The sequence below is a fragment of the Streptomyces sp. CHD11 genome (assembly GCF_018638295.1).
In the GTDB taxonomy this organism is placed as follows: domain Bacteria; phylum Actinomycetota; class Actinomycetes; order Streptomycetales; family Streptomycetaceae; genus Streptomyces.
Genome location: NZ_JABTTS010000039.1, coordinates 55,079 through 97,714, shown reverse-complemented (window position 1 = coordinate 97,714; position 42,636 = coordinate 55,079). Strand labels below are relative to the sequence as shown.

Annotated in this window: 36 protein-coding genes and 4 pseudogenes (1 of these 40 running past the window's edge); 29 read left to right on the top strand and 11 right to left on the bottom strand. The window is 72.6% G+C overall.

All coding sequences use genetic code 11. The annotated features are described in order from the left end of the window. The 6 genes and pseudogenes from HTV45_RS30630 to HTV45_RS30605 all read left to right on the top strand — a co-directional run. Window positions 1-1,105, top strand: a pseudogene (locus HTV45_RS30630) (hypothetical protein); the annotation flags it as partial. Further along, window positions 990-1,355, top strand: a complete 366-nt coding sequence (locus HTV45_RS34600) for an alpha-glucosidase C-terminal domain-containing protein (RefSeq protein WP_308309790.1) — start codon at window positions 990-992, stop codon at window positions 1,353-1,355. The pseudogene HTV45_RS30630 and the gene HTV45_RS34600, both read left to right, overlap by 116 nt. Further along, a complete protein-coding gene (gene treS / locus HTV45_RS30620) occupies window positions 1,352-3,088 on the top strand; it encodes a maltose alpha-D-glucosyltransferase (protein WP_215209163.1) in 1,737 nt (578 codons plus the stop codon). The genes HTV45_RS34600 and treS overlap by 4 nt, the downstream gene beginning before the upstream one ends. Before the next feature lie 28 nt (window positions 3,089-3,116). After that, window positions 3,117-4,475, top strand: a complete 1,359-nt coding sequence (locus tag HTV45_RS30615; RefSeq protein WP_215209162.1) for a maltokinase — start codon at window positions 3,117-3,119, stop codon at window positions 4,473-4,475. A gap of 4 nt (window positions 4,476-4,479) precedes the next feature. Next, entirely contained in the window at window positions 4,480-6,705 is a 2,226-nt protein-coding gene (gene glgB, locus HTV45_RS30610) for a 1,4-alpha-glucan branching protein GlgB (RefSeq protein WP_215209161.1), read from the top strand. Between the two features lie 109 nt (window positions 6,706-6,814). Further along, entirely contained in the window at window positions 6,815-7,903 is a 1,089-nt protein-coding gene (locus HTV45_RS30605) for a glutamate--cysteine ligase (protein ID WP_215209160.1), read from the top strand. Between the two features lie 182 nt (window positions 7,904-8,085). Here HTV45_RS30605 and HTV45_RS30600 read toward each other — a convergent pair whose 3' ends face one another. After that, entirely contained in the window at window positions 8,086-9,003 is a 918-nt protein-coding gene (locus HTV45_RS30600; RefSeq protein ID WP_215209159.1) for a LysR family transcriptional regulator, read from the bottom strand. A 70-nt stretch (window positions 9,004-9,073) separates the two neighbouring features. Here HTV45_RS30600 and HTV45_RS30595 point away from each other — a divergent pair, with 70 nt between their 5' ends. Next, entirely contained in the window at window positions 9,074-9,973 is a 900-nt protein-coding gene (locus tag HTV45_RS30595; RefSeq protein ID WP_215209158.1) for a dihydrodipicolinate synthase family protein, read from the top strand. Between the two features lie 217 nt (window positions 9,974-10,190). Here the strand turns inward: HTV45_RS30595 and HTV45_RS30590 are convergent, their stop codons facing one another. Next, window positions 10,191-10,424, bottom strand: a complete 234-nt coding sequence (locus HTV45_RS30590; protein WP_215209157.1) for a DUF6480 family protein — start codon at window positions 10,422-10,424, stop codon at window positions 10,191-10,193. A 152-nt stretch (window positions 10,425-10,576) separates the two neighbouring features. On the opposite strand from HTV45_RS30590, the gene HTV45_RS30585 reads away from it, so the two are divergent. Continuing rightward, window positions 10,577-12,481, top strand: coding sequence for a long-chain fatty acid--CoA ligase (locus tag HTV45_RS30585; protein ID WP_215209156.1), 1,905 nt, complete (start codon window positions 10,577-10,579; stop codon window positions 12,479-12,481). A gap of 142 nt (window positions 12,482-12,623) precedes the next feature. Next, entirely contained in the window at window positions 12,624-13,058 is a 435-nt protein-coding gene (locus HTV45_RS30580; protein WP_215209155.1) for an ATP-binding protein, read from the top strand. A 35-nt stretch (window positions 13,059-13,093) separates the two neighbouring features. On the opposite strand, the gene HTV45_RS30575 is transcribed toward HTV45_RS30580, so the two are convergent. Continuing rightward, entirely contained in the window at window positions 13,094-13,465 is a 372-nt protein-coding gene (locus HTV45_RS30575; RefSeq protein WP_215209154.1) for a PRC-barrel domain containing protein, read from the bottom strand. 336 nt (window positions 13,466-13,801) lie between these two features. Here HTV45_RS30575 and HTV45_RS30570 point away from each other — a divergent pair, with 336 nt between their 5' ends. The 10 genes from HTV45_RS30570 (at window position 13,802) to HTV45_RS30525 (ending at window position 29,657) form a co-directional block, all read left to right on the top strand. Continuing rightward, window positions 13,802-17,932 (top strand): HAMP domain-containing protein, encoded by a 4,131-nt coding sequence (locus HTV45_RS30570; protein ID WP_215209153.1) that lies wholly within the window; start codon window positions 13,802-13,804, stop codon window positions 17,930-17,932. Between the two features lie 112 nt (window positions 17,933-18,044). Continuing rightward, window positions 18,045-20,381, top strand: a complete 2,337-nt coding sequence (locus tag HTV45_RS30565) for a SpoIIE family protein phosphatase (RefSeq protein ID WP_308309789.1) — start codon at window positions 18,045-18,047, stop codon at window positions 20,379-20,381. 102 nt (window positions 20,382-20,483) lie between these two features. Further along, on the top strand, window positions 20,484-20,879 hold the full coding sequence (locus HTV45_RS30560) for an anti-sigma factor antagonist (protein ID WP_215209151.1): 396 nt from the start codon (window positions 20,484-20,486) through the stop codon (window positions 20,877-20,879). 84 nt (window positions 20,880-20,963) lie between these two features. Further along, the gene (locus HTV45_RS30555) at window positions 20,964-21,863 is read left to right on the top strand and encodes an STAS domain-containing protein (RefSeq protein ID WP_215209150.1); all 900 of its coding nucleotides are present in this window, start codon (window positions 20,964-20,966) and stop codon (window positions 21,861-21,863) included. Next, window positions 21,860-22,279: an STAS domain-containing protein gene (locus tag HTV45_RS30550; protein ID WP_215209149.1), complete on the top strand. Its 420-nt coding sequence runs from the start codon at window positions 21,860-21,862 to the stop codon at window positions 22,277-22,279. Before HTV45_RS30555 ends, HTV45_RS30550 begins: the two co-directional genes overlap by 4 nt. Next, a complete protein-coding gene (locus tag HTV45_RS30545; RefSeq protein ID WP_215209148.1) occupies window positions 22,279-22,719 on the top strand; it encodes an anti-sigma regulatory factor in 441 nt (146 codons plus the stop codon). The genes HTV45_RS30550 and HTV45_RS30545 overlap by 1 nt, the downstream gene beginning before the upstream one ends. Then, window positions 22,719-23,795, top strand: coding sequence for an ATP-binding SpoIIE family protein phosphatase (locus HTV45_RS30540; protein ID WP_215209147.1), 1,077 nt, complete (start codon window positions 22,719-22,721; stop codon window positions 23,793-23,795). Before HTV45_RS30545 ends, HTV45_RS30540 begins: the two co-directional genes overlap by 1 nt. Before the next feature lie 462 nt (window positions 23,796-24,257). Further along, on the top strand, window positions 24,258-25,751 hold the full coding sequence (locus HTV45_RS30535; protein WP_308309788.1) for a SpoIIE family protein phosphatase: 1,494 nt from the start codon (window positions 24,258-24,260) through the stop codon (window positions 25,749-25,751). 140 nt (window positions 25,752-25,891) lie between these two features. Continuing rightward, window positions 25,892-27,256 carry an NAD(P)/FAD-dependent oxidoreductase gene (locus HTV45_RS30530; RefSeq protein ID WP_308309787.1) on the top strand — a complete coding sequence of 455 codons (1,365 nt, stop codon included), beginning with the start codon at window positions 25,892-25,894 and terminating at the stop codon, window positions 27,254-27,256. A 166-nt stretch (window positions 27,257-27,422) separates the two neighbouring features. After that, on the top strand, window positions 27,423-29,657 hold the full coding sequence (locus HTV45_RS30525) for an FUSC family protein (RefSeq protein WP_215209146.1): 2,235 nt from the start codon (window positions 27,423-27,425) through the stop codon (window positions 29,655-29,657). 223 nt (window positions 29,658-29,880) lie between these two features. Here the strand turns inward: HTV45_RS30525 and HTV45_RS30520 are convergent, their stop codons facing one another. The 4 genes and pseudogenes from HTV45_RS30520 to HTV45_RS30505 all read right to left on the bottom strand — a co-directional run bounded on the left by HTV45_RS30520 (window position 29,881) and on the right by HTV45_RS30505 (window position 31,291). Further along, window positions 29,881-30,339 carry a cyclic nucleotide-binding domain-containing protein gene (locus HTV45_RS30520; RefSeq protein WP_215209145.1) on the bottom strand — a complete coding sequence of 153 codons (459 nt, stop codon included), beginning with the start codon at window positions 30,337-30,339 and terminating at the stop codon, window positions 29,881-29,883. Window positions 30,340-30,608: 269 nt separating this feature from the next. Continuing rightward, window positions 30,609-30,797, bottom strand: a pseudogene (locus tag HTV45_RS30515) (ornithine decarboxylase); the annotation flags it as partial. Between the two features lie 43 nt (window positions 30,798-30,840). Further along, window positions 30,841-31,011: pseudogene (locus tag HTV45_RS35100) on the bottom strand (ornithine decarboxylase); the annotation flags it as partial. 49 nt (window positions 31,012-31,060) lie between these two features. After that, window positions 31,061-31,291, bottom strand: coding sequence for a hypothetical protein (locus HTV45_RS30505; RefSeq protein ID WP_215209144.1), 231 nt, complete (start codon window positions 31,289-31,291; stop codon window positions 31,061-31,063). A 149-nt stretch (window positions 31,292-31,440) separates the two neighbouring features. Here HTV45_RS30505 and HTV45_RS30500 point away from each other — a divergent pair, with 149 nt between their 5' ends. The 4 genes from HTV45_RS30500 (at window position 31,441) to HTV45_RS30485 (ending at window position 33,647) form a co-directional block, all read left to right on the top strand. Beyond that, entirely contained in the window at window positions 31,441-31,875 is a 435-nt protein-coding gene (locus HTV45_RS30500) for an ATP-binding protein (RefSeq protein WP_215209143.1), read from the top strand. Window positions 31,876-32,058: 183 nt separating this feature from the next. Further along, window positions 32,059-32,922 (top strand): SigB/SigF/SigG family RNA polymerase sigma factor, encoded by an 864-nt coding sequence (locus tag HTV45_RS30495; protein ID WP_215209142.1) that lies wholly within the window; start codon window positions 32,059-32,061, stop codon window positions 32,920-32,922. A gap of 40 nt (window positions 32,923-32,962) precedes the next feature. Beyond that, window positions 32,963-33,190, top strand: a complete 228-nt coding sequence (locus tag HTV45_RS30490; RefSeq protein WP_215209141.1) for a DUF5133 domain-containing protein — start codon at window positions 32,963-32,965, stop codon at window positions 33,188-33,190. 28 nt (window positions 33,191-33,218) lie between these two features. Then, a complete protein-coding gene (locus HTV45_RS30485; RefSeq protein ID WP_215209140.1) occupies window positions 33,219-33,647 on the top strand; it encodes a hypothetical protein in 429 nt (142 codons plus the stop codon). A 407-nt stretch (window positions 33,648-34,054) separates the two neighbouring features. Here HTV45_RS30485 and HTV45_RS30480 read toward each other — a convergent pair whose 3' ends face one another. Continuing rightward, the gene (locus HTV45_RS30480; RefSeq protein WP_215209139.1) at window positions 34,055-34,672 is read right to left on the bottom strand and encodes a LysE/ArgO family amino acid transporter; all 618 of its coding nucleotides are present in this window, start codon (window positions 34,670-34,672) and stop codon (window positions 34,055-34,057) included. A 70-nt stretch (window positions 34,673-34,742) separates the two neighbouring features. Here HTV45_RS30480 and HTV45_RS30475 point away from each other — a divergent pair. Then, a pseudogene (locus HTV45_RS30475) lies at window positions 34,743-35,638 on the top strand (LysR family transcriptional regulator ArgP). A gap of 324 nt (window positions 35,639-35,962) precedes the next feature. Here the strand turns inward: HTV45_RS30475 and HTV45_RS30470 are convergent. Next, on the bottom strand, window positions 35,963-36,763 hold the full coding sequence (locus HTV45_RS30470; RefSeq protein ID WP_215209138.1) for a TetR/AcrR family transcriptional regulator: 801 nt from the start codon (window positions 36,761-36,763) through the stop codon (window positions 35,963-35,965). 146 nt (window positions 36,764-36,909) lie between these two features. Here HTV45_RS30470 and HTV45_RS30465 point away from each other — a divergent pair, with 146 nt between their 5' ends. The 3 genes from HTV45_RS30465 to HTV45_RS30455 all read left to right on the top strand — a co-directional run bounded on the left by HTV45_RS30465 (window position 36,910) and on the right by HTV45_RS30455 (window position 38,881). Further along, window positions 36,910-38,130: a saccharopine dehydrogenase family protein gene (locus HTV45_RS30465; RefSeq protein WP_215209137.1), complete on the top strand. Its 1,221-nt coding sequence runs from the start codon at window positions 36,910-36,912 to the stop codon at window positions 38,128-38,130. Between the two features lie 96 nt (window positions 38,131-38,226). Next, the gene (locus HTV45_RS30460; RefSeq protein ID WP_215209136.1) at window positions 38,227-38,481 is read left to right on the top strand and encodes a WhiB family transcriptional regulator; all 255 of its coding nucleotides are present in this window, start codon (window positions 38,227-38,229) and stop codon (window positions 38,479-38,481) included. Between the two features lie 49 nt (window positions 38,482-38,530). Then, entirely contained in the window at window positions 38,531-38,881 is a 351-nt protein-coding gene (locus HTV45_RS30455) for a DUF488 domain-containing protein (protein ID WP_215209135.1), read from the top strand. A gap of 22 nt (window positions 38,882-38,903) precedes the next feature. On the opposite strand, the gene HTV45_RS30450 is transcribed toward HTV45_RS30455, so the two are convergent. Together HTV45_RS30450 and HTV45_RS30445 are read right to left on the bottom strand one after the other, a co-directional pair. Then, window positions 38,904-40,577, bottom strand: coding sequence for an FAD-binding dehydrogenase (locus HTV45_RS30450; RefSeq protein WP_215209134.1), 1,674 nt, complete (start codon window positions 40,575-40,577; stop codon window positions 38,904-38,906). Window positions 40,578-40,594: 17 nt separating this feature from the next. Further along, a complete protein-coding gene (locus HTV45_RS30445; RefSeq protein ID WP_215209133.1) occupies window positions 40,595-41,203 on the bottom strand; it encodes a TetR/AcrR family transcriptional regulator in 609 nt (202 codons plus the stop codon). Between the two features lie 151 nt (window positions 41,204-41,354). On the opposite strand from HTV45_RS30445, the gene HTV45_RS30440 reads away from it, so the two are divergent. Next, window positions 41,355-41,993: an alpha-ketoglutarate-dependent dioxygenase AlkB gene (locus tag HTV45_RS30440; RefSeq protein ID WP_215209132.1), complete on the top strand. Its 639-nt coding sequence runs from the start codon at window positions 41,355-41,357 to the stop codon at window positions 41,991-41,993. A 70-nt stretch (window positions 41,994-42,063) separates the two neighbouring features. Continuing rightward, on the top strand, window positions 42,064-42,636 hold the 5' end (the start) of the coding sequence (locus HTV45_RS30435; protein WP_215209131.1) for an acyltransferase family protein. 666 nt of this gene lie beyond the right edge of the window; the window shows 573 of its 1,239 coding nt (coding positions 1-573); the start codon lies at window positions 42,064-42,066; its stop codon lies off the right edge, out of view.

The window sequence follows — 42,636 nt, the reverse complement described above, 5'->3', positions numbered from 1 at the left end:
ACTGGGCACCCTCGAGGACTTCACCCGGTTCGTACGACAGGCCAACACCCTCGGCCTCGAGATCGCCCTCGACCTCGCCCTCCAGTGCTCCCCCGACCACCCCTGGGTCCACAAACACCCCGAATGGTTCCACCACCGCCCCGACGGCTCCATCGCCTACGCCGAGAACCCCCCGAAGAAGTACCAGGACATCTACCCCATCGCCTTCGACGCCGACATGGACGGCCTGATCACCGAGACCTGCCGCATCCTGCGCCACTGGATGAACACCGGCGTACGCATCTTCCGCGTCGACAACCCCCACACCAAACCCGTCCTCTTCTGGGAACGCGTCACCGGCGAGATCAACCGCACCGACCCCGACGTCATCTTCCTCGCCGAGGCCTTCACCCGGCCCGCCATGATGCGCACCCTCGCCGAGACCGGCTTCCAGCAGTCCTACACCTACTTCACCTGGCGCACCACCAAACAGGAACTCACCGACTACCTCACCGAACTCGCCGGGGAGACCGCCGCCTCCATGCGGCCCAACTTCTTCGCCAACACCCCCGACATCCTGCACGCCTACCTCCAGCACGGCGGCCGCCCCGCCTTCGAGGTCCGCGCCGTCCTCGCCGCCACCCTCTCCCCCACCTGGGGCATCTACAGCGGCTACGAACTCTGCGAGAACACCCCCCTGCGCGAAGGCAGCGAGGAATACCTCCACAGCGAGAAGTACCAGCTCCGCGCCCGCGACTGGGAAACCGCCGAGAAGGAAGGGCGGACCATCGCCCCCCTCATCACCAGGCTCAACACCCTCCGCCGGGAGNGTCCGCGCCGTCCTCGCCGCCACCCTCTCCCCCACCTGGGGCATCTACAGCGGCTACGAACTCTGCGAGAACACCCCCCTGCGCGAAGGCAGCGAGGAATACCTCCACAGCGAGAAGTACCAGCTCCGCGCCCGCGACTGGGAAACCGCCGAGAAGGAAGGGCGGACCATCGCCCCCCTCATCACCAGGCTCAACACCCTCCGCCGGGAGCACCCCGCGCTCCGCCGGCTCAGGAACCTCCGGTTCCACCGGACCGACAACGACGCAGTCCTCGCGTACAGCAAGCGCAGCGGTGAGGACGTCGTGCTGGTGGTCGTCAATCTCGACCCGCATCACCCCCAGGAGGCGACTGTCTCGTTGGACATGCCACAACTCGGCCTGGAGTGGCACGAGTCGGTGCCGGTGCGCGACGAGCTCACCGGCGAGACGTACCTCTGGGGCGGCACCAACTACGTGCGACTGGAGCCGGGGCGGGCTCCCGCGCATGTTCTGCACGTCCAGCGACCGCCCGCCGCACAGCGAAACGGAGGGCGAGGAACGTCATGACCGTGAACGAGCCGGTCCCGGACACCTTCGAGGACACGCCGGTCAGGGACCGGGACCCGGAGTGGTTCAAGCGAGCCGTCTTCTACGAGGTCCTGGTCCGCTCCTTCCAGGACAGCAACGGCGACGGCATCGGCGACCTGAAGGGTCTGACCGCCAAACTCGACTATCTGCAGTGGCTGGGCGTCGACTGCCTGTGGCTGCCGCCGTTCTTCAAGTCACCGCTGCGTGACGGCGGTTACGACGTGGCCGACTACACCGCCGTGCTGCCCGACTTCGGCGACCTCGCCGACTTCGTCGAGTTCGCGGACGCCGCGCACCAGCGCGGCATGCGCGTGATCATCGACTTCGTCATGAACCACACCAGCGACCAGCACCCGTGGTTCCAGGAGTCCAGGAAGGACCCGGACGGTCCCTACGGCGACTTCTACGTGTGGGCCGACGACGACCGGGGCTACCCGGACGCGAGGATCATCTTCGTCGACACCGAGGCGTCGAACTGGACGTACGACCCCGTGCGCGGCCAGTACTACTTCCACCGCTTCTTCTCGCACCAGCCGGACCTCAACTACGAGAACCCGCGCGTGCAGGAGGAGATCCTGGCGGCCCTGCGGTTCTGGCTGGACCTCGGGATCGACGGGTTCCGCCTGGACGCGGTGCCGTACCTGTACGCGGCCGAGGGCACCAACTGCGAGAACCTGCCCGCCTCGCACGCGTTCCTGAAGCGGGTGCGCAAGGAGATCGACACCCAGTACCCGGACACGGTGCTGCTGGCGGAGGCCAACCAGTGGCCGGAGGACGTCGTCGACTACTTCGGCGACTACTCCGCCGGCGGCGACGAGTGCCACATGGCGTTCCACTTCCCCGTCATGCCCCGCATCTTCATGGCCGTACGCCGCGAGTCCCGCTACCCCGTCTCGGAGATCCTCGCCAAGACCCCGGCCATCCCCTCCGGCTGCCAGTGGGGCATCTTCCTGCGCAACCACGACGAGCTGACCCTGGAGATGGTCACCGACGAGGAACGCGACTACATGTGGGCCGAGTACGCCAAGGACCCCCGCATGCGCGCCAACATCGGCATCCGCCGCCGCCTCGCACCCCTCCTGGACAACGACCGCAACCAGATCGAACTCTTCAACGCCCTGCTGCTCTCCCTGCCCGGCTCGCCGATCATCTACTACGGCGACGAGATCGGCATGGGCGACAACATCTGGCTCGGCGACCGCGACGCGGTGCGCACCCCCATGCAGTGGACCCCCGACCGCAACGCCGGATTCTCCTCCTCCGACCCCGGCCGCCTGTTCCTGCCCGCCATCATGGACCCGGTCTACGGCTACCAGGTCACCAGCGTCGAGGCGTCCATGGCCTCCCCCTCCTCGCTGCTGCACTGGACCCGCCGCATGATCGAGATCCGCAAACAGAACCCCGCCTTCGGCCTCGGCTCCTACACCGAGCTCCCCTCCTCCAACCCCGCCGTCCTCGCCTTCCTGCGTGAGGCCCCCCCGAATGGGGAAGAGGGGGACGACCTGGTGCTCTGCGTCAACAACTTCTCCCGCTTCGCACAGCCGACCGAGCTCGACCTGCGCGAGTTCGGCGGATGCCACCCCGTCGAACTCTTCGGCGGAGTGCGGTTCCCGGCCATCGGCGAACTGCCGTATCTGCTGACCCTCGGGGGCCACGGCTTCTACTGGTTCCGGCTCACCCGGGTCGCGTCCCGCATCGGCCGACGACCGTGAGGGTGTGCCGGCGCAAGGAGGCGTCACCATGACGAAGACCGCATTCCTGCGCCCGCGAAGCGCGCCCGCCGAGCCTCTGGAGTCGCTCACCGGGCTCCTGCGCGAGTGGCTGCCGCTGCAGCGCTGGTTCGCCGGCAAGGACCGGCCCGTCACCGACCTCGGTGTGCTGTCGATGACGGAGCTGTTCCCCGGCTGTCTGCACGTACTGGTGCACGCCGCCCACGGCGGCGTGCCCGCCCCCGGGGGCGCCATCCCGGCCGGTGACTGCTACCAGCTGCTCCTCGGCGTGCGGGAGCACCCCTCGTCGCGGCTCGGCAAGGCGCTCATCGGCAGGGTACCGGCCGGTCTGCTGGCGGGAATGACCGTCTACGACGCCCTCCAGGACCCGCGCGCCGCCCAGTTGCTGCTGGAGCGGCTGCGCCGCCCCGGCAGCGCGGGTCCGCTGCGGTTCGAGTGCGACGAAGCCCAGCAGGTGCCCGCCGGACTGGTGCCCCGGCTGATGACCGCCGAACAGTCCAACTCCTCGCTGGTGTACGGCGACGAGTACATCCTGAAGGTGTTCCGCCGCATCCAGCCCGGCGTCAACCCGGATCTGGAGGTGCCGGGGGCGCTCGCCCGCCAGGGCTGCCACCGGGTCCCCGCCCCGGTGGCCTGGCTGGGCACCACGTATCCGTTCAAGGCGACGCTCGGCGTGCTCCAGCCGTATCTGCGCAACGCCTCCGACGGCTGGGCGCTGGCCCTGGAGGCGCTCGCCGGCGGTGACGACTTCACCGCCGAGGCGCACGCGCTGGGCCGGGCGACGGCGGACGTCCATCTGGCGCTGTCCTCGGCGTTCCCCATCGGCACCCCCGGGGAGAACGGGCGGACGGCCGCGGCGATGACCGAACGGCTCACCGCGGCCGCCCACGCCGTGCCCGCGCTCCAGCCGTTCGTACCCGGGCTGCGGGCCGCCTTCGCCGCGCTGGCCACCTGCGACGCCGGCCCGCCCGCCCAGCGCATCCACGGCGACCTGCATCTGGGGCAGGTGCTGCGGGCGGGACGCGAATGGTTCGTCATCGACTTCGAGGGCGAGCCGTCCCGGCCGCTCTCCGAACGGCGCAGCGCCCACTCCCCCGTGCGGGACATCGCCGGGATGCTGCGTTCCTTCGACTACGCCGCCCGCCAGCGCCGCCCCTGGCGCCCGGAATGGGCGCGTCGCTGTCGCGAGGCCTACTGCGCGGGCTACGCCGCCCGCGCCGGCTGGGACCCGCGCAAGAAGCACGGCCTGCTCCGCGCCTATGAGACGGACCGGGCCGTGTACGAGGTGCTGTACGAGGCCCGGCACCGACCCGACTGGCTGCCCGTACCCATGGCGGCGATCGAGCGCCTCGCCGTGAGAGGAGACTGAAGCCGTGGCCCTGCGTGACACACCCCTTCCCGAGTCGGCCGGGCCCGTCCCGTCCGCCGCCGCGCCCCCCGGCGCCGCACCCGCCCTCGGCCCGTCCGACCGGGGACGTCTGCTGGCGGGCGCCCACCACGATCCGCACGCCCTGCTCGGCGCCCGCCCGGTGCCCGGCGGGGTCGCCTTCCGGGCGCTGCGCCCCTTCGCCCGTGAGGTCGGCGTGGTCGTCGACGGCACCCGCACCCCGCTCGTCTCGGAGGGCGACGGACTGTTCTCCGCCGTGCTGCCGCTGGACGCGGTCCCCGCGTACACCCTGGCGGTGGCCTACGGGGACGACGAGGCGGCCGAGACGCACGACCCGTACCGGTTCCTGCCCGCGCTCGGCGAGTTCGACCTGCATCTGATCAGCGAGGGCCGGCACGAGGAACTGTGGACGGCGCTCGGCGCGCACCCGATGACCCACCAGGGCGTCACCGGCACCCGCTTCACCGTGTGGGCGCCCAACGCGCAGGGCGTGCGGGTCGCCACCGACTTCACCCACTGGGACGGCACGGCGTTCCCGATGCGCTCCCTCGGCTCGTCCGGGGTGTGGGAGCTGTTCCTGCCGGGCGTCGGCGAGGGCACCCGCTACAAGTTCGAGATCCACTCGCGCCACGGCCACCGGTTCCTCAAGGCCGACCCGATGGCCCGGCGCACGGAGGCGCCGCCGAACACGGCGTCCGTCGTGACGGCCTCGCACTACGAGTGGGGCGACGCGCGCTGGTTCGCGGCACGGGCCGAGAAGCCCGTGCACGAGGCGCCGTTCTCGGTGTACGAGGTGCATCTGCCGTCCTGGCGTCCGGGGCTGACCTACCGCGAGCTGGCCGAGGAACTGCCCGCGTACGTCAATGACATGGGCTTCACCCATGTGGAGCTGATGCCGGTCGCCGAGCACCCCTTCGGCCCGTCCTGGGGCTACCAGGTCACCGGTTTCTACGCGCCGACGGCCCGCCTCGGCACCCCCGACGACTTCAAATACCTGGTCGACGCCCTGCACCGGGCCGGCATCGGCGTGATCATGGACTGGGTGCCGGCGCACTTCCCCAAGGACGACTGGGCGCTGGCCAGGTTCGACGGCGAGCCGCTGTACGAGCCCGGGGACTCCCGGCGGGCGGAACACCCCGACTGGGGGACGTACACCTTCGACTTCGCCCGCACCGAGGTGCGCAACTTCCTGGTCGCGAACGCCGTGTACTGGTGCCAGGAGTTCCACATCGACGGGCTGCGGGTGGACGCCGTCGCCTCCATGCTCTACCTGGACTACTCACGCGAGGACGGCGGCTGGGAGCCGAACGCCTACGGCGGCCGGGAGGATCTGGCCGCGATGGCGTTCCTGCAGGAGATGAACGCCACCGTCTACCGGCGCTGCCCCGGTGTGGTGACCATCGCGGAGGAGTCCACGGCGTGGGGCGGGGTGACCCGGCCCACCGACACCGGCGGTCTCGGGTTCGGACTGAAGTGGAACATGGGCTGGATGCACGACTCGCTGGAGTACGTCTCCCACGAGCCGGTGCACCGCAAGTACCACCACCACGAGATGACGTTCGCGATGGTGTACGCCTACAGCGAGAACTACTGCCTGCCCATCTCGCACGACGAGGTGGTGCACGGCAAGCAGGCGCTGGTGTCGAAGATGCCCGGCGACTGGTGGCAGCGGCGCGCGAACGTGCGTGCCTACCTGGCCTTCATGTGGGCCCATCCCGGCAAGCAACTGCTGTTCATGGGACAGGAGTTCGCCCAGGGTGCCGAGTGGTCGGAGCAGCAGGGGCCGGAGTGGTGGCTGCTCGACGACGGATATCACTCCGCCGGGGACCACCGCGGGGTCCAGGATCTGGTCCGCGAACTCAACGCCCGCTACCGGGCCACCCCGGCGCTGTGGCAGCGCGACACCGACCCGTCCGGGTTCCGGTGGGTGTCGGTCGACGCCGCCGACGACAACGTCTTCGCGTTCCTGCGCCACGACGCCGAGGGCCGGCCGCTGCTCGCGGTGTCGAACTTCTCCCCCGTGGTCCGCCAGGACTACCCGCTCACCGTCGGCGACGACGTGATCGCCTGGCAGGAGGTTCTCAACACCGACGCCGCGCGCTACGGCGGCGGTGACGTGACCAGCCCCGGTCCGGTCAAGCCCGAGGACGGCCGCGTCCGGCTCACGCTGCCGCCGCTCGCGACGGTGTGGCTGGCGCCCGTCCCTCTCTGAGACCCGACGACGACGCCCAGGTGTCCCCCGGCCGCCGCGGGGCATTCGGGACCGTACGGCCGAGGCATCTCGGCGTCGTCGCGGCAGGTCACAGAAGGGCGGGCACCACGTGCGCACCGTGGGAGTGGAGGAGGAGCTCCTCCTGGTCGATCCGGATTCCGGCGAACCGCGGGCCATGTCCGCGGCGGTGCTGGCCCGGGCCGAGCGGGACGACGCGGGGCAGGATGTGTTCGAGAAGGAACTGCACGAGCAGATGCTGGAGTTCGCCACGCATCCGCAGTCGTCCATGGAGAGCCTGCGGGCGGAGATCGTCCGCTGCCGCAAGGAGGCCGCCGGTCACGCCGGGGAGATCGGCTGCGCCGTCGCCGCGCTCGCCACGTCCCCGCTCCCGGTCAGTCCTTCCATCGGGGTCAACGAGCGCTACCGGTGGATGGAGGAGCAGTACGGCATCGCCACCCGGGAGCAGCTCGTCATGGGCTGCCACGTGCATGTCTCCGTCGAGTCCGACGAGGAGGGCACCGCGGTCCTGGACCGGCTGCGGCCCTGGCTGTCGGTACTGGCTGCGCTGAGCGCCAACTCCCCGTTCTGGCAGGGCAGCGACACGGGGTACAACAGCTACCGCAGCCGCGTCTGGCAGCGCTGGCCGTCCGCCGGTCCGACGGAGATGTTCGGCTCACCCGAGCGGTACCACCGGCAGGTGGCCGAGATGGTGGCCACCGGCGTCATCCTCGACGAGGGCATGATCTACTTCGACGCCCGGCTGTCCCAGCGGTATCCGACCGTGGAGATCCGGGTCTCCGACGTCTGTCTGCACGCCGAGACCGCGGGGCTGATCGCCACCCTGGCCCGGGGACTGGTGGAGACCGCCGCGCGCGACTGGCGGGCGGGCCGGGAGCCACTGGATCCGGGCGTCAGCCTGCTCCGGCTGGCGGCCTGGCAGGCGGCCCGTTCGGGCCTGGCGGGCGAACTGCTCGACCCGCGGACCATGCGGCGCGACCCCGCCGAGGCGGTCGTGCACGGCCTCCTCGATCACTGCGCCGAGGCCCTGGAGGCGCACGGTGACCTGGAGCGCGCCCGCGAGGGATGCGCCCGGCTGCTGCGCGACGGCAACGGCGCCCAGGTGCAGCGGGACCTGATGCGGCGTACGGAGAGCCTGAGGGACGTCGTCACGGAGTGCGTGCGGCACACCCAGGCCTAGAGGGGGTGTCCGGCCCGGCCGGCCGGGAGCGGATCCGGGGCGCCGGCGGCCCGGTCCGGTCACCCGTCGCGTCGGTGATCACTTATCGGACGGACCCGTCCGATGGGTACGCCGTGTCACGGCCGACACCGCGGCCGCTCGCACCCGGCCCCGGATGCCGGCCGTTCGCCCAGGTGGGAGCGTCACTCCACCGGTCGGCGCCCGCTCCGGAGCTCGGGCGGCACGGCCGTACGCAGCGCCGCCACCGCCGCCTCGACGGCGGGATGCCCCGCGGCGCCCCTGCGGTACGCGATGACCGTGCGCCGCTCGATGGGCAGCCGGGTGAGCACCACGTCGGACGGTGCGTCGGCGATACCCAGGTGCGGCACCATGGCCACGCCCTGTCCGGCCGCCACCAGGAGCAGCACCGTGGCGAATTCGTCGACGCGGTGGCGCACTACCGGCGTGAAGCCCGCCGCCTGGCAGGCCCGTACGGTCATCGTGTGGCACAGGGTCTGCGGCGTCGAGGTGATCCAGGGGTCCTCCCGCCACGGCCCGAGGCAGGGATGCTCCCCGTCCGGCTCGCGGGCGGTGAGGGAGGCCAGGTACATGGGCTCGGTGAGCAGGGGCGTGGTGCCGAGGCCGGAGTCGGGGGGACAGGGGACGAAGTCGTACTCGTGGAGCAGGGCGACGTCCAGCTGTCCGGCGCGCAGGGCGTGGGCCACCTCCGCCGGATCGACCTCGGAGATCATGGGTTCCAGGCCCGGGTGGTCGGCCGAGAGGGCGGCGAGGGCCGGTGGCAGGAGTGCCCTGACCGCCGTCGGGTACGCGCCGACGCGCAGCGGGCCGGTGGGGCCGGTACGGAAGCCCGTGAGCTCGCCCGCGGCCCGTTCGAGGCGCTCCAGGACCGCCTCCGCGTGGCCGACCAGACGACGGCCCGCCGGTGTCAGGGTGACGCGGCGGCCGGTGCGTTCGAGCAGCGCGATGCCCGCCTCCCGCTCGAGGAGGCTCAGTTGCTGCGACACGGCGGAGGGCGTGTAGGAGAAGGCCTGGGCGACGGCCGCGATGGTGCCCCGGTAGGACAGTTCACGCAACAGCCGCAGCCGTCGGACATCGAGCATCAGTTCAGCTGATTCCTCACGTCAGAAAGGTGACCTGGACCCGGCTCATCGGGAGCGGCACTCTGAGGCCATGGCAGAGCAGACATTCCCACAGGGTATTCACGTCCCTCTCGTCACGCCGTTCACCCCGTCGGGGGAGGTGGCCACGGAGGCACTCGAAGGTCTGGCGCACCGGGTCCTCGACGACGGGGCGAAGGGCATCGTCGCTCTGGGCACGACCGCCGAGGTGGCCACCCTCGACGCCGCGGAGCAGCGGGAGGTCGTCCGGGTGTGCGACCGCGTCTGCCGGGAGCGCGGTGCCTGGCTGACCGTCGGGGCGGGCTCGAACGACACACGGGCCAGCGAAGCAGCGCTCGCCGGACTGTCCCCCTGGCCGTCGCCGGCCGCCGCGCTGGTCACCGTCCCCGCTTTCACCCGCCCCTCCCAGGAGGGCGTGATCGCCCACTTCACCCGGCTGGCGGAGGTCAGCCCGGTGCCGCTGATCGTGTACGACATCCCGTACCGCACGGCACTCACCCTCAGTGCGGTCACCCTGCGGACCCTGGGCACCCTGGCGGGCGTCGTCGCCGTCAAGCACGCCACGGGCGGCATCGGCCAGGAGACGGTGCGGCTCATGGCGGATCCGCCCCCCGGCTTCCACGTGCTCGCGGGCGACGACCTCTTCGTCTCCCCTCTGCTGGCGATGGGCGCCTCGGGTGGCATCCTCGCCACCGCGCACCTGGCCACCGGCCGGTTCGCCGCGCTCCACGACGCCTGGCGGGCCGGCGAGGTGACACGGGCCCGCCCGCTCGGGCACGCGCTGGCCGGGCTGTCGGCGGCGTGCTTCCGCGAGCCGAACCCGTCGGTGGTCAAGGGCGTGCTGCACGAGCGCGGTCTCATCCCGACGCCCGACGTGCGGCTGCCACTGCTGCCCGCGGGCAAGGCCGCCGTGGAAGAGGCGCTGGAGCAGCTGGACCGCGTCGAATCCTGAACGCGGCGCCGGTCCGGCGGCGGCCGTCCTCAGGAGGTCTCCCGCACCGCGCCTGCGAGAAGGCGCAGGCCGCGCCGCGCTCATCGGCGCTGTTCGTGCGTGCGGGGCCCGCCCGCGGGGCACGGGCCAGCGGCAGCAGGAGGCGTCGGGACCTTGGGACGGCTGCTGCCGGACCAGTGACGTCTCCCTCCCTCGGGTCGGGCAGGTCCTGCCAGGGTCAGAGGATGAGGATCAGGGCGTAGACCAGGAAGAAGGCCGCGACCAGGATCACCACGGCGAGGATCGCGGTCAGCGGGCCCTTGGCCCAGCCCTTGGTCGGGTTGTGCGTCTCCCGGGGGCCCGCCTCGGGCATGCTGCTCTCCGCGGGCGGGGTCTCGCCCGGGGGGACGCCGCCGCCCGCTTCGAGGCCGGTGCTGCGTTCCGGTTCGGGATCTGGATTGACGTAGCTCATGCGGTACGGGTCCCCGAATCCGGCGAGATCATCAGTGTGGACACACTTGTCGCGATCCCGGCACAGGGGCGGGCGGGCTCGACTAGATTCAGGCACCGCCGATGACCGTCCTCACCGGCCGAGTCACACCCCGTACATGTCAGGAGCAGCGCATGAGCGACCTCGCTCTCGCTCCCCCGTCCGCCTCGCCCCTGGCCGGCGGTCTCGCCGACAGCCTCTTCGTGAGGGCGGACCGGAGCCCGACCCTGCCGGTGCTCGCCCGGCGCTCCGGCCCGGACTCCTCCAGCTGGGAGGAGATCACCGCCGCGGAGTTCCGGGACGAGGTCGTCGGCCTGGCCAAGGGCCTGATCGCGTCAGGGATCTCGCCGGGCGCGCGGGTGGCGATCATGGCGCGCACCCGCTGCGAGTGGACCTTCCTCTGCCACGCCCTGTGGACGGTCGGCGCCGAGGTCGTGCCCATCTACCCGACCTCCTCGCGCGAGCAGGTGGAGTGGATCCTCAGGGACTCCGGCTGTGTCGCCGTGCTGGTGGAGGACGAGCAGAGTGTGATGACCGTCGGGTCGGTGTGCGCCGCGCTGCCGCGCCTGAGGCACGTGTGGCAGCTGGACTCGGGCGGGCTGGAGCAGCTGGCGGCGCGCGGCGAGTTCATACCGACGGCCACGGTCGACTCGATGCGGCGGATCGTCCTGCCGGACTCGACGGCCGTGGTCGCCTACACCTCCGGCACCTCGGGCCACGCCATGGGCTGTGCCCTGAGCCACCGCGGGCTGGCCTTCATCTGCGACACCCTGCTGGAGGGCTGGGGGCACACCGCGGCGCCGCCCGGGGAGCGGGGCGCCGTTCTCGCCTTCCTGCCGTTCTCCCACGTCTACGGTCTGATGATCCAGAGCCTGTGCGTCCGCGGCGGGCTGCTGATGGGCCACGAGCCCGATCTCAGCGGGGAGTCGCTCTCCTCGGCCCTGCGCACCTTCCGGCCCACCTATCTGTACGCGGTGCCCTCGCTGCTGGAGAAGATCTACAAGAACTTCCTGCGTACGGCGCAGCAGCAGGGACGCGGGGCCCTGTTCGAGCGGGCCGCGGAGACGGCCAGGGACTTCGCCGCCGCGGTGGAGCGTCAGCGGCTGGGACGGGGCTCCGGGCCGGGCCTCGACCTGAAGCTGCAGCACGCCCTCTACGAGCGCACCGTCTACCGCCGGCTGCGGGCGGCGCTCGGCGGCCGGGTGCGGCGGGCCACCTCCGGCGGTTCCACGCTCAACCGCGACCTCTCCCTCTTCTACGAGGGGATCGGCATCTACGTCCACGACGGCTACGGACTGACCGAGACCAGCGGCGGGGTGACGATGCAGCCGTTCGGCCGGGAGAAGTCCGGCACCGTCGGACAGGCGCTGCCGGGCATCGGGATCCAGGTGGCCGAGGACGGGGAGATCCTGGTGCGCGGCCCGTCGGTGTTCCAGGGCTACGTGGGCGACGAGGCCGCCACCCGGGCGGCGCTGCGCGGCGGCTGGCTGGCCACCGGTGACCTCGGGCGGCTGGACACCGAGGGCTATCTCACCATCACCGGCCGCAAGAAGGACATCATCATCACGAGCAGCGGCAAGAGTGTGGCCCCGACGGCCCTGGAGCAGCGGCTGCGGATGAACCCGCTGGTCCATCAGGCCGTCGTCGTGGGCGACAACCGGCCGTGTGTGGGCGCCCTGGTCACCCTCGACCCGGATTTCGTGACGCACTGGCGCGGCACGCTGTCCCTGCCGGGCGACGCTCCGACCCGGGAGGCCAGGGAGGAGAACGCGCTGCGCGAGGAGATCGCGCGGGCGGTCGCCGCGGCGAACAGCAGTGTGTCGCGCTCCGAGTCGATCCGGGTCTTCCGGGTGCTGCCGGAGCCGTTCGACGTGACCAACGGTCTGCTGACCCCGTCGATGAAGCTGCGCCGGGACGAGATCGTGCGGCGCTACGCGCTGGAGATCGACGCGATGTACCAGTCGCGCACGCGTCCGGGGCGTGGCCCGGTGTCCGGCGAGTCCCCGGGCTGGGACGACTCGGACAGCGTCTTCCGCTGAGCGCGCGGTCGGTGACGGGTTTGTCACCGACCGGGCACGGGCATGCGGGCGCGTAGGCTCCGCCCGCGCGGGAACCCACAGACGGAAGGACCCGCACGACACGGAACTACCCGCCCCGCCGAGCCGGGGCCCGGAAGGCGAGATGGCACCCGAGCGGTATGGGGACAGGACACTGGCCGGCGAGGAGATCACGAGCCGCATCGCCAGCTTCCCGGGGAAGCTGCACGATGTGACGGACGCGCGCATCGTCGCGGAGGAATTCCTCTTCGACCTGGCCCGTGCGTCGGCGCCGTCGGCTCCGGAGCACTGGGACGACATTCTCCTGGTGGTCACGGAACTGGCCGCCAACGCGGTCCAGTACGCGCCGGGCCCGTTCCAGATGCGGCTGCGCAGGACTTTCGACGGGGTGCATGTGGTGATGCACGACACGAGCACCACCGAGCCGGCCCCGCGGCCCTTCCATCCGGGCAGCGGGGGTGGCGGGATCGGCTGGCACCTGATCCACACGCTCTGCGATCAGGTCAGCGTCGTCGGCAGTGAGCGCGGCAAGGACATCCACGTCTTCCTGCCGTGGTGAGGCGCCCGGCGTGGTGAGGCGCCCGGCGCCGGTGCTCAGCCGGCCGAGCGCTCGCGGGGCGGCAGCCGGTGGTAGTAGTCGCCGACCGCGGTGAGGTAGGCCGGATCCATGGTCTCGCTGTCGGTGCGGAAGCGGGGGGCCGCCTTGACCTCGGCCCGGGTGCAGGACACCGTCAGCCTCCGCTCGGCCGCGTCCACGCCGGCGATCGTGCCGACCGGCACCAGGAGGCTGCGGCCGAACACCCAGACTCCGGTGTCGACGACGAGGTGCCGCATGCCGTGGTGCTCGGCCTGCCGGTCGACCTGACCGATGGTGCCGTCGCTCGCGAGGACGGTGTAGCCCGTCAGTTCCTGCTCCGCGAGGTGACTCAGGTCCGGCGCGTAGGACCAGATGCTGTCGATGGCCACTGCTCGTTGCCTCCCCGGTGGACGTGCGCGTCGCGGAGGAGCGGGTGCGGCGTGGCCGCTTCCCTCCTCCACTGCAGCCAATACCCGGCGGGCGCCCGTACATTCGAACAGCGCCGACCGGAAATCGTGCGCCGGTGGTCCGGTGCCGCGCGCCCGGCGAGAACCCCGTCAAGTACCCGCCAGAACGTGGGACATGCCTGCCGTCCGCGACTTTTCCGGGACCGGCCCACGCTTTGTTCTGCGCCCTCGAATTGGGTTAGCCTGCGGCGTATTTCTCATCGCGCACATCCGTGAACTGCGGAAACGCGCACTGACTCTGCCGGAACGAGGGTGCGCATGACCAGCAAGAGCACCGGGGGGACCGAAGCCGCTCCGGGGGACGAGGAGCTGATGCGGCTCCTGGCGGGGCTGACGGCCGTACGGGACGGGGACTTCGGCACCCGGCTGCCGGACGAGGCGGACGGCCTCATGGGCGACATCGCCAAGGTCTTCAACGGCATGGTGGACCAGCTGTCGGTGTTCACCTCCGAGGTGACACGCGTGGCCCGCGAGGTCGGCACCGAGGGGGCCCTGGGCGGACAGGCGCAGGTGCCGGGGGTCTCGGGCACCTGGGCCGACCTGACGGACTCGGTGAACGCGATGGCGGGGAATCTCACCGCGCAGGTCCGCAACGTGGCCCAGGTGACGACGGCGGTCGCCAAGGGCGACCTGTCACAGAAGATCACCGTCGACGCCCGGGGCGAGATCCTCGAACTCAAGAACACCATCAACACGATGGTCGACCAGCTCTCCGCCTTCGCCGACGAGGTCACCCGCGTCGCCCGCGAGGTCGGCACCGAGGGCCGCCNGTCACAGAAGATCACCGTCGACGCCCGGGGCGAGATCCTCGAACTCAAGAACACCATCAACACGATGGTCGACCAGCTCTCCGCCTTCGCCGACGAGGTCACCCGCGTCGCCCGCGAGGTCGGCACCGAGGGCCGCCTCGGCGGCCAGGCCGACGTGCAGGGCGTGAAGGGCACCTGGCGTGACCTGACCCACTCGGTGAACTTCATGGCCGGCAACCTCACCGGCCAGGTGCGCAACATCGCCCTGGTGGCGACGGCGGTCGCCAAGGGCGACCTGTCACAGAAGATCACCGTCGACGCCCGGGGCGAGATCCTCGAACTCAAGAACACCATCAACACGATGGTCGACCAGCTCTCCGCCTTCGCCGACGAGGTCACCCGCGTCGCCCGCGAGGTCGGCACCGAGGGCCGCCTCGGCGGCCAGGCCCAGGTGCGGGGTGTCTCCGGCACCTGGAAGGACCTCACCGACAACGTCAACGTGATGGCGTCCAACCTGACCGGTCAGGTCCGCTCCATCGCCCAGGTCGCGTCCGCCGTGGGCCGGGGCGACCTGTCGCAGCGGATCAGGGTCGAGGCCGCCGGTGAGGTCGCGGCGCTGGCCGACGTCATCAACACCATGGTGGACACGCTGTCGGCGTTCGCCGACGAGGTGACCCGCGTCGCCCGCGAGGTCGGCACCGAGGGCCGCCTCGGCGGCCAGGCGCACGTGCCCCATGTCGCGGGCACCTGGCGGGACCTCACCGACAACGTGAACTCCATGGCCAACAACCTCACCGGCCAGGTGCGCAACATCGCGCTGGTGACGACCGCCGTCGCCCGGGGCGACCTGTCGAAGAAGATCGACGTCGACGCCCGCGGGGAGATCCTCGAGCTGAAGACCACCATCAACACGATGGTCGACCAGCTCTCCGCCTTCGCCCAGGAGGTGACCCGCGTCGCCCGCGAGGTCGGCACCGAGGGCCGCCTCGGCGGCCAGGCCGAGGTCGAGGGTGTCTCCGGCACCTGGAAGCGGCTCACCGAGAACGTGAACGAACTGGCCGGCAACCTCACCCGGCAGGTCCGCGCGATCGCCCAGGTCACCAGCGCCGTCGCCGAGGGTGATCTGACGCGCTCGATCTCCGTCGAGGCGTCCGGCGAGGTGGCCGAGCTCAAGGACAACATCAACGCGATGGTGGAGTCCCTGCGCGAGACCACCCGGGCCAACCAGGAGCAGGACTGGCTCAAGACCAACCTCGCCCGGGTCTCCGGCCTGATGCAGGGGCACCGCGACCTGCCCGTGGTCGCCGAGCTGATCATGGACGAGCTGGTGCCGCTGGTGTCGGCCCAGTACGGCGCCTTCTACCTGGTGGAGGACGGCGACGAGGGGCCCGGGCTGCGGCTCGTCGGCTCCTACGGCTACCCGGACGACCACGGCCGGCCCACCCGTATCGCCTTCGGCCGCACCCTGGTCGGCCAGGCCGCCCGCAGCCGCCGCGCCATCACGGTGAACGAGCTGCCGCCGGACTACATGACCATCTCCTCCGGTCTGGGCCAGGTGGTGCCGACCTCGCTGGTGCTGCTGCCCATCGTGGTCGAGGGCCAGGTGCTGGGCGTGATGGAGCTGGCCTCGGTGACCCCGTTCACCCAGATCCACGGGGACTTCCTGGTCCAGCTGATGGAGACCATCGGCGTCAACGTCAACACCATCGTGGCCAACGCCCGTACCGACGAGCTGCTGGCCGAGTCGCAGCGGCTCACCGCCGAGCTGCAGGAACGCTCGGCGGAGCTGCAGTCCCAGCAGGAGGAACTGCAGCACTCCAACGCCGAACTGGAGGAGAAGGCCGCGCTGCTGGCCGCGCAGAACCGGGACATCGAGGCGAAGAACCTGCAGATCGAGCACGCCCGGCAGGAACTGGAGGCGCGTGCGCAGCAGTTGTCGCTGGCCTCGAAGTACAAGTCGGAGTTCCTGGCGAACATGAGCCACGAGCTGCGCACTCCGCTGAACAGCCTCCTGATCCTGGCCCAGTTGCTCGCCCAGAACCCCTCGCGCAACCTCAGCCCGAAGCAGGTCGAGTACGCGCAGATCATCCACTCGGCGGGCTCGGACCTGCTGCAGCTGATCAACGACATCCTCGATCTGTCCAAGGTCGAGGCCGGGAAGATGGACGTCAGCCCCGAGCGGGTGGAACTGCGCCGGCTCGTCGAGTACGTCGAGGCCACCTTCCGGCCCATGACGATGCAGAGGAGCCTGGACTTCACAGTGACGACGGCGCCGGGCGCGCCGGCCGACCTGCTCACCGACGACTCCCGGCTGCGGCAGGTGCTGCGCAATCTGCTGTCCAACGCGGTGAAGTTCACCGAGCGCGGCGGCGTGGAGCTGCGGATCGAGCCCGCGCCGGACGACGAGGTGCCCGCCGGGGTGCTGCGGGGCGGGCCGGTGGTGGCCTTCCGGGTGCGGGACACCGGTGTCGGCATCCCGGAACAGCACCTCGAGTCGATCTTCGGCGCCTTCCAGCAGGCGGACGGCACCACGAGCCGCAAGTACGGCGGCACAGGGCTCGGTCTGTCCATCACCCGGGAGATCGCGCATCTGCTCGGCGGCGCGGTCACCGTGGACAGCGTCGCGGGCCAGGGCAGCACCTTCACCCTGTTCCTGCCCGTCGCCCGGCCGGACTTCGAGGATCTGCTGCGGCCGGCGCAGGGGGACGGTCCCTCCGAGGCGCTGCTGCCGGACGCGTCGTCCCGGCCGCTGCCGGCGATCGAGGCGGGCGCCGGGTCGAGACCGCGCCCGCGGCGTCTGCTGGTCGTGGAGGAGCGGCCCCGGGGCCTGCTGACCCTGGTCGCCGAGAGCGTGGTGCAGGACGTCACCCAGGGCGACGGCACCTCCCGGCCGTCGGTCGACATCATCACGGCCGTCGGCGCTCAGGAGGCGGCCGGCGCGCTGGCCGCCGATCCGTGCCACTGCGTGGTGCTGGAGCTCGGCATGGAGGCGGAGGTCGCCCGGTTCCTGGAGGCACTGCGGGGCGATTCCGGCCTGGCCGGGGTGCCGGTGCTGGTACACAGCGGTCACCGGACCGACGCGGCGGTGGAGGAGACGCTGCGCTCCCGGGCCGGGGGTACGTCGCTGGAGTTCCTGTCCAGCCTGGACGAACTGCGCGAACGCATCGCCCTGCACCTGGCCGCCGAGGAACCCGGCGACGTGCTGTCGCTGGTGCGCGGCGACGACGCGCACCGCAGCGCCCCGCAGCCGGTGGTGGACGGCTCGTTCTCCGGCCGGACGGTCCTGGTCGTCGACGACGACGCGCGCAACCTCTTCGCGCTCAGCGGCATCCTGGAGCTGCACGGCTTCCGGGTGCTGCACGCGGAGAACGGCCGCGCGGGCATCGAGAGACTCCTCGGCAACCCCGACGTGGCGCTGGTGCTGATGGACGTGATGATGCCCGAGCTGGACGGCTACGCCGCCACGGCCGAGATCCGCGCCATGCCGCAGTACGCCGAGCTGCCCATCATCGCCGTCACCGCGAAGGCGATGCCCGGGGACCGGGAGAAGAGCCTGGCGTCGGGGGCCAGCGACTACGTCACCAAGCCGGTCGACACCCAGGCCCTGATCGCCTGTGTCCGCCGCTGGCTGCCCGCATGAACCCCGCCGCAGGACTCCGCAGCCGCCGAGGAGCGTGCGCACCGTGACGACCGAGGAGCAGGACGAGCAGCCCGGAACCACGCCGGGCCACCCGTCGGCGGGGCCCGCCGGGGTGTCCGCGGACTCGCCCGTGGGCAGGCTCGCGGCCACCGTGGACCGGCTCAGCCGCGAGGTGCGGGCCGCCCAGGCGGAGGCCGAGGGCCGGGCGCTGATCGAACTCGCCAAGGGCATCCTCGTGGAGCGCCTGGGATGCGGTCCCGCGCAGGCCGCGCGCCAGCTCTCCGAGCTGACCGAGCAGGCCGGGACCACACAGCTCGAGTTCGCGGTCGAGGTCATCAACCAGGCCGCCCGGGACCGGATGTCCGAGGTGACGGACGCCTTCCTGGCCGCCACCAGGGCCGCCCGGGACGCCGGTCCGGAGCCCGCGGCCGTGCGGCTGCGGGCGGCCGAGAGCGGGGCGCTGGCGGCGGACGACACGCAGGCGGTGGCCGAGTCCCTGCTGGAGCAGGCGCTGCGCCCGCTGGGCGCGGTGGCCGTGGCGATCTGGGCGGCCGGGGCCGACGGGTCCCTCACCCTGGCGGGCAGCGCCGGGTTCTCCCCGGCCGAGGCGGCACGCTGGTACTACGTGCCGCCGGACGTGGCGACGGTCGCCCGCTGCGCGCTGGCGGAGCGGGACGGGCTGTGGATCGCCTCGCCGGACGACCGGGGGCTGCCCAGCGTCGGGCGGCACCACTACCCGGACGGCGGCCGGGCGGCCGTGCCCGCGGGTACCGGGGGGCGGGTGTACGGGGTGCTGGAGATCGTCTGGCCCGCTCCGCTGCCCGAGCAGCCGCCGCAGATCGTGCGCCAGGTGGAGGCCCTGGCCGAGCTGTGCGCGCACACCCTGGAGACGTACACGCCGCCGAGCGGCCCGGCCCGGCAGCCGCGGGCGCTGCCGGACGCGGCGGAGCTGATGGATCTGGCCGACGGGCTGTACGACCCGGCGCTCGTCCTCGTGCCGCACCTGGACGCCTCCGGACACCTGCTGGACTTCCGTATCCAGCACGTCAACAGCCGCTTCCTGGACCCGGCGGGCCGGCCGCGCGCGATGGTCAGCGGCGCGCTGATGCTGGAGGCCTATCCGATGGCCGCCGGGGACAGCGAGCTGTTCCAGCGGATAGAACGGGTGTACGCGACGGGTGAGCCGTTCCGGGCCCGGCGCATGCATCTGACCGCGCTCGTCGGCCAGGTGCCCCTGGCGGCGGTCGCCGACATCAGCGTCAGCCGGCACGGCGACGGCATCCTGCTGATCTGGCGTATCGAGGACGAGACGGCACGGCTGGCGAGCCTGCTCCAGCACGCCCAGCGGCTCGGCCGGATCGGCGGTTTCGAGGAGAACCTGCTGACCGGGGAGATCACCTGGAACGGCCAGCTCTTCGACCTGTACGGGCGCCCGCAGACGAGCCCCCCGGTGCCGCTGGAGGAGCTGCCCGCGCACGCCCATCCGGACGACGCCGTCGCCATCGGCCGTTTCCTGCGCACGCTGCTGCACCACCGGCGGCCGGCCTCGGCGGCCTTCCGGCTGCAGCGGCCGGACGGGGTGACCCGGCACATCCGGGTGGTCGCCGAGCCGGTGCTGGACACCGACGGCCGGCTGCTCACCACCCGCGGCGCCTACCAGGACATCTCCTCCCAGCACTGGACGGAGGTGGCGCTGGCCGCCACCCGCGACCAGCTGGCGCACACCGAGCAGCACGCCAGCGAGCGGGACCGGCTGGCCCTGCAGCTGCAGCGCGCCATCATGCCGCCCACCCAGGCGCCGCTGCAGATGCCCGGCCTGGACGTGGCCGTGCGCTACCGGCCCGCGGAGGCCGAGCAGCTGGTGGGCGGCGACTGGTACGACGCCGTGGTGCTGCCGTCCCGGCTGGTACTGCTGTGCGTGGGCGACGTGGCGGGCCACGGCATAGAGGCGGCGACCAGCATGGTCGTCCTGCGCAACGCGCTGCGCGGACTCGCCGTCACCGGGGCGGGCCCCGGGCAGCTGCTGTCGTGGCTGAACATCGTGACGCACCATCTGACGGGCGGCGTCAGCGCCACCGCGGTCTGCGGCCTGTACGACCCGGCCTCCCGCACGCTGCGGTGGGCACGGGCGGGCCATCTGCCGCCGGTGCTGGTACGGGGCTCCGAGGCCGCTCCGCTGCCGATGACGGGCGGGCTGCTGCTCGGTGCCGTGCCGGAGGCGTCGTACGAGGAGGCGGAGGTACGGCTGGCCCCCGAGGACAATCTGCTGATGTACACCGACGGTCTGATCGAGCGCCGGGACCGTACGGTGGAGGAGTCCCTGGCCCATCTGCTCGCCACCGCGGCCACGGCTCCCGGCACGCTCGACCAGCGGCTCGACCGCCTGCTCACCTACAGCAGGTCGGACACGGACGACGACACCTGCATCGTGGGTATCCGCGTGGGATGAGCCACGTCACCCGGACGGGCGGCGCGCGGAGGCATGAGAGGGCGAATCGGGGGTACGCGCGGCTGCGCGACGAAGAGCTTGATCACCTGTTGGAGGTACTCCGTGCACACTGCCCAGGACCCGTTGTCCGTCGAAGTGACCCTTCCCAGGGAGGATGTGGCCCTTCTCACGGTGGAGGGGTATTTGGACGTCGACACGGCGACCGAGTTCCAGCACCACCTGGCGAACCAGCTCCACCACGGCCGCCGGCACTTCCTGCTCGATCTGTCGGCGGTCCCCTTCATGGACTCGTCCGGCATGAACATCATCCTGCGCGTGTACCAGGAGGCGCGGGAGCTGCCCGGGAGCGTCCACATCATCTCCCCCACCCCCGCCGTGCGCCGCATCCTGGACCTGACGGGGGTGAGCATCACCGTTCCGGTGTCGGAGAGCCTCGAGGAGGCGCTGGAGCGGGTGGACGCGCAGCCGGAGACGCCCGCGGCCGAGCCGGAGTCCTGAACGCGTCCCCCGGCCCGGTGCCCCGAGGCGGGCCCGGCGCGAGGGACCACGACCGCGAGCGACCACGACGAGGAGAGGAATCAGGTGCCGCAGCACGAAACGGGCGGAACACCGGCGACACCGGCGCAGGAGATCAGGGACTTCCTGTGGCGGCGCAGCGAGCAGATCGCCCAGCGGTGGGCGGACGAGCCCCTGTTCCGTGCGGTGTTCACGGTCTCGCGCGAGGAGGCGGTGGAGGCCGGCAAGGCGGTGGTCGACGCGCTGGCCCGGGTCGCCGAGTCACAGCGGGTCGAGGACCCGGACGCCGCGGGCTTCTCCGGGGTGCGCGAGCAGCTGGCCCGGATGGGGGCCGCCCGCTCCCGCGCGGGACTGTCCGCCACCCAGGTCTCGGCCGAACTGGCCGCGCTGCTGCCGCCGGTGGAGAACCTCCTGGTCGCCGATCTGGAGCAGGAGGATCCCGAGCGGCTGCGGGAGGCCTGCACGGCGCTCAGCGTCCTGATGGGCACGCTGCGTCTGGTGGCCATGCAGACCGCCCTGAGCGAGATCCAGGCGCTCACCGACCGGCAGCGCCTCCAGCTGCTGGAGGTGGCGACCCCCATGATCAAGCTCTGGGACGGTATCGTCGCCGTCCCGCTGATCGGCACGCTGGACAGCGCCCGCAGCCAGGTGGTGATGGAGACCCTGCTGAACGCGGTCGTCGACCAGCGCGCCCGGTTCGCGATCCTCGACATCACCGGTGTGCCGACGGTCGACTCGCTGGTGGCGCAGCATTTGATGAAGACGGTCGCCGCGGCCCGGCTGATGGGCGCGGAGTGCGTGGTCTCCGGTATCCGTCCGGCGATCGCGCAGACCATGGTGCACCTCGGTCTGGACCTCGGCACGGTGAAGACCCGGGCGAGCCTCGCCGACGCGCTCGCGTACTGCCTGCACGAGTTGGGGGCGAACATCGTGAACGCGGTGCCCGACGGTGCGGTACGACGGTGAGCGAGGGCCTCTCCCGCCCGGTCGCGGGACATGTGCCGGTACTCAGGCTCGGGGATGTGCTGCTGGTCACCCTCCAGGGAGAGCTGCACGACAGCATGGCGTTCCAGCTGCAGCAGGATCTCGCCGAGACCATCGTGCGCAGCGGGGTCACCGGCGTGGTCATCGACATCTCCGGTGTGGAGATGGTCGACTCCTTCCTCGGCAGGGTCCTGGCAGAGATCGCCGCCCAGACCGAGCTGCTGGCCGCGCGGACCGTGGTGGCCGGCATGCGGCCCGCGGTCGCCATCACCCTGGTGGAGCTCGGGCTGACGCTGCCGGGGCTGCGGACCGCCCTCACCACCGAGGCGGCGATGGAGTACCTCGTGCAGCCCGTCGTGGCGCCGCGGTCCGGCGGCGGGCGCGAGGGGAGTCCGTGATGGACACCGCAGCGGGCGTCGAGGCCCGCCTGCCCATCCGGTCGGACATGGATCTGGTGTGGGTACGCCAGCATGTGCGGCAGGCCGCCGCCAAGCTCGGCTTCTCCCTGGTGGACCAGACGAAACTGGTGACCGCCGCCAGCGAGCTGGCGCGCAACACCCTGGTGCACGGCGGAGGCGGCCGGATGGAGGCCTCGCACGTCACCACCGGCGGGACCGACGGGCTGCGGCTCACCTTCAGCGACTCGGGACCCGGCATCTCCGATCTCGACCGGGCGCTCAGCGACGGCTACACCTCCGGCGGCGGGCTGGGCATGGGGCTGGGCGGCGCCCGTCGTCTGGTGCACGAATTCGCCGTCGAGACCGCCCCCGGGGCGGGGACGACGGTGCGGGTCACCTCATGGGTCACCCGGCCCCCGCGGCCGCGGGGGGACGCCTGATGCCCCGCGTCTGGGACGTGCCGGTGCAGGACCCGACCCGGGTCCGTGACGCACGGGTCGCGGCGGAGGAGGCCGCGGCCCTGGCCGGGCTGGACGAGCGGCGTACCGCCACCGTGTCGTTGGTGGCCACCGAGCTGGCCACCAATCTGCTCAAGTACGCGCACGCGGGCGGGGTGCTCATCGACGTCGTGGACCCGCCGCTGCCGCGGGAGGGCCGGCCGGGGCGGGCCGTGCAGATCACCGCGCTCGACCACGGTCCGGGCATCGCCGATACGGCGGTCGCTCAGCGGGACGGGTTCTCCTCCAGCGGTTCGCTCGGCGCGGGTCTCGGCACGTGCCGGCGGCTCTCCGACGACTTCGGCCTGCACAGCGTGCCCGGACGGGGCACCGTGGCGGTGGCCCGCGTCGGCGCCGTGGCCCCCGCGCCCGGCCGCACGGGCCACGGCGAGGAGCCCTCGCGCGACCTCGGTGTGCACGCCGGCGGCGTGAACGTCCCGTTCGCCGGCGCGGACTTCTCCGGGGACGCCTGGACCTGGATCAGGTCCGGCGACCGTACGACGCTGATGCTCGCCGACGGGCTGGGGCACGGCAGCGAGGCGGCCCGGGCCTCGACCGCCGCCGTCGAGGAGCTGCGCCACTGGGCCCGGCTGCCGCCCACCGAGGCACTGCGCAAACTGCACGCGGCCCTGGCCGGTACGCGGGGCGCGGCCGTCGCCGTGGCCCAGCTGGACACCTGGACGGGACGGCTGCGTTTCGCGGGGATCGGCAATGTGTCGGCCCGGCTGCGGGAGGACGGCCGCTGGCGGTCCCTGTTGTCCCGGCCGGGCATCGTCGGGGTCCACCAGCCGCACACCGTGCGCGAGGACGAGGTCCCCTGGACCGCCGGAAGCCTGCTGATCCTGCACACGGACGGGCTTCCCGGCCGCTGGACGCCTCCCCCGGACACCGGGGAGCCGCCGGCCGATCCGGCCGTGACGGCCGCCGTCACCGTCCGGGACGCCGGCAGTTCCGCGCGCCCGGTGCGGGACGACACCGCCGTGGCCGTGCTGGCTCCCGTCCCGTCGGAGCGCCCATGACACGCCGCTGGCGGATCGGCGGCGTGACGGACGCGGCACGCGCCCGCACCGCCGTGTCCCGGCTGGCCGCGGCGTACGGGGTTCCCACCCTGGAACGGGTGCGGCTGACCACGGCGCTCAGCGGCCGGCTGCGGCAGTGCCTCACCCGGGGCGGCGTCTGGGTACTCACCCTGGAGGGGCCGGGCTCCGCCGCCGGAACGACGGACCTGCGCCTGGAGGTGGCCCCGGCCCCCGGCACGGGTGCCGCCGGCGGCGACGCGTGGACCGTGACCGCTCCCTGCCCCGGGCCGGACGGCATCGCCGGGGCGGACCCGGCCACGGAGGATCCGGCCGCCCTGTCCGAGGCGCTGCTGGGCGCCGACGAGGACACGGCCGTGGTGCTGGAGCNCCGGGGCGGACCCGGCCACGGAGGATCCGGCCGCCCTGTCCGAGGCGCTGCTGGGCGCCGACGAGGACACGGCCGTGGTGCTGGAGCAGGTGTCCGGTGAGGATGCCGAGGTCGGTGCCGGCGCCGGCCGGAACGAGCGCCTGGGCCGGGGCGCAACCGGGGCGGACCCGGCCACGGAGGATCCGGCCGCCCTGTCCGAGGCGCTGCTGGGCGCCGACGAGGACACGGCCGTGGTGCTGGAGCGGCTCGCCGAGCAGGAGGAGCTGGTCGCCTTCCACCGGGAGGAGCTGCATCAGACCAATCAGGGCGTCGTCGTCCTGCACGCCGAGCTGGACGCGGCCGGACGGGCGCAGCAGGAGGCGTTCGCCGCGGAGCGCAGGGCGCGCGAGGAGGCGGAGAACGCCCGGCACCGGCTGACGTTCCTGGCGGACGCGAGCGCCGCGCTGAACGCCTCGCTGAACCACGACGAGATCGTGCGCCGGCTGCCCGAGCTGCTGGTGCCGCGCTACGCCGCCGGTGTCGACGTCTGGCTGTTCGACCACGAGGACGGCCGGTACCGTCCGGCCGACCATTCGGGGGCGGCGGTCCTGGCGGCCCGCACCGGGCGTCCGCAGTACGCCGCCGACCACCCCGGGGGCCTGCCCGGGGTGGACGACCGGCCGCCGTCGGCCCTGGCTCCCGAACGGCCCCTGCTCTGCCTCCCGCTGCCGGCGCGCCGTACTCCGCTGGGTGTGCTGACCCTGACGCCGCCCGGTGAGCGCTGGGATCCGGACGACGCCGTGATGCTGATCGAACTCGCCCGGCGGGCCGGTACCGCCATGGACAACGCCCGCCGGTTCGAGCACAACCGGGACATCGCCGAGACGCTGCAGCGCGCCCTGCTCACGGAGCTGCCGGCGACACCGGGCCTGAGTCTGGCGGCGCGCTACCTGCCGGCCACGCACGGGCTGAACATCGGCGGCGACTGGTACGACGCGTTCCGCCAGCGGGACGGCAGTCTGATCACCGTCATCGGCGACGTGACCGGGCACGGGCTGCACGCGGCGGTGATGATGAGTCAGCTGCGCACCGCGCTGCGCGCCTACGCGGTCGACGGCGGCGGGCCCGGCCGGCTGCTGACCCGGCTGCACGGGTATCTGCGGCATCTCCAGCCGGATCTGTTCGCCACCGCGGTCATCGCGCGGTTCCACCCGGACGGGCACACCCTTACCTGGGCCGCCGCGGGCCATCCGCCGCCGGTGCTGCGGCTGCCCGACGGGCGGGTGCGGATCCTGGACGCCAAGCCGGGCGCGATGCTCGGCATTCCGCTGCACCAGGAGATCGCCGACCACACCGAGCGGCTGACGCCCGGTACGACCCTGGCGCTCTACACCGACGGGCTCGTGGAGCGGCGGGCCCTCGGCATCGACCCGGGCATCGAACGGCTCGCGCAGTCCCTCGGGACCTTCGGCTCCGCCGATCTGGACGCGGACCTGGAGGAGTCGGCGGACCGGATACTCCACCCGCTGCTGAGCGACTCCGAGCGCGAGGACGACGTGTGCCTGCTGCTGTGCCATCTGCACGGCTGAGGCGGGGGTGACAGGCGCGTCCGCGGGGCCTTCCCGGTGCGTTCCCTGGCCGGTGAGGGCATCGTGGTGCTGAAGAGGGGCACGCGTCAGGCATCGGCGTCCGAGGCAGACCGCCTGGAGCCGCAGGAAGGGATGGAACCGTGACACGACCCAGGATCCTCGTGGTGGGCGCGGGTTTCGCCGGCGTGGAGTGCGTGCGGCGGCTGGAGCGCAGGCTCGGCCCGGACGAGGCCGACCTCACGCTGGTGACACCGTTCTCCTACCAGCTCTACCTGCCGCTGCTCCCCCAGGTGGCCTCGGGTGTACTGACCCCGCAGTCGGTCGCGCTCTCTCTGCGCCGCAGCGAGAGGTACCGCACCCGGATCATCCCGGGCGGGGCCATCGGCGTGGATCTGCGGTCCAAGGTCTGTGTGGTCCGCATCGTCAACGGCGAGATCGTCAACGAACCGTACGACTACATCGTGCTGGCCCCCGGCAGTGTCACCCGCACCTTCGACATCCCGGGGCTGACGGACCACGCCTTCGGGATGAAGTCGCTGGCCGAGGCCGCCTATCTCCGCGATCACGTCATCTCCCAGCTCGATCTGGCCGACGCGAGCCACGATCCGGCGGAGCGGGCCGCGCGGCTGCAGTTCGTGGTGGTCGGCGGCGGATACGCCGGCACCGAGACCGCGGCCTGTCTGCAGCGGCTGACGCACGCCGCAGTGAAGCGCTATCCCCGGATCGACCCGGGCCTGATCAGATGGCATCTGATCGACATCGCGCCGAAGCTGATGCCGGAACTGGGCGAGAAGCTGGGGCGCAGCGCGCACGAGATCCTGACCCGGCGCGGCATCGAGATCTCGCTGGGGGTCTCGATCGAGAAGGCGAGCGCCGAGGAGGTCACCTTCACCGACGGCCGGGTGGTGCCGACCCACACCCTGATCTGGACCGCGGGAGTGGTCGCCAGTCCGCTCATCGCCACACTCGGCGCGGAGACCGTCCGCGGGCGGCTCGCGGTCAACGCGGACATGCGCCTGCCGGGCCACGACGGGGTGTTCGCGCTCGGTGACTCGGCCGCGGTGCCCGATCTGGCCAAGGACGACGGCGCCGTGTGCCCCCCGACCGCGCAGCACGCGCTGCGGCAGGGCAGGCACGTCGCCGACAACGTCATCGCGACCCTGCGGGGCCGGGCGACCCGGCCGTACGTCCACCGGGACCTCGGGCTGGTGGTGGACCTCGGCGGCACCGACGCGGTGTCCCGGCCGTTCGGTTTCGAACTGCACGGGCTGCCCGCCCAGGCGGTGGCCCGCGGCTACCACTGGTCCGCGCTGCGGACCAATGTCGCCAAGACCCGGGTCATGACGGACTGGCTGCTGAACGCGGTGGCCGGCGACGACTTCGTGCGCACCGGGTTCCAGGCGCACCGGCCCGGGAATCTGCGGGACTTCGAATACCTCGACGCCTACCTGACGCCGGAGCAGGTGCGGGCGCACGTCGAGGAAGCGGGCCGGGCGGCTCGGTGACCGGCCGGGCCGGGGCCCGGCGCCCGGACCGGACCGCACGGGGCCGGCGGCTGCGCGCGGGCGCCGGGAGGGGGTCCGGGTACGCGCGTCCGGGCGGCGGAGGAACACGGCGCGGCCGGGGTGCCCGGTCCGTGGGAGCGGGGACGACAGGGGAGGGTACGGCGGAGTGAATGTGGCGGGACGTCCGGGGCGGGCACGGCTGCGGGACCGTCTGGCGGCGTCCGACCCCGGTCTGCTGCGGCTGACGGCCGCGCTGCGGACGGTCGGGGCCATCGCCCTGACGCTGGCCGTGCTCGCCTCGCTCGGCTTCGAGATCACCCGTCTGGTGGCGGGGGCCATGACGGCGATGGCCGCCACCTTCGCGATCCGGGAGCGGCAGCGCGGCGCCCAGGCCGTCACGCTGGCGCTCGGACTGCCGGTCGCGCTGGCGTCCGTGTCGCTGGGGGCGGTGCTCAGCGAGCGGACGGTCGTGGGGGACGTCTTCTTCGTCGTCCTGATCTTCTGCGCGGTCTACGGCCGCCGGTTCGGGGACCGCGGGACCGGGCTCGGCCTGATCGGGTTCCAGCTCTACTTCGTGTCCCTGTTCGTCGGCGCCTCCGCCGGCCGGCTGCCGGGGCTGTGGGCGGCCATGACGGTGGCCTTCGCGAGCAGCGCGCTGGTGCGGTTCGCCGTGGTCCCGGTGACCCCCGCCGGTCTGCTCCAGCGGCTGCGCCAGGCCTTCCGGGCCCGGCTGGCGCAGTTGGTCTCCGCACAGCTGGCGCTGCTCGATGCCGGACCGGACGGGATGGACAAGGCGCTGGAGGAGGTGCGGGAGGGCAACGCCCGCCTGCACGAGACGGCCCTGATGATCCAGACCCGGCTGGAGGAGGGCACGCCCGACGAGTCGGCGGCGCGGCTGGTGCAGCGCCGGATCGCGGACGCCGAGATCGCCGCCGAACGGCTGGGTCTGCTGCTGCTGTCCGCCCGCAGCGCCGAACGGGCGGACACCCTGACCCTGCATCTGCCCGGCGCGCCGGCTCCGGAGGTCGGCCGGCTGCCCGGACCGGACGAGGCCACCGACCGGTTGCGCCGGGATCTGCTCGCCCTGCGCGAGCTGGTGCTGCGGACGGGGGTGCCCGGTACGGGCCTGGCCCGGGTGCGCAACCGGCTGCTCGCCTACCGCGACGGGGAGAACCTGCCGCCCGCGACACCGGCCGTACAGGACGTGTTCCGGGCCCTCGGGGAGACCGCCCGCGCCGTCATGGGGCTGCGCATCGCCCTGGACGGTCCGCAGGACGAGTCGGACGACAGCCCCGCGACGGCCAGGTCCCGGGAGGAACTGGACGCCGAGGACGCCGCCATCGACGCCGGCGAGGAGACGGAGTCCGACGCCACGCAGACGGGCCTGCGGCGGCCCACCACGCGCGCCGCCGTCCAGGTGGCCGTGGGCTCGACGCTGGCCATCATCGGCGGCGAGCTGCTGTCCACGGACCGCTGGTACTGGGCGGTGCTGACCTGCTGGATCGTCTTCATCAACACGGCCTCGACCGGCGAGATCCTGGTCAAGGGCTACCGGCGGCTGCTGGGCACCGTGTTCGGCGTGGCCGCGGGGATCGCGCTGGCGGCCGTGGTCGGCGGGAGCACCCTGGCGGCGTTCCTGCTGGTGCTGGTGCTGATCTTCCTGATGTTCTACACGGCGCCGCTGTCCTACACGCTGATGTCGTTCTTCGTGACAGCGATGCTGGGACTGCTGTACACGCTGCTGCACACCTACAGCTGGGAGGTGCTGGTGCTGCGCCTGGAGGAGACGGCGCTGGGCGCGGCCTGCGGGGTGGCCGCGGCGGCACTGGTGCTGCCGGTGCGCACCGACCGGCGCACCAACGAACTGCTGGTCACGGTGCTGGAGCGGCTCGGTGAGGTCACCGAGGCCGCGGTCGGACAGCTCAGCGGCGGGCCCTCCGACGACCTGCTCGACAAGGCGCGGAAGCTGGACCAGGCGCTGGGCGACCTGCGCGGCGCCACCCAGCCGCTGACCCACCCGGTCACCCCGCTGCGGGCCCGGCGCACCAACGCGCGCTATGTGGTGGCGCTCCTGGAGACCTGCGCGTACCACGCGCGTTCGCTGGCGGCGACGGCCGAGCTGCTGCCGACGCATCCCTCGATCGCCGCGGACCCCCGGCTGCGGGGGGCGGCGGGGCGCACGGTGCGCAACATCGGCACGATCACGGCGCGGGTGGCGGAGAAGGACGTCCCGGCGCCGGTCGAGACGGGCCCGAGCATCGCCTCCCTCCTGGGCGACGACGGCGCGGCCCGCTACGGCCGCATCACCGGCCGGGTCCTGCGCCATCTGGAACGCCTGGACGAAGCGGTGGTCGGCCTCGCCCGCCCCCTGGACGTCCGCGTCACGACCCCCGACCGCTGAACGTCCCCACCTGGGAACGCCGCCCACCGGCCCGCGCCCGCCCCCGCACCCTGAGCCCCACCTCCCCCGACCGGCACCTCGCCGTACCCCGGCTCCACCCCGGACCGTCCGCGGGACCCGCGGACGCGCCCGCCACCGCGTGCGGAGAACCGCCGCCCCGGGGCCGGTGGCCCCGCCGGGACGGCTCCCCGGTGGTCCGCCGGGCGCGCGGCCCGCGGCCGGGCTACACCAGCCCGGTGTGCCGGTGGAGCGCGTACTGTTCCATCAGCTTGCCGCGCGTCGTCTCCAGCCGGTGGGCGAGCACTTCGGCGACCTTGCGCACCAGTGTCAGTCCGAGCCGCGGGTCCTCCTCGCACAGCCGCAGCACTTCCGCCGCGTCGAACGCGTAGGCACGCACCGGGCTGAAGGCCGCCGCGCCGAAGTCCCACTCGTAGGGCGGGTACAGCCAGGACCAGCCGAGGAGATCGCCCGCGCCGAGGCCGGCGACCGTCACCCGGCGCAGTTCGCTCACCCGCTGGTCCAGCAAGACCGCGCCGGAGCGGATCACCCAGAAGCGGTCGGCGGTGCCTCCCGACTCGAAGATCCGGGTGTCCTCCGGGAAGGACACCTCCCGCGCGAGTGCCATCAGCCGCTCGCGCTGTGGAGGAGGGAGGGCCGTCAGGATTTTGATCGCTTTGGTCATGGCGTGGGGCTCCTCGCCGGGCAATCGGTTCCGGTGGTGCGTTCCCTCTCTTCATTTCAGCCGCTGCCGCCGTGCGGGGCACCTCGGCGGGCCGGAATCTCCGCGGCCGGGCATGAAAAAGCCCTGGCTGGACGGGGGAGGCCAGCCAGGGCCGTAAGCGGTGGTGTCCGGAGGACAGGTCGTCGACTCCGTCACCACGTATGAGTGAACGATAAACCACTTGCCCGGTGTTCCGTTAACCGGGTCGAGTGACCTCTTTCACTACGGCCTCACCCGGCACTCCCGTCCACCACGCGGACCGTGTCGAACGACGGGTCCGACGGGTCCGGCAGGTACATCCCCGCGTCCAGGCCGGCGCGCAGATACCGGAGCACGGGCGCGGTGAGCCGTTCACCCGGCAGGACGGCCGGGATGCCGGGCGGGTACGGAGTGACCATCTCGGCCGCGATCCGCCCGCTCCGGGACCTCCACCCGCGGCGCCCTGGGCAGGGTCCGGGCCGCGCCCGTCGCCAGTACGTCGCCCAGGAACACGGCGTCGCCCAGCACCTCACGCACCGCCGGGTCGGCGCCGCGGGCCTGTTTGTGGCCCGGCGGGGTGAAGCTCAGCCGCCCCTCGCGGTGGTAGCCCTCCAGTGCTTCGAGAACCGGCGCCCGGTTGTGGTCCACGGTCATGGGCCCGCGGATGCCCGGGTTCGGGCGGCGGCAATCCACCCGCCGGTGTTCAGCCCCGCGCCGCGTGCCTGCCCGGCGTCAGGATCTCGTCCAGCACCCGCACCACCACTGCGTAGGCCACACCGCGCACCTCCGCGTCCCGCACGGTGGCCGGATCACCGGGATCCGCGCGTCCGAGCTCCGCGCCCCGGGCCCGCCAGGCCCGCTCCTCCTGCGCCGCGCAGGCCCTCGCTCGCTGAATACGCCGCAGCAGTTCGTCCGAGTCCACCACATCGGTCATACGGACCGCGTACCCGCCTGCGGCGTTCGGATGACAGGAGTCCGGAAAGCGGTCGGGAGGTTTGCCGGTAACGGGACAGGTGAGCCGAAAAGGGAGGTCCGAGGCGCTCGCCGAACCACCGACAGCGATCGACAGCAGGGAGCCGCAGCATGAGTGAGGAGTACACCACCGAACCCCTTGTCCACCCGCCCGGTGCGCGCCACGCGGTACCGGCCCGCCCTGCGGATGTGCGCGAGGCCGTCGCCCGGGCGGTGTCCGAACGCTGCCGCGCCACCCACACGGCCTGTGACACCGACGCGCTGGCGGACGTCCTGCTCGTCGCCTCCGAGCTCACGACCAACGCGATCCTGCACGGCGGAGGAGTCACCGACTTCCGGGTCGACGTCCAGGGTCCCGGGGTGCGGCTGTCGGTGAGCGACCGCAGCGACGAACTGCCCGTCGTGGTGGCCCAGCCCGACCGGCAGGGACGCCGCCGCCCCGGCGGTCACGGCTGGCCCATCGTGTGCCGGTTGTCCCACGACATCCGGGTGTCCGATCTGCCCGCGGGCGGCAAGTGCATCACCGCTGTCGTGCCCCTGGTATGAGCCCCCGGCACATTTCGCGGAGAAGCGGAGTTTGTTCTACCGGTGCGGGGGCAATCGGAGGTTCGTGCTTCGGACCGGAGGCGCGCCAGCGGGAGAGGCACGGCCGCTCAGGACCCTCCGGGTGTCCCGACGGCGACCGTCCCGCGGTAGTCCCCTGAAACCACCGTTCGGGAGCGAAATCATATGCTCATTGACACGTCCACCCCCCACTCCGACTCCTCCGACCCGGCGACCGCTCCACCCCGCCGGCGGCACGACGACGCCCCCGACACCGTCGCCCTGTTCCACCGGCTGTCCTCGCTGGAGGACGGCCCCGAGCGGGACGCGGTCCGCGACGAGCTGGCCACCGCCTGGCTGCCCATGGCCCACCGCATCGCGGGCCGCTTCCGCGACCGCGGTGAGTCCATCGAGGACCTGCGCCAGGTCGCCGCCCTCGGGCTGGTCAAGGCCATCGACCGGTTCGACCCGAGCCGCGGGGCCTTCGAGAGCTATGCCGTCCCCACCATCACCGGCGAGGTCAAGCGCCACTTCCGCGACCGGATGTGGGCGCTGCGGGTGCCCCGGCGGGTGCAGGAACTGCGCAACAAGGTGCGGGTGGCGCGGCGCGAGCTCACCCAGAGTCCGGGCAGCCCCGAGCCGTCCACGGCGGCCCTCGCCGCGCACACCGGACTGACCGAGGAGGAGGTCACCGCCGGGATGGAGGCGCTGGAGAGCTTCAGCACCCTGTCGCTGGACGCCGAGCTGTCGTCCGACGACGACGGCTACAGCCTCGCCGACACCCTCGGTGCCGCGGACTCCTCGTACGACGTCGTCGTCGACCGCGAGTCCGCCAAGGAAGGGCTGCGCCGGCTCCCGGAACGCGAGCGCGCCATTCTCTACATGCGCTTCTTCGAGGACATGACCCAGAGCCGTATCGCCGACCGGCTCGGCATCTCCCAGATGCACGTCTCCCGGCTCATCAGCCGCAGCTGCGCCCGGGTGCGCGCGGATGTGATGGGGCAGCGGAAGAACACGCGGAGCACCGGCGGACACTCGGCGACGGTGTGATCAGGGCCCGCCCGGACAGGAATGCGAGAGAAAGAAAGAAATGCTGAAGCCTCACCCCACTGTGCTGCGCCGCCTCGTCGAGGAGTACGAGGCCCTGACGGCCGCCGGAACCGGCGCCGCGGACCCGCGGACCGCCGACCTGGCCTACACGCTGTGCGTGTCGACCGGCACCCGGGACGTCGGACAGGCGCTCACCACCGCGCACCGCTGGCTGGCGTCCGCCGGGCCGGACGGGTCCCGCACCGCCGCCAGGCCGGCCGCCGTATGACTTTCCGGGTGCGGGGAACCCGGAGCCGATGAGCGAATCCGAGATCCCCCCGGAAGGCCGGCCCGTGGACGTCTACCTCGACCTCCTGCGGGTCCGGATGGACACCGAGGACTACCGGCTTCTGCTCCGCGTGGTGGAGCCCGTCCTCGAGGCGATCGACGAGCACCGGCTCGCGGGGCTGGACCTGGCCCTGGAGAGCGGCGACGACGAACTGCCCCAGGAGGTGCGTGACGAGGCCGCCCTCGTCATCGCGACCGCCGTCACCGGCCGCCTGGACAACGAGGTGGTCGAGCTGGACGTCGACGAGACCGGACCGGTGAGGGTGGTCACCGACGCGGCGACCGCCGCCGACCCGTCCCGGCTGGGCGAGATCGCCGACTTCATCAGGGACCGCCACCGTCAGAACGAGGAACTGCGTGGCATAGCCGAGGCCAGCGGCCTGCCCACGGACTTCTGACCCGCTCACCCGCGCCGCGCGGGTGAGCGGGACGGCGGGCGGCCCCGGTCCGCGGACGCCTGGCGGCGACGACGATTCACGGACGTGTGGGTCGGCACGAGGCCTGCGCACTGCCTCCTGAGCGGTGCGACCGCGCCCCCGCAGACACCGGGCATCGCCGACGAGCCATGGACCAGGAGCGCACAGGCCGGCGCACAGCCTCCCGGCCGTACGACCGCGGCCCCTCGCCCCGGCCGCACCACCACGGCTCACCCGGGGTGGGCCGACGCCGACGGCACGCCCGCAGGGCTGACCCCGGGCAGGCGGCGGGAGCCGCGTCGCGCGGAGAAGGCCGCGTCGCGCATCCGCGACAGGGCTCGCGCCCTCGTGAGGACGTGACCGCCACGGCACCGGGGACGGCCGTGGCGTCAGGCTCCCGCGATCAGCGTGAGGCCGAGGACGATCATGGTGGTGGCAACGAGTGCGTCCAGAACGCGCCAGGCGGTGGGGCGGGCCAGGAAGCGGCTCAGCAGGCGGGCTCCGAAACCGAGCGCCGCGAACCAGCAGAGGCTGGCCGCCACCGCGCCGAGGCCGAAGGTCCAGCGCAGCGGACCGTGGTCGGCGGCGACCGAGCCCAGCAGGAACACCGTGTCGAGATAGACGTGCGGGTTGAGCCAGGTCATCGCCAGACAGGCCAGAACGGCCCGGCGGCGTGAACCGGCCGCCTCGCCCTCCGTCCCCAGTCCCGTGGCGGCCGGGCGGAACACCCGGCGGGCCGCCAGGGCCCCGTAGCCGAGCAGGAAGGCTCCGCCGATCCAGCCGACCGCCGTCAGCGCCCCGGGCCACGCCACGACCACCGCGCCGACGCCACCGACACCCAGGGCGATGAGCGCCGCGTCGGACAGGGCGCAGATGCCGACCACCGCGACCACGGCGTCACGGCGGATGCCCTGGCGCAGGACGAAGGCGTTCTGGGCGCCGATGGCGACGATGAGAGAGAGGCCGGTGCCGAATCCGGCGGCGGCGGTGGTCAGGGAGCTGGTCATGCGCAGGACGCTAAGGGCGCACCCGTGGTGCAGTACAGCTAAGGATTCTTAGGTACCCTTAGCCGTCGTGATGTCAGATCTTCCCCTGGACCAGGTGCGGACCCTGCTCGCGGCCGTGGACGAGGGGACGTTCGAGGCGGCGGCAGCCGCGCTGCACGTGACACCGTCGGCGGTGAGCCAGCGGGTGAAGGCGCTGGAGCAGCGCACGGGCCGGGTGCTGCTGCTGCGCACCAAGCCGGTACGGCCGACCGAGTCGGGCGAGGTACTGGTACGGCTGGCCCGCCAGGTCGCCCGGCTGGAACGGGACGCGTACGCCGAGCTGGGGCTGAACCGGGGCGGAGAGCCGATCGGGGTGTCGGTGGCGGTGAACGCGGACTCGCTGGCCACCTGGTTCCTGGGGGCGCTCACCCGGCTGCCCTCCCGGACGGGACTCTGTTTCGAACTGCGCCGGGAGGACGAGGCGCATACGGCCGCCCTGCTGCGCGAAGGGACCGTGATGGCCGCGGTGACCTCGTCACCCGATCCGGTGCCGGGCTGCTCCGTGCGACATCTGGGCCGGATGCGCTACCTCCCCGTGGCGAACCCGGAGTTCGCCGCGGAACACCTCACGGCGCCGCTGCGGGAGACACTGCCCGGGGCGCCGGTGGTGGTGTTCGACCGGCGGGACGACTTCCAGGACGGCTTCGTACGACGGTTCACCCACGGCGGCGCCGAGGCGAGCGCGCGCCGCCACCATGTCCCCACCTCGGAGGGTTCGTCGAGGCGGTCGCCGCCGGGCTGGGCTGGGGCATGGTCCCGGAGCCCCAGGCGGAGCCCCTGCTCCGCGCCGGCCGCCTGATGCTGTTCGCCCCGGACCGAGCGGTCGACGCGCCCCTGTACTGGCAGCAGTGGAAGCTGGACTCTCCCGCCCTCGCGGCCGTGACCGACGCGGTCACCGAAACGGCGGCGGCGGCGCTGCGCCGCTAGGCCCTGGCCTCACACTCCCGTCTGCCTCGCGACGCCACGCACGCACTCCGTCGCACCGGACCCTGCCCACCCGGCGCCTTCTTTCCGCCTGTCCGCCGGACAGACCCGGGCCGGTGGCGAGGACTCCCGGCGCCCGTCCGGCAGGACACGGTGTCGGCCGGCCCGGCCCCGGCGCCCGCGGGCGACGGCCGGGAACAGGCGTCCCCGGGCGGCGCCGGACCGGACCCGCCCGCCGGTGCTTCCCTCCGGCCTGGTCCGCCGGAAGTCCCTGACGCGGTGGCAGGACGTGCGGCGTCCGTCCGGCGGACCCCCCGGGTCGGGAACTCAGTCCGGGTTCCCGCGCCCGACGGCCGGAGAAGGGATGTCCCCGGGCGTTCCGCCGGCCGCGCCGCCGGCCGGGGTGCCGGAGGGTGCCGACCGGGTCCGGTGCGCCGTCAGGCTGTGCTCGGCGCTGGTGAGGAGCATGTCCAGGGCTGTCGGGTAGGCGCTGGTGACCATGCGGGTGGCCAGCAGCGGGGCGGCCTCGGCAAGGCGGGGGTGGGTGGCGGCGGGGAGGCGGGCATAGGTCGAGCGCCACATGTCCTCGTCGGCTCGCCGGGCGGCGCTGGGCAGCGCCAGGGACGCGGCGTCGAGGGCGGCGAAGGCCAGCGTGGTGTCGATGAAGGCGTGGTAGACGCGTACCGCCTCCGGCAGCGGGAAGCCCGCGGTGCGCAGCACGTCCAGCACCGCCTCGTCGGCCGCCAGTTCGCGGTCGCGGCCGGAGACACGGCTTGCCGTGAGGACCGCCGCCTGCGGGTGCGAGAGATAGGCGGTGTGGATGCGCAGCCCGATGGCCCGCAGGTCGCCCTGCCAGGGCCCGGCCGGGCGCCATCCGTGCATCGCCCGGCCGATCAGCGCGTCACCGATGGCGAGGGTGAGGTCGTCCATGCCGCGGAAGTAGCGGTAGAGGGTGCTCGGGTCGCAGTCCAGGGCCAGACCCAGCCGGCGGGCGGTCAGGCCCGCGCTGCCGTGCTCGCGCAGCAGCCGCAGCGCGGTCTCGACGATCAGCGTCTCGGACAGCACCCGACCGCTCTTGGTGGGCCTGCGGCGACGCCGCCGCTCCTCGTGGACGACGCGTTTCGGCATGCCTCCTCCTCCGCTTGCGGCTTATGCCAACGCCATTGACCTTACGCGGGGGCAGGGCGTTGTATCCCCGTCGGGGCCCCGCGTGCGGGTCCGGGATCCATGAGACGCACGCGATGCACGTGACGAGAGAAGGGGAGTGCGCCGTCATGCGTGTACTGCTGGTGGGAGCGGGCGGAGTGGGTACGGCGATCACCCGGATCGCGGCCCGGCGGCCGTTCTTCGACCTGATGGTCGTGGCGGACTACGACCCTTCCCGGGCCGAGGCGGCGGTCGCGGCCCTCGGCGCGGACGGCTCCCGGTTCCGGGCCGAGCGCGTGGACGCCGGCGACGAGGGCCGGGTGAGGGAGCTGCTCGGACAGCACGGTTGTGATGTCCTGCTCAACGCCACCGATCCCCGGTTCGTGATGCCGCTGTTCCGCGCCGCACGGGAGGCCGGGGCCACGTATGTCGACATGGCGATGTCCCTGTCCCGACCGCACGCCGAACGTCCGTACGAGGAATGCGGGGTCAAGCTCGGCGACGAGCAGTTCGCGCACAACGCCGAGTGGGAGAAGGCAGGTGGGCTGGCCCTGGTCGGCATGGGTGTGGAGCCCGGCCTGTCGGACGTCTTCGCCCGGTACGCGGCCGACGAACTCTTCGACGAGATCGAGGAGATCGGCGTCCGCGACGGCGCCGACCTCACCGTGGACGGTCATGGCTTCGCCCCCTCCTTCAGCATCTGGACCACCATCGAGGAATGCCTCAACCCGCCGGTCGTCTACGAGAAGGAGCGCGGCTGGTTCACCACCGAACCCTTCAGCGAGCCGGAGGTGTTCGACTTCCCCGGGGGCATCGGGCCGGTGGAGTGTGTGAACGTCGAGCACGAGGAGGTACTGCTCGTCCCCCGCTGGATCGACGCCCGCCGGGTCACCTTCAAGTACGGTCTGGGCCGTGAGTTCGTCGACACCCTCAGGACGCTGCACCTGCTCGGCCTGGACCGCACCGAGCCGGTGACCGTACCGGGTCCCGACGGGCCGGTGCGGGTCTCCCCCCGGGACGTGGTCGCCGCCTGTCTGCCCGACCCGGCCACGCTCGGGGAGCGGATGCGCGGCAAGACCTGTGCCGGCACCTGGGTCCGGGGCATCAGGGACGGGGCACCGCGCGAGGTGTATCTGTACCACGTGGTCGACAACGAGTGGTCCATGGCCGAGTACGGCTGCCAGGCCGTGCTGTGGCAGACCGCCGTCAACCCGGTCGTGGCCCTGGAACTGGTCGCCGGCGGCGCCTGGTCGGGCACCGGCGTGCTGGGTCCGGAGGCGTTCCCCGCGGGCCCGTTCCTGGACCTGCTGACCGCGTACGGTTCGCCGTGGGGTCTGCGCGAACAGTGACCGTCCGCACTGTTTCACGTCCTGCCGGCAGGTGACCCGAAGGGAGCAAGGCACCCGAAGGGGTGTGCAGCGACTTCGAGCGCAGGTGACTTTTCGATGGACAGCTGGCGAAGCGGCGCGGCCTGCCGGACCGCGGATCCCGAACTCTTCTTCCCGATCGGCACCTCCGGCCCCGCCCTGATGCAGACGGAGCAGGCCAAGGCGGTGTGCCGGGGGTGCCCCGTGCGGGAGCAGTGCCTGGACTGGGCCCTGGAGACGGGGCAGTCCATCGGTGTGTGGGGCGGGACGAGCGAGACGGAACGGCGTACGCTGCGGCGGCGCATCGCCGCGCGGCGGGCCGGCGGCTCGTGAGACGTCCTCCCGCAGAGGGCTCACCGGGGGCTTGTGGAAGGAGCGGTACATGAGCGTGCGCGTGCGCCGTGTCTACGAACCGCCCGAGCCGGACGACGGCGTCCGCGTCCTGGTCGACCGGCTGTGGCCGCGTGGCCTGGCGAAGGACGCGGCACAGGTGGACGCGTGGCCCAAGGGGCTGACACCGTCGACGGAACTGCGCCGCTGGTACCACGGGGACGGTGGTTCGTACGACGAGTTCCGCGGGCGGTACGAGGCGGAGCTGGCCGCCCCCGAGGCGGCCGAACTCCTGGAGCAGATGCGGGAACTGGCCCAGAAGGGCGCGGTGACCCTGCTGACCGCGTCTAAGGACACCGGGCACAGCCACGCCGGGGTGCTGGCCCGCCTTCTCGAGGACTGAGGGCGGGCCGGCACCGCGTGCCCTACGCCGTCCGCTCGGCCGCCGCCCTGCCGGCCGCGCGGCCGGAGAAGAGGCAGCCGCCGAGGAAGGTGCCCTCCAGGGCGTTGTAGCCGTGGACGCCACCGCCGCCGAAGCCGGCCACCTCGCCGGCCGCGTACAGCCCCTCCACCGGCCGGCCGTCGGCGCCGAGCGCGCGGGAGTCCAGGTCGGTCTGGATGCCGCCGAGGGTCTTGCGGGTGAGGATGTGCAGCTTGACGCCGATCAGCGGGCCGGCCGCCGGGTCCAGAATGCGGTGCGGGCCGGCGACGCGGCCCAGGCGGTCGCCGAGGTAGCGGCGGGCGTTGTGGATGCCCTGCACCTGGGCGTCCTTGCTGTAGCCGTTGGCCAGTTGCAGGTCGCGGGCCTCGATCTGGCGCCGCAGGAGCGCCGCGTCGAGCAGGGGCTTGTCGGTGAGGCCGTTCATCTTCTCGACGAGCTGTTCGACGGTCGGGGCGGTGACGAAGTCCGCGCCCTTGCGCAGGAAGGCGTCGACCGGTCCGGGGGCGCCCTTGCCCAGGATCCGGGTGCGCAGGAATCCGGCCCGGTCCTTGGCGGTGATGTCCGGGTTCTGTTCGGAGCCCGAGAGGGCGAACTCCTTCTCGATGATCTTCTGGGTGAGGACGAACCAGGAGTGGTCGTGGCCGGCGATGTCCTCGGTGGTGCGCAGGTGCCTCAGTGTGCCGAGGGTGTCGTAGCCGGGCAGGCAGGGCTCGGGCAGCCGGCGGCCGAGGGCGTCGAACCACATCGAGGACGGTCCGGGCAGGATCCGGATGCCGTGGCCGGGCCAGACCGGGTCCCAGTTCTGCAACCCCTCGGTGTAGTGCCACATACGGTCCCGGTTGACCAGCCGCGCCCCCGCGCGGGCGCTGATGTCCAGCATCCGCCCGTCGACGTAGGCGGGGACCCCGGTGACCATCTCCCGGGGCGGGGTGCCCAGCCGCTCGGGCCAGTACCGGCGGACGATGTCGTGGTCGGCGCCGATGCCGCCGCTGGTGACGATGACGGCCTGGGCGGTGAGTTCGAACTCGCCGATGCCCTCGCGGCTGGAGGCGACCCCGCGCGGTGCGTCGTCCTGCGCCAGGACGGTGCCGCGCACTCCCCGCGCGGCGCCGTCCTGGAGGACGAGTTCGTCGACCCGGTGGCGGTGGTGGAAGGTGAGCAGGCCGTCGCGCGAGGCCTGCCGGGCGTACCGTACGAACGGTTCGACGACGCCGGTTCCGGTGCCCCAGGCGATGTGGAAGCGGGGCACCGTGTTGCCGTGGCCGTCCGCGCGGAGGTCGCCGCGCTCGGCCCAGCCGACGGTGGGCAGGAAGGTGATGCCGTGTCCGTTCAGCCAGGACCGCTTCTCCCCCGCCGCCCACTCGACGTAGGCGCGTGCCCAGCGCACCGCCCAGCTGTCCTCGTCGTCGAGGCGGTCGAAGCCCGCACTGCCCCGCCAGTCGCTCCAGGCCAGGTCGAAGGAGTCCTTGATGCCCAGGCGCCGCTGTTGCGGTGAGCCCACCAGGAACAGCCCGCCGAAGGACCAGAAGGCCTGGCCGCCCAGGTTGGCGGCGTTCTCCTGGTCGACCAGGGCAACCCTGCGCCCCTGGCTGGTCAGTTCGTGGGCCGCGACGAGGCCCGCGAGTCCCGCTCCGACGACGATGACGTCGGCATCCATGGCGACCGTCCCTTCCTTCATACGGTGAGCAGCGCGGTCAGCAGTTGCTTCAGCCAGGTCCGGGCGTGTGCGACGTCCCGGTCCAGCAGCAGTTGGGTGGTGACACCGTCGTAGGCGGCGACCACGGCGTGTGCGGCGCCCTCGGCCCCGCCGAGGACGGCGGGCAGTTCCGTGTGGCCCCGGGCGCGGGCCAGCCGGTCGGCGATGGTCCGCCGCAGCCGTGCCCGGTGCTCCAGCAGGCTGCGGGCCACTTCCGGGTCGCGGGCGGCGTGCACCAGGAAGTCGGTCTTGACCAGCAGCCAGTCGCGGTCGAGCAGCAGGATGTCGGCGACCCGGTCCATGGCGGCGGGCACGTCGAGATCGGGGCCGTCCAGGGCGAGAGCGCCCGACACCTGCTCCGCGATCAGTTCGGCGCGCTCCGCGTACAGGGCGAAGAACAGCTCGTCCAGACCGGCGAAGTTGGAGTAGAAGGCGCCCCTGGTGTAGCCGGCGGTCTCGCAGATCTCCTCGATCGAGACATGTCCGAAGCCCTTGGCGGCGAACACGGTGAACGCGGCTTCCAGCAGGTTCGCGCGGGTGCGCAGCCGGCGTCTGGTGACGCGCCCCGCCGTGCCGTCCGCTGCCATGTCCGTTCCTCCGTTCGATACAGGAACGTATCCGATACACCCGCGTATCGAACAGACCCGGGGACGGATTGTTCCTGCGGATCCCGCGCAGCCATCCGGATCCGCACACGTGATCTAGAACAAGCTTTCGAATAAGGGGTACGCTGGGACCATGACCACGCACCACCCACCGGCACTGCAGGCATCGCTGTTCGACCAGGCCGACGAGGTGCGGCCGGGCCCGCTCGACGGGATACGCCGCACCCACCTGGGCCGGGGTGCCTGGATCGACGTCCTGCCGGGATGGCTCGGCGGCTCCGGCGCGCTCTTCGCGCGGCTGGCCGCCGAAGTCCCCTGGCGGGCGGAGCGGCGGCAGATGTACGACCAGGTGGTGGCCGTGCCCCGGCTGCTGTCGTACTACCGCGCGGGTGATCCGCTGCCGCACCCCGTGCTGGCCGAGGCGCGCGAGGCGCTGAGCGCGCACTACGCCGGCGAACTGGGCGAGCCGTTCGCCACCGCCGGACTGTGCTACTACCGGGACGGCCGGGACAGCGTCGCCTGGCACGGCGACCGCATCGGCCGGGGAGCCCGCGAGGACACCATGGTCGCCATCCTCTCCGTGGGCGCGCCGCGCGATCTGCTGCTGCGCCCCGTGGGCGGCGGTGACACCGTGCGCCGTCCGCTCGGACACGGGGACCTCATCGTGATGGGCGGATCCTGCCAGCGCACCTGGGAACACTGCGTGCCCAAGAGCGCCCGTGCCGCCGGACCGCGCATCAGCGTCCAGTTCCGCCCGCACGGTGTGAACTGACCGGCCGGAAGCCTGTCCTCCCCGCCCCCGCTCCCCCAGACTGGGCCGCACCCGGCGCGGGGAGGGGCCGATGGGCTGGGACACGGAGCGCGGGGCGCCGGCCGGCAGGCGCGCCGAACTCGACATACTGCGCGCCCTGGTCGTCCTCGGGCTGGTCTTCTTCCACTCCGCCCTCGTCTTCTCGCCGGACGACGACTTCTACGTCAAGAACGCGACGACGACGGACGCCGTGACCGTCCTCGCCGGCTTCGGCGTGGTGTGGGCCATGCCGATGCTGTTCCTGGTCGCCGGTCTCGGCGCCCGGCACTCCGTCCGCCGCAGGGGACCCGGTGGCTTCGCCCGGGAGCGGCTGCTGCGCCTGGGCGTCCCGCTGGTCTTCGGCACGGTCGTCCTGTGCCCTCTCCCCCAGTGGCTGCGGCTGCGCGCCGCCGACCCCGGATACGACGAGCCGTACGGCCGGTTCTGGACACGGTTCCTCACCGTGCGCCCGGACCTCGCCGACTTCCCCTTCGTGCTGGAGGGCGACCACTTCGAGACCGGGCATCTCTGGTTCGTCGTCCTGCTGCTCGTCTTCTGTCTGCTGCTCGTGCCGGTGGCGGCCCGGCTGGCGGCGGGCGCCGGACGGGCGGCCCCCGCGCTGCGG

Bases quoted from the DNA above. Each gene is read 5' to 3' on its own strand.
- treS (WP_215209163.1), top strand. From the start codon at position 1,352: ATGACCGTGAACGAGCCGGTCCCGGACACCTTCGAGGACACGCCGGTC.
- HTV45_RS30615 (WP_215209162.1), top strand. From the start codon at position 3,117: ATGACGAAGACCGCATTCCTGCGCCCGCGAAGCGCGCCCGCCGAGCCT.
- HTV45_RS30600 (WP_215209159.1), bottom strand. From the start codon at position 9,003: ATGCTCGATGTCCGACGGCTGCGGCTGTTGCGTGAACTGTCCTACCGG.
- HTV45_RS30595 (WP_215209158.1), top strand. From the start codon at position 9,074: ATGGCAGAGCAGACATTCCCACAGGGTATTCACGTCCCTCTCGTCACG.
- HTV45_RS30590 (WP_215209157.1), bottom strand. From the start codon at position 10,424: ATGAGCTACGTCAATCCAGATCCCGAACCGGAACGCAGCACCGGCCTC.
- HTV45_RS30585 (WP_215209156.1), top strand. From the start codon at position 10,577: ATGAGCGACCTCGCTCTCGCTCCCCCGTCCGCCTCGCCCCTGGCCGGC.
- HTV45_RS30580 (WP_215209155.1), top strand. From the start codon at position 12,624: ATGGCACCCGAGCGGTATGGGGACAGGACACTGGCCGGCGAGGAGATC.
- HTV45_RS30545 (WP_215209148.1), top strand. From the start codon at position 22,279: ATGGACACCGCAGCGGGCGTCGAGGCCCGCCTGCCCATCCGGTCGGAC.
- HTV45_RS30540 (WP_215209147.1), top strand. From the start codon at position 22,719: ATGCCCCGCGTCTGGGACGTGCCGGTGCAGGACCCGACCCGGGTCCGT.
- HTV45_RS30520 (WP_215209145.1), bottom strand. From the start codon at position 30,339: ATGACCAAAGCGATCAAAATCCTGACGGCCCTCCCTCCTCCACAGCGC.
- HTV45_RS30505 (WP_215209144.1), bottom strand. From the start codon at position 31,291: ATGACCGATGTGGTGGACTCGGACGAACTGCTGCGGCGTATTCAGCGA.
- HTV45_RS30500 (WP_215209143.1), top strand. From the start codon at position 31,441: ATGAGTGAGGAGTACACCACCGAACCCCTTGTCCACCCGCCCGGTGCG.
- HTV45_RS30495 (WP_215209142.1), top strand. From the start codon at position 32,059: ATGCTCATTGACACGTCCACCCCCCACTCCGACTCCTCCGACCCGGCG.
- HTV45_RS30490 (WP_215209141.1), top strand. From the start codon at position 32,963: ATGCTGAAGCCTCACCCCACTGTGCTGCGCCGCCTCGTCGAGGAGTAC.
- HTV45_RS30485 (WP_215209140.1), top strand. From the start codon at position 33,219: ATGAGCGAATCCGAGATCCCCCCGGAAGGCCGGCCCGTGGACGTCTAC.
- HTV45_RS30480 (WP_215209139.1), bottom strand. From the start codon at position 34,672: ATGACCAGCTCCCTGACCACCGCCGCCGCCGGATTCGGCACCGGCCTC.
- HTV45_RS30470 (WP_215209138.1), bottom strand. From the start codon at position 36,763: ATGCCGAAACGCGTCGTCCACGAGGAGCGGCGGCGTCGCCGCAGGCCC.
- HTV45_RS30465 (WP_215209137.1), top strand. From the start codon at position 36,910: ATGCGTGTACTGCTGGTGGGAGCGGGCGGAGTGGGTACGGCGATCACC.
- HTV45_RS30460 (WP_215209136.1), top strand. From the start codon at position 38,227: ATGGACAGCTGGCGAAGCGGCGCGGCCTGCCGGACCGCGGATCCCGAA.
- HTV45_RS30455 (WP_215209135.1), top strand. From the start codon at position 38,531: ATGAGCGTGCGCGTGCGCCGTGTCTACGAACCGCCCGAGCCGGACGAC.
- HTV45_RS30450 (WP_215209134.1), bottom strand. From the start codon at position 40,577: ATGGATGCCGACGTCATCGTCGTCGGAGCGGGACTCGCGGGCCTCGTC.
- HTV45_RS30445 (WP_215209133.1), bottom strand. From the start codon at position 41,203: ATGGCAGCGGACGGCACGGCGGGGCGCGTCACCAGACGCCGGCTGCGC.
- HTV45_RS30440 (WP_215209132.1), top strand. From the start codon at position 41,355: ATGACCACGCACCACCCACCGGCACTGCAGGCATCGCTGTTCGACCAG.